Below are 54,138 nucleotides of genomic sequence, written 5' to 3'. Positions count from 1 at the left end.
CGGCCACCCCCATCGCCGGCCACCCCAGCAGGTCCACGCCCAGGTCGCGGCGCACGACGGCGGCGAAGCGGGCCAGCGCGGCGTCGAGCACCGCCACGTCCTCGGGGGTCGCCCCCTTCTGCGGACCGAAGACGGCGGCGGCCCCCTCCGGGCCGGTCAGCGGGTTGTCGACGTCGACGCCGACGACCAGCTCGACCTCGTGCAGCCGGAGGTCGCGCGCCCCCATGTCGATGCGGTCGAGCCGGGCGAGCCCCGCGCCCCCGCGGGGGACGTCCCGGCCCTCGGCGTCGAGCAGCCCGACGCCGAGCGCCTGCAGCAGGCCGGCGCCGCCGTCGGTGGTGGCGCTGCCGCCGGCGCCGAGCACGATGCGCCGGGCTCCGGCGTCCAGCGCCGCGCGGACCAGCTCGCCGACGCCGTACGTGGTCGCGGTGAGCGGGGCCGGCCGCGCCAGCTGCCCGAGCCCGGCCGCCGAGGCGAGCTCGAGCACCGCCGTCGTCCCGTCGAGGGCGAACACCGCGTCGACCGGCCGGCCGTCGGGTCCGCTGACCCGGGCGGTCCGGGGCCGGTACCCGGCCCGCAGCGCCGCCGCGACCGTGCCCTCCCCGCCGTCGGCGACCGGGCGCAGCACCACCTCGGCCTCCGGCCGGCCCCGCCGCACGCCGTCGGCGATCGCCTCGGCGGCGCGGTCGGCGTCGAGGCTGCCCTTGAACGAGTCGGGTGCGATGAGGACGTGCACGACGGGCAGCATCCCGCAGTTCGCCGTACGTTCGGGGTCGTGACCGCCGACACCCCCGACTTCTACGCCGTCGAGGACCTCCTCGAGCCCGCCGAGATCGAGCTCCGCGACCGGGTGCGCGCCTTCTGCGACGCAGAGGTCACGCCGCACATCAACGACTACTGGGATCGCGCCGACTTCCCGCTGGCGATGGCGAAGAAGCTCGCCGGGCTGGGCATCGTGGGCGGCACGATCGAGGGCTACGGCTGCCCCGGGATGAGCAACGTCGCCGCCGGCCTGGTCGCCGCTGAGCTGGCCCGCGCCGACGGCAGCATCGGCACCTTCAACGGGGTGCACAGCTTCCTGGCGATGCAGTCGATCGCGGTCCTCGGCGACGAGGAGCAGCGGGAGCGCTGGCTGCCGGAGATGGCACGGCTGGAGAAGATCGGCGCGTTCGGTCTCACCGAGCCCGCGCACGGCTCCGACGCGGTGGCCCTGGAGACCTCGGCCCGCCGCGACGGGGACGCCTACGTGCTCAACGGGCAGAAGAAGTGGATCGGCAACGGCTCGATCGCCGACTACGTCATCATCTGGGCCCGCGGGGAGGACGGCGCCGTCGGCGGCTACGTGGTCGAGAAGGGCAGCCCCGGCTACGAGGCCACGGTGATGACCGGCAAGACGGCGCTGCGCGCGGTGTGGCAGGCGGAGATCACGCTCACCGACGTCCGGGTGCCGGTCGAGAACAAGCTGGCCAACTGCCACTCGTTCAAGGACGTCTCCCAGATGCTGGACCGCACGCGCTACACCGTGGCGTGGCGGGCGCTGGGGCTGGCGACGGCGTCCTACGAGCTGGCGCTGGCCCACGCGCTGCGCCGCGAGCAGTTCGGCCAGCCGATCGCCGGGTTCCAGCTGGTGCAGGACAAGCTCGCCCGGATGCTCGCCGAGATCACCGCGATGCAGCTGATGTGCTGGCGGCTGTCCAAGCTCGCCGACGCCGGCCGGATGACCGCGGCGATGGCCTCGCTGGCGAAGATGAACCACGCGGCCAAGGCCCGGGCGATCGTCGCCGACGCGCGCGACATCCTCGGCGGGGACGGCATCCTGCTGGACCACCACGTCGCCCGGCACCACGCCGACATGGAGGCGATCTTCACCTTCGAGGGCACCGACTCGGTGCAGGCGCTGATCGTGGGGCGCGCGGTGACCGGGCTGTCGGCGATCAGCGGCCGCAGGCCGGAGAAGGGCTGAGCGGTCAGCGGGCGGTGGTCAGCCGCTTGTCGACGGCGGTGGTGCGCGCGCACTCCGGGCAGCCGGTGCGGCCGATGCCGACCCGCTCCCACTTCTGGGTGCCCCAGATCTGGACGATGGCACCGCACACGGCCAGCTCGACCTCACCGTCCAGCTCGGCCGGCGGGCGGTGCGCCTCCACGGCGTGCCACGGGTAGCTCTGCTCGGTCCGCTGCCCGGCCGACCAGCGGTCGGGTCGGGCGAATCCCACGGCGTACGTGTCCACGGGTCACACGTGCCCCGGATCACTGCCGCTCAATCCCCTCGATCGGGCGAATACGGCTCCGGGTCGGGCGCTCTCCCGCGGCGCAGGGTGACCGCTCCCACCTCGGTCGCCGGGAGCCCGGTGCGCGCCTCCGGGGACGGCGTCGGCGCGCTACCGTCGGAGGCTCGCGCGGGAGGTGCACGCAATGGATCCGATCAGCCTGCTGGTGGGCGCCGGGCTGCTCGGCGCCGGCTTCGTCGCCGGGCGCCTGGGCCGGAGCCGGGGCAGCGCGCCGCCCCCGCCGGTGACGCCGCTGTGCGGCTGCGGGCACACGCTCAGCCAGCACGACACGGAGACCAACACCTGCTACGCCGAGCTGCGCCGCGACACGTACGACAAGCGCGGGCGCTGGTCGGGGCACAGCTGGGTGCCCTGCACCTGCCGCCAGTACGTCGGCCCCCGCCCGATCGACGAGGTGTTCGTCCCGCGCGTGCTGCCGCCGGGCGACTGACCGCACCCCCGCGCGGGCATGCAGGGCCGGTGAGCACCCCGCCCAGGCGCCCCCGCGCCGCCCGCACCGACGACCTGCTGGCCCTGACCGAGCCGGCCCGCGCGCTGGTCAGCGCCGGTGCGCTCGCCGCCGGCAGCCCCCTGCTGCGGCTGGCGCCGCGCGGCGAGCCGCACCCCGTCGTCGTCCTGCCCGGGTGGCTGGCCTCCGACGTCTCCACCCGGACGCTGCGCGGCTGGCTGCGCCGCCTCGGCTACCCGGTGGTCGGGTGGGACCTCGGCCGCAACCACGGCCCGCGGCCCGAGGTGGTGGACGGCGTCCGGGACCTGGTGCGGCGGCTGGCCGGCGAGCACGGGGGGCCGGTGAGCATCGTCGGGCAGAGCCTCGGCGGCATCTTCGCCCGCCGGCTGGCCGAGCGCTCCCCCCGGCTGGTGCGGCAGGTGGTCTCGCTCGGCTCCCCCTTCGCCGCCGCGCCCGCCCGGCCCCGCGGCGCCGCCTCGCGCGCCGGCACGTACCGCGAGTTCCGGCGGCTGCGGGCGGTGCACGACGTACGCCCGGCCCCGCCGCTGCCGGTGCCGAGCACCTCGGTGTACTCCCGGTGGGACGGCGTCGTCGACTGGCGCACCTGCCTGCAGCGGGAGGGGCCGACGAGCGAGAACGTCGCCGTGCACGCCGCCCACCTCGGCATGGGGGTGGACCCGGCCGTGCTGTGGGTCGTCGCGGACCGGCTGGCCCAGCCGCGCGGGGGCTGGCAACCCTTCCGGCGGCCGGAGCGCCTCCCGCTGCGGGCGCTGTTCCCCGAGAGCTGACGACCGGGGCGGGTCCGGGGACACGGGACCCGCGACCGGTCGGGTGGCTCAGCGGTGCAGCAGCTCCCGGAAGCGGGCGCACGACTCGTCGATCGCCTGCTGGGCGGCCGGCGAGATCGTGCCCATGTCGAAGAAGCCGTGGATCATCCCGTCGTAGCGCCGGACGTCGGCGGTCACGCCCGCGGCGCGCAGCGCCTCGCCGTAGGCCTCGCCCTCGTCGCGCAGCGGGTCGTACTCGGCAGTGACCACGACCGCGGGCGGCAGCCCCGAGAGGTCGCCGTGGTGCAGCGGCGACAGGCGCGGGTCCATGGCGTCGTCCCAGCCCTCGGCGTAGTGCCCGTAGAACCAGTCCATGGTGTCCTTCTCGAGGAAGTACCCCTTGGCGTTCTCGATGCGGGACGGGTACTCGCCCTCGGCGTCGACCGCCGGGTAGATGAGGAACTGGGCGGCCAGCGGCGTGCCGTCGGCGTGCAGGGCCTGGGCGACCACCGCGGACAGGTTGCCGCCGGCGCTGTCCCCGGCGACGCCGAGCCGCTGGTCGCCGCCGAACTCGTCGAGGTGGGCGGCGATCCAGCGCGCGGCCGCCACGGCATCGTCCGCCGCGGCCGGGAAGGGGTGCTCCGGGGCCAGCCGGTAGTCGACGGCGACCACGACGGCGCCGCTGCCCCGGCAGACGTTGCGGGCCATGTTGTCGTGGGTGTCGAGGTCGCCGATCACCCAGCCGCCGCCGTGGAGGAAGACGACGGTCGGGAAGGGCCCCTCGCCCTCGGGCCGGTAGACGCGGGCCTTCAGCTCGCCCTCGGCGCCGGGCACGGTGCGGTCCTCGGTGGAGCCCACCGGCACCAGCTGCTCGGGGGTGCGGGCTCCGTGGGTCAGCGCGAGGTACAGCTGCCGGCCGGCCTCCGGGGTGCCTTCGTACATCGGCGGCAGGCCGGCCTGCTCCATCATGGTCAGCATCGCGGCGATGTTCGGGTCGACGGGCACGTGCGCTCCTGATCTGTCGGGGTCGGGCGGTCAGCGGTAGACGAGGGACTTGTCGTCGAGGTCGACGGCCGGGAGCGCCGTCCGCTCCTCGGCGTACTCCAGCAGGTGGGTCCACGGCTCGCGGTCCCCCTGCTTGAACATGCGGTCCACGGAGCGCATGACGTAGCCGGAGTTGAAGTTCTCCGGGTCGGCCCACGGCCGCAACGGCATGTCTGCGTCCTCGGGACGGAGCGTGGGGACGACGACGGATGCGCCGCGGTCCTGCATGTGCGCCAGGAGCCGGCAGACGAGCTCGCTGACCAGGTCGGCGCGCAGGGTCCAGCTGGCGCGGAAGTACCCGAAGACGTAGGCCATGTTGGGCACGCCGCTGATCATGGTGCCGCGCCAGGTGACCCGTTGCGTGAAGTCGACCGGCTCGCCGTCCACGGTGAAGGCGACACCCCCGAACAGGCAGAGGTCGAAGCCGGTCGCGGTGACGACGACGTCGGCCTCGAGCTCCTCCCCCGAGGAGGTGCGGATCCCGGTCTCGGTGAAGGTGTCGATGGTGTCGGTGACGACCGACGCCGCGCCCTCCCGGATGGCGGTGAACAGGTCTCCGTCGGGCAGCAGGGCGAGGCGCTGCTGCCAGGGCCGGTAGGTCGGGCTGAAGTGCTTGTCGATGTCGAAGCCCTCGGGCAGGAGCGGACGCATCGCCTCGATGAGCATCTCGCGCAGCTCACCCGGCTGCTCGAAGGACATGCGGGTGATCTCGTCGCCCTCGGCGATGTAGGCCCGGCGCAGGATCTCGTGGGTCCAGTCGTCGGGCACGTCGAGCGCCCGCAGCGTCTCGGCCAGCTCGTGCGTGCGGGGTCGGGCGAAGAAGAACGTCGGGGACCGCTGCAGCATCGTCACGTGCGCGGCGGTCTCGGCCATGGCCGGCACGATCGTCGCCGCGGTGGCCCCCGAGCCGATGACGACGACGCGCTTGCCGGCGTGGTCGAGGTCCGCGGGCCACTGCTGCGGGTGCACCACCACCCCGCGGAACCGGTCCATGCCGGGCCACTCGGGCCGGTAGGGGCGCCCGTGGTCGTAGTAGCCCTGGCACATCCACAGGAAGTCGGTGGTGAGGGTGAGCTCCTCCCCGGTGTCCTCGCGGGAGACCTGCACGGTCCACCGCCGCTCGGCCGACGACCAGCTCGCCGAGGTGACGCGGTGCCGGTAGCGGATGCGGTCCGCCAGGCCGTCCTCGGCGATGACCTCGTCGAGGTAGGAGAGGATCTCCGCCGAGGTGGCGATCGACGCGCCGCGCCACGGCTTGAACCGGTAGCCGAAGGTGAACAGGTCGCTGTCCGACCGGACGCCGGGGTAGCGGTGGGTCCACCAGGTGCCGCCCCGGTCGTCGAGGGCGTCGAGGATCGCGAAGCTCCTCCCCGGGAAGCGGTCCTTGAGGTGGTGGGCCGCCCCGATGCCCGAGATGCCCGCCCCCACGACGAGCACGTCGACGTGCTCGGTCGTCGCCGTCGTGGCCGGTTCCTGCGCGATCGCCGTCATGCCCGGTCTCCCCCTCGGTGCGCGACCCGTGTCGACCGCGAACGTAGTGAGGCATCGCCCGTGTGAGCCATGACACAATCGGCCTCATCTTGATGATTTCGGCCAACCCCGTCCACGCCGCCTCCCGGGGCACGGGCAGCGCGGCGCTGCTGTGCGCGCTCGGCGAGGAGCACGGCTTGCCGCGGGCCGGCCTGCTCGCCGCGGCCGGCGTCACCGAGGCCGAGCTGGCCGACCCGGAGGCGGAGATCGCCGCCGAGCAGGAGGTGCGGCTCGTGGCGGCGCTCGCCGCCGCGCTGCCCGAGGACAGCGGCCTGGCCGCCGGCAACCGGTACCGGCTGGCCACCTACGGCATCTGGGGGTTCGCACTCCTCTCCAGCCGCACCCTGCGCGCCGGGCACGAGGTCGCGATGCGCTTCCTCGACCTCACCTACGCGCTCACCCGGGTCAGCGCCGTGGAGGACGGAGGCGAGCTCCGCCTGTTCTTCGACGACCTCGACGTGCCCGAGCCCGTGCGCCGGTTCGTCCTGCTGCGCGACGCGACGGCGGCGCTCCAGCTGTGGCGGGAGTCCCTCGGCCGGCCGGTCGTGCCCCGGCGGGTGGAGCTCCGGCTGCCCGCCCCGGCCGACCCGGCGCCCTACGCCGCGGCGTTCGGCGTGCCGCCGAGGTTCGCCGCCCCGCGGTCGACCGTGGTCTTCGACGCCGCGCTGCTCGACCAGCCGCTCCCCCAGGCGGCCCCGCTGACCGCGGCCCTGTGCGAGGCGCAGTGCCGGGAGCTGCTCGAGCGACTGGTGTCCCGCCGGGGGCTCAGCGGTCAGGTGCGCGACCTCCTGCTCCGGCAGCCGCAGCGCATGCCCGGGCAGGAGGAGGTCGCCGCCGAGCTGCACGTGAGCGTGCGCACCCTCCGCCGCCGGCTCGCCGAGGAGGGGACGAGCTTCCGCGCCGTCCTGGACCAGACCCGCCGGCACCTGGCCGAGGAGCTGCTGGTGACCGTGGGCCTCAGCGTGGAGGAGGTGGCCGAGCGGGTCGGCTACTCGGAGGCGTCGGCATTCGTGCACGCCTTCCGGCGCTGGACCGGCGCCAGCCCCCGGCGGTGGGCGCGCACCGCCACGCGGGAGTGATCCGGTCAGGTCCACGTGGTACCGGCGGCGAGCACGACCAGCGCCGCGGCCGTCCCGGTCTCCACCACGGCGCCGAAGACGTCGCCGGTGACCCCGCCCAGCCGGCGGGCCGCGTGCGCGGCGAGCGCCGCGCCGACCGCCGGCGCGACCAGCACGGCGGCGACGGCCCACACCACGTCGGCCGCGGACCCGCCCGCCAGCAGCCGCAGCCCGACCGCGCCGGCGACCAGCAGCACCGTCGCCGTCCACCGCACCACCGGCGAGCCGGCCCCGGCCACCAGCACCCCGAGCGCGGAGCCGTCCGCCGCCGGCCGCGCGGCCGCGTGCAGCACCGCCACCCGGCCGGCCGTCGTCGCCAGGACGACCCCCACCAGGCCGCCGGCCAGGGATGACTCCCCCAGCACCGCCGCCAGCGCCGCCACCTGCACGAGCAGCAGGCAGGCCAGCGCGGCCACCCCGAAGGCGCCGACGTCCGGTCGCCGCATCATCGCCAGCGCCTGGTCGGCCGGCCGGCCGCTGCCCAGCCCGTCGGCGAGGTCGGCGGCGCCGTCCAGGTGCAGCCCGCGGGTCAGCAGCGCCAGCGCGCCGACCACCAGCGCGGCGGCCAGCAGCGGGGCGCCCCCGTCGCTCCCCCGCCACACCGCCAGCGCCGGCACGGTCGCCAGCGCCCCGAGCAGCGCCCCCACGAGCGGGAGCCACCGCAGCACGCCGGGACCGGGGGTGCGCGCGGACGCCGGCACCGGCAGCACGCTGAACACCCCGAGCGCGGCGAGCGGGCCCCCGCCCGTCACCGGAGCCGCTGCGGGAGGCCGGCGGTGAGCAGCCACACCCGCCGGGAGGCGGCGGCGACACGCGCGTTGAGGATGCCCAGCTCGTCGCGGTAGCGGCGGCCCGAGGCCGTCGCCGGCACGACGCCGGACCCCACCTCGTTGCTGACCGCGACCACCCGGCGGCGGGTGCCCGACCAGGCGGCGACGACGTCGTCGACAGCGGCGGCCAGCCGGGCGTCGGCGCCCTCGGTCCCGGTCCAGACGCCGCAGTCGTCCATCACCCGGGCCAGCCAGGTGGAGAGGCAGTCGACCAGCACCGGCGGGCCCGGCTGCCCGAGCACGCCGACGAGGTCGACGGTCTCGACGGTGCGCCAGGACGCCGGGCGGCGGTCCCGGTGCAGCGCCACACGGCCGGCCCACTCGGGGTCCCCGCCGTCGGCCGGCAGGCCGCAGGCCACGTACTCCACCCGGCGGGCCCGGGCCAGCAGCTGCTCGGCGTACCGGGACTTGCCCGAGCGCGCTCCCCCGAGGACCAGCACCCGGCGGGGCGGCCGGCCGATCACCGCACCCGCCCGGCGGCGCGCCGGGCGCGCAGCGCGGTGAGCAGCAGCTGCGCGGCCAGGGCGGCGCCGACGCCCTCCCCCGCGCGCAGCCGCAGGTCGAGGAGCGGCTCGAGCCCGAGCTCGGTGAGGACGGCGGCGTGCCCCCGCTCGCGGCTGCGCTGACCGGCGATCAGCGCCGCCTGCGCGGCCGGCTCCAGGCGCACCGCGACGGCGGCGGCGACCGAGGTGACCAGGCCGTCGAGCACCACCGGCGCACCGGCCGCGGCGGCCCCCAGCGTGATGCCGGTGAGCACCGCGACCTCCGGCCCGCCGAGCGCGGCGAGGAGGGGCATCGGGTCGCGCACGCCCCGGACCCGGTCCAGGGCGCCGCGGACGACCGCCCGCTTGCGGTCCAGCATCGCCGCGTCCGCCCCCGCCCCGAGCCCGACGGCGTCGTCCGGGGCGAGGCCGAGCAGCCCGCAGGCGAGCGCGGCCGCCACCGTGGTGTTGCCGATGCCGACCTCGCCCAGGCACACCAGCCCGGTGGCGGCGAGCTCCCGCCCGAGCTCCCGGCCCTCGGCGACCAGCGCGGCGGCGGCCCCCGCGGTCAGGGCGTCGGCGGTCAGCAGGTCGCCCTGCGCCTCCGGGGAGACCGCGTGGTGGGCGCGCACCCGCAGCCCGGCCTGGCGGGCGGTCGACGCCCCCAGCGACTCCCCGGTGCCGGTGGCGGCCAGCACGTCGGCGGTGACCGACGACGGGTAGGCGGAGACGGCGTGCGCCAGGGCGACGGGGTGGTCGCCGGCCACGACCACCAGCGTGCCGGCGTCGGGCACCGGTCCGGGGAGGGCCAGCACGCGGTCGACGGCGCGGTCGAGGACCCCGAGCGACCCGGGCACGGCGAGCAGGTCGTCACCGGTGTCCCGCGCGGCGACCACCGCCTCGGGGCGCGGCCCGGCGAGGTGGCTGACCGGGGCGGCGGGGCTGTCGTCGGACGGCCACCGCTCGCGCAGCACGACGTCCTCCAGCGGCGCCCGGTGCGACCAGCCGTGGCGCACCAGCCCGGGCTCCGGTGGGCGCTCGTCGGGCCAGCCCAGGCACAGCCAGCCGAGGGTCTGCACACCCTCGGGGAGGTGCAGGAGCGCGGCCAGGTCGGCCGGCTGGAAGAGCGTCACCCAGCCCATGCCCAGCCCCGCGGCGCGGGCGGCCAGCCACATGTTCTGGATCGCGCAGGCGCAGCTCCAGAGGTCGGCGTCGGGGAAGGTCGCCCGGCCCAGCACCCCGGTGGCGTGGGCGCGGCGGTCGCAGGCGACGACGACGCCCAGCGGCGCCTCGCGGATGCCCTCGAGCTGCAGGTCCAGCAGCCGTGCGCGGCGGTCGGGGGTGAGCAGCTCGGCCTGGCGCAACCGCTCGCGGTCGGCGAGCACGGCGGCGCGGTCGCGGGTGGCCTGCTCGGTGACGACGACGAAGCGCCACGGCTGCGAGTGGCCCACCGACGGCGCCCGGTGCCCGGCCTCCAGCACCGACCGCAGCAGCTCGGGGGGCACCGGGTCGGGTCGGTAGCGGCGGATGTCGCGCCGGGCCCCGACGACGGTGTGCAGCGCCTCCACCGTGGCGGCGTCGAAGGCCCAGCCCGCGGGGTCGGCGGCCCGCTCGGCGGCGTGCGTCTGGTCACCGATCACCGGGACCGGCCGGGGCCAGGTCATGCCAACTCCTCCATCGGGTCTCCGGGAAACCCTCGCACGCCCGCAGGCGCGCGTGGACCCCGGTTCCCCCGCCGGGGTGCGTGCCGGTCGGGGCTGCGGGGGCCGCCGGGTGCCCGCCGCGACCCTCCGCCATCCTGGGGCACCTGTCGTCACCGGCAGGAGCACGCCACCCGCGAACGGAGGAGACCCGTGGCCCTCGAGGTCGTCCAGCTCACCCCCACCCCCGACCAGTACCGGTACGTCTTCGGCGGCGCACCCCAGCCGCTGGTGCGGGTCCGGCCGGGCACGGTCGTCGAGCTCACCACCGAGGACTGCTTCGGCGGCCGGGTGACCAGCACCGACGACCTGCCGAGCCAGGTCTGCGACTTCTCGCAGCTCAACCCGGTGACCGGGCCGATCCACGTCGAGGGCGCCGAACCCGGCGACACCCTCGCCGTCCACTTCGCGGAGATCGCGCCGGCCCGCGACTGGGCCGTCTCCACGACGTTCCCGCACTTCGGGGCGCTGACGGCGACGCACAGCACGGCGATGCTGCACGACCCGCTCGAGGAGGTCGTGTGGCTGTACGAGGTGGACCGCGAGCGGGGCACCTGCCTGTTCCGGCCGCGCCGCGGCGGGCCGGAGGTGGAGCTCCCGCTCGACCCGATGCACGGCACCGTGGGGGTGGCACCGGCCGGGGGCGAGGCCTTCGCGACCGTCACGCCGGGCGCGCACGGCGGCAACATGGACACCCCGGAGATGCGGGCGGGGACGACGGCCTACTTCGGTGTCAACGTCCCCGGCGGGCAGCTGTCGATCGGTGACGGGCACTGCCGGCAGGGTGAGGGCGAGGTGTGCGGCACCGCCGTCGAGGCGGCGATGCGCACCGTCGTCGTCGTCGACCTGGTCAAGGGCGGTGGACCCGCATGGCCCCGGCTCGAGACCGACGACCTCCTGATGTCGACCGGCTCGGTCCGGCCGCTCGAGGACGCCTACCGGGTCAGCCAGCACGACCTGGTCACGTGGGCCGCCGAGCTCACCGGCTGGGACCTGCTCGACGCCTACCAGCTGGTCAGCCAGGCCGGCCTGGCGCCGGCCGGGAACGTCGTGGACACCAACTACACGATGGTCGCCAAGCTGCCGAAGGCCTACCTCGGCCGCCAAGGCGTCGTCGCCGCCGACGGCGTGCACGACCGGCTGCGGCAGACCGCCGCGGCCTACCTCGCCCAGCGCTGAGCGCGGCCTCAGGGCGACGCGTAGCCGGCCGGGCGGACCTCGAGCCGACCGTCCCGGGGGTCCTCGGAGAACAGCAGCGCCCCGCTGCGGCGGCTGCCCGGCGGCACGTAGGCGATCGTGGCCGACGACTCCTCCACCTCGCGGCCGCCACGGGTGAGCGAGCCGGACACCTCCAGCTGCTCGGCCGTGCGGTCGCCGGTGTTCTCGACCCGGAAGGAGACCGCCCACCCCTCGCCGCTCGGCTCCACCGCCGTCACGCTCACCGCGAGCTCGGGGGCGGCACCGGCGTCGGTGACCGCCTCGAACGCGACGAACGCCAGCAGGACCAGGACCAGCAGCCCGCCGAGGGCGCCCAGCGCGTACTCCCCCGCCGTCGTCCGCTCCGGGCGCCCGGTCTCCTCCTCCGGCTCGTCCACCGGCCCCTCCCTCACAGGATCAGCCGCGCCGCCGCGGCGCCGACGCTGGCGGGGAAGGCCAGCACGACGGTCTGCGCCACCACGACGACGGCGCCCGTGCCGTCGAAGCGGCCGAAGGTCCACAGCACGTAAGCCGAGACGGCGAAGGCCGCCGCGTACCCCACCACGGTCAGGGTCAGGAACGACCCGACGAACCCGCCGGTCGACCGCTCCTGCCCGCGGAAGCCGACGGTGTACACGAAGCCGTGCATGACGACCAGGCTCAGGACGACGAGCAGCGCGGTGCCGACCGTGCTCATCCGGGCCGCCATGAGCACCACCTCCTCGGTGGGCGCGATGTTGGCGGCGAAGACGATCGCCCCGGCGGTCATGAGGAAGACCTCGTGCCCGTACCGGTCCGGTTCCCTCCGCCGGCTGCGCTGCCCGAGCTGGCTGCGGGCGTAGGAGGCCCCGACCGCGGCGGGGAGCGCCTCGATGGCGGTCACCCCGAGCGCGTCCTGCCAGTTCCGGACCGGGTCGATGACCCCCAGCACGGCGAGCACCAGCGCGGTGGTGGCCGCGGCCACGAGCAGGGCCACCCCGGCGTCGGCGAGGTAGCCCCCCACGCCGACGCCCCCGGGCCCGGTGCCGAAGTACCGCGACAGGGCGATCACGAGCGCGACCGTCGTGACCACCAGCAGCGCCAGCCGGTAGCGCTCGACGGTGTGCGCCAGGCGCCACAGCTCCATGGTCATCATCAGCGGCAGCGCGAACAGCAGCGCCCCGCCGAAGGCCCGGCCGACGCCCCGGGCGAGCTCGTGCTCGTGGCCCGCGGTCACGCTGCACCGGGTGCCGGACGGCGGGCGAGGAGGTCCACGGGCTCCCCCTACCCCGCCGGGCCGGCGATGGAGCCCGTTACGTTTTGCCGACGGAACCGCCGGTAGGGGCCTCGTCGCACCGTTTCCGGCTACCCCTCCGGGATGCCGGCCACCTCGACCGACGACAGCATGGGCAGCGTGCCCGTCGCCGACGCACCCCCCGTGGTGGGCCTCGACGACGAATCCGCCACCGACGGGCAGGTCAGCGGGGCGAAGGCGGCCGCCCTCGCGCGGGCGCACCGGGCGGGCCTGCCGATCGTGCCCGGCTTCGTGGTGACCACGGCGGCCGTGGAGCGGCTCGCCGCCGGTGGCCCCCTGCCCGACGACGTCCACGTCGCCTGGCGGCAGCTCTCCGCGGAGGGGCGGCGCGCCCTGGTGGTGCGGAGCAGCTCGACGGTCGAGGACCTCGGCGACTCGTCGATGGCCGGCCGGTTCGAGTCGGTGGTCGGGGTGCGGGGCGCCGAGGAGTTCGAGCGCGCCGTCGCGACCGTCGTGGCCAGCCGCGGGACCGCCGCCGCGGGGTCGGACACCCTCACCGGCCGGGAGCCGCTGGCCGTGCTGGTCCAGCCGCTGCTCGACGCGCGCAGCGGCGGCGTGCTCTTCGGCATCGACCCCGTGTCCGGGCGGGAGGACCGCCTCGTCGTCGCCGCGGTGACCGGGGGACCCGACCGCCTGGTGAGCGGCGAGGTGGACGGCGACCGCTACGAGCTCGACCGCGACGGCCGCCGCACCGACGTCACCCGCGGCGACGGCGGGGTGCGGCTGCGGAAGGCGCAGCTGCGGGCGCTGGCCGACCTGGCGCGGCGCACGGCCCGGGTGTTCGACGGCCCCCAGGACGTGGAGTGGGCCTTCGACGAGGAGAACCGGCTGCGGCTGCTGCAGAGCCGGCCGGTCACGGCAGAGGCGCGCGGCCGCCCGCACGGGCCGGTGCTCGGGCCGGGCCCCGTCGCCGAGACCTTCCCCGAGCCCCTGCAGCCGCTGGAGGCCGACCTGTGGATTCCGCCGCTGCGCGACGCGCTGCGGCACGCCCTGCTGCTGGCCGGAACCACCGACCGGGACGCCGTGGAGGCCTCCCCGCTGGTCCGCGTCCTGGGCGGCTGGGTCGCGCTCGACCTCGACCTGCTCGAGCGCCGGCCGGAGGCCCCCCGGCTGCGCGACCGGCTCGACCCGCGCCCCCGGCTGCGGCGGCTGCGCGCCTCCTGGCGGGTCGGCCGGCTCCGCTCGGCCCTGCCGGCCCTCGCCCGGGACGTGGTCGGGGCGGCCGACCACGCCCTCGGCGGGGTGCCGCCGCTGGGCGAGCTGACCGACCGGCAGCTGGTCGCCCTGCTGCACCGCACCGGCCCGGCGCTGCGCTCGGTGCACGCGCACGAGGTGCTCGTGGGCATGCTCGTCGACCCCGACGCCCCCCGGCTCACCGGGGTGAGCGCCGCGCTGCGCGTGCTCGGCCGGTCCCGGCAGGCCGGGCTCCCCGACGCCGAGATCGTCGCCGCCAACCCGGTGGTGCTCGCCCTCGCCCCGCCGAGGATCTGCCGCCGCCCGCAGCTCCCGCCCGACGTCGACCCGCCGGACAGCCCCCCGCCGGTCGAGGAGACCGACGCCGGGCTGCTGCGGGAGGCGTTGCGGCTGCGGGTGCGGTGGCTGCAGGAGGTCACCGCCCGCGCCGCCTGGGCCCTCGGTGAACGGCTCACCGCCGCCGGCCGGCTCGGCGACCCGGAGGAGGTGCGCGGGGTGCGGCTGGCCGATCTGGCCGCCGCCGTCCACGACCCGGCGGTGGTGCTCCGGCCGGCGCCCGAGGAGCCCGGGGAGCCGCTGCCCGCGCGGTTCCGGATGAGCGACACCGGCCGGCCCGTACCGGTCGCCGGTGCGGCCGGCGGCACCGGGGCAGGAGGTGGATCGGGCAGCGGGCCGGTGCACCACGGGGACGACCCGCCGGAGGGCGCCGTGCTGGTGGTGCGCACCCTCGACCCCTCGCTGGCGCCGGTGCTGCCCCGGCTGGCCGGCCTGGTCGCCGAGACGGGGAGCGTGCTGGCGCACCTGGCGATCCTCGCCCGCGAGTCGGGGGTGCCCACGGTGGTCGGCCACGCCGGCGCGCTGGAGCGGTTCACCCCCGGCACCACCGTCCGGGTGGACGGGGACAGCGGCGCCGTCGAGGAGGAGGACTCGTGAAGAAGCTGAGCTGGCTGGTGGGGGTCCTCGCGCTCCTGGGCTCCGGCGGCTACCTGTTCGTCTACGTCTACCGGTGGGAGTGGCACCGCGCCCTGCTGGTCGGCATCCTCTTCCTCGCCACCCTGGTGGGGCTGTGCACCGGCCTGGTCGTGCGTCGGCTGAACGCGGTGGCCGAGACCGTGCGGGCGTCCGCGGCCGCGCAGCGGCCACCCGGGGCGCTCGAGCGGCTGCGCGCGGCGCCCGTGGAGAGCAGGCCGTTCACCTGGCTCCGACCCGCGGACCTCGACCGGACGCACATCTTCATCCCGGTGCTGCTCGGCGGTGGCTTCGTCGTCTCCGGGATCGCCTGGCTGGTCGAGCGGGTCGCCGGCGGCTCGGCCCGCGCGGGGGTGGAGCGGGAGGTCGCCGACCAGCTGGAGGAGATCGCCTTCCCGGCGACGTCGCTGGTGCCCACGGAGGCCGAGCTCCTCGCCGGCGACGACGGGTTCGGCGACGACCCCGCCCTGCGGGTGCTGCTCGGGCCGGCCGCCACCGCGACGTCGCCGTGAAGCGGGTGCTCGCCTGGGTCGCCGGCGCCGCCGTCGTCGCCGCCGCGGTCCTGCTGCTGCGCGCCGAGCTGATGACGGTGCATGTCCCACTGCCGGAGGGCTCCTACACCGACGTGGTCCTGGCGGTGGAGATCCGGGAGGACCCGGCGCTGCGCGAGGAGATGACCCGCGGGCTGGTGAGCACCTGCCGGTTGCTGGTGAACGCCGACGTGGTCGAGGACTCCTTCGGGACGGTCGGCGACGGCGTGTACGCCTTCCGGCTGCGGCCCGGGCTCGACGAGTTCGACCGGCGCGAGATGCAGGGCTGCCTGCGCGACACCCGCGTGCAGCACCTGCTCGCCGACGTCCGCCGGATCGCGACGGTGACGCCGGAGGAGGCGGCCGGTCGCTGAGCCGCCGGCAGCCGTCATCGGATCGTCGGGTGCCCGGCCGGTGTGCCCGCCGCCGCGCGGGTACCGGGGACGGGCATGAACCGGGTGGACGAGCGTGCCGGCATCCAGGACGAGCGCAGCACCACCGGGCTGGGGCGCTTCGGGGTGCGGACCGTCCTCGGTCTGGTCGCGCTGCTCGCCGGGCTGGTGCCCTTCCTGCTGCTGCTCCTGCTGGTGCAGCGCGAGTGGTCGCCGCTGGCCGCGCTGGACGGCGACGTCGCCGCCGGTCTGAACGAGGCGGTGGCCGACTCCCCCACGACGGTGCGCGTCCTGCAGGCGGTGACCGACCTCGGCGGGCACCCCGCCGCCATCCTGCTCTTCACGCTGACCACGGTGTTCCTGCTCGTCCGGGGGCAGCGGCGGCTGGCCGTCTTCGCGACGGTCACCGGTCTCTCGCTGCCCGTGCTGGTGCCCGTGACGAAGGCGCTGGTCGACCGCGCCCGACCGATGGTGGCCGACCCGGTCGCGGACCTGCCTTCCAACGCGAGCTTCCCCAGCGGGCACGCCACCGTCTCCCTGGTCACCTTCGGGACCCTGGCCCTGCTGGCCCTGCCCGCGGTGCGCCGTGGGCTCCGGCCGTGGGTGGTGGCGGCCGCCCTCGTGGTGGCGCTCGCCGTCGGGTTCACCCGGCTGGCGCTGGGGGTGCACTTCGTCACCGACGTCCTCGCCGGTTACGCCCTCGGGGCCGGCATCCTCGCGGTGACGACGGCGGCCTTCCGCGCCTGGCAGCACGACCACCACCACCACACCGAGGAGCCGCTGGACCCGCTGGACGTGGAGCCGGGCGCGATGGAGCACGCCGCACCGAGCGGCCAGCCGGCCCTGCCCGACGGCCGACGCACCGTGACCCGCCTGCTGGTCGCCGCCGCGGCCCTGTCGGCCGCCCTGATCGTGCTCGGCCTGCTGGTCACCGGCGTGCTGGGCGGTGCAGCGCTCGGCCGGTTCGACCGCTCCGTGGTCGAGGCCTTCGTCGCGGCGCGCACGCCGGTGCTCACCGACGTGACCGACGCCGTGGAGCGCCTGTCGGGCACCGCGATGGTGATCGCGGTGCCGGTGACCCTGGCCGTGCTGGCCCTCGCGGTCACCGGGAGCTGGCGGCCGGTGGTCTTCGTGCTGGTCACCGTCGTCGGCGAGCTCGGCATCTACTTCGTCGTCTCGCGCACCGTGGAACGCGCCCGGCCGGCCGTCGCCGACCTCACCTCCGGCCTGCCGACCGCGGCGAGCTGGCCCTCCGGGCACGTCGCGGCGGCGGTGGCGCTCTACGGCGCGCTGGCCGCGCTCGTCATCACCCTCGCGCGGAGCCGGTGGCGGTGGGCGGTGCTGGCCGTGCCCGTCCTCGTCGTCCCGGCGGTCGCCCTCTCCCGCATCTACACCGCCGCGCACTACCCGACCGACGTCCTCGCCGGGGTCGTCCTCGGCACGGTGTGGGTGCTGGTCTGCGCCCGGTACCTCCTCCCCGGGGTGACGGCGATGCGCCACCACGCCGTCGCGGGCCCCCGCCGTCCCGTGACGGTGGGATGACAGGACCGCGACCGTCACCACATCGACGCAGCGGCGGCCGGCCGGCTGGGTAGGGGCCCGCCATGACCGACGTGACCTCCTTCGACGGCACCCGCCTGGCCCTCTACTCGTGGGGGGACGAGGACGCGCCCCTGGTCGTCCTCGTGCACGGGCTGGGGATGTCGGCGGACTCCTGGGGCGAGGTGCCGCGGCGGCTCGCCGAGGACCACCGGGTGGTCGCCTACGACCTGCGCGGGCACGCCCAGTCCGGCGACGCGCGCTCCGGCGGCTACGGCCTGGCGTCGCACGCCGCCGACCTGGGGGCGGTGCTCGGCGCGGTCGTGCCGCGCGGCGGCTCCGCGGTCGTCGTGGGGCACAGCCTCGGCGGAGCCGTGCTGCTGCGCCACGTGGACGGCGGCGCGGACGCCCGCATCACCGGCGCGGTCTTCGTCGGCTCCGGCGGCGCGGGGGTGACGGCGCCGGGGTTCCCCGGGCGCCACCTGCCGGCGTGGGCGCGCGCCCGGCTGGCCTCCGTGTGGTTCGCGCTCCTGCGCGCCGGCTCGCGGTGGGGCCGGCGGCTCCGGCCGGTCCGCGCGGTCTCCGACCGCGGCATCCGGCACTTCGCCTTCGCCCCGGGCGAGCCCCAGGAGGCCGTGGCGCGCATGCGGGACGACTTCCTGACCACCCGGCCGCTGGCGCTGGCCGGGTCGGCCCTCGGGGCGCTGGCCGACGACGGTGTCGACCGGGCGCACTCCCTCACCGTCCCGACGCTGCTCGTGCACGGCGACCGCGACCCGGAGGTGCCGAACGCGGAGATCCACCGGCTGCTGTCCGCGCTGCCCGACGGGGAGCTGGTGCAGGTCCCCGGCGCGGGCCACATGCTGCCGCTGACCGAGCCCGACGTGGTGGTCGAGCAGGTGGCCCGCTGGGTCGGCCGTGTCGGCGGCGAGCGGGACGCCGCGGCCTGACCGACCGTCAGTCCTGCACGAGGACCTCGACCACCGGGTAGCCGGACGCGCCGTCGGGTGCCACGGGGGTGCGCTCGTCGGTCTGCACCTCGCCCAGCCCGTCGGTCGCCCGTGCGGCGATCACGTGCCGACCCGGCGTCGGGTCCCACGGGAGGTACCACTGGCGCCAGACGTCGACGTCGTGGGCCTCGGCGAGCTCCGCCTCCTGCCACGGGCCGTCGTCGATGCGCACCTCGACCCGTTCGATCCCCCGGGTCGGCGCCCACGCCACCCCGGCGATGGGTCGCCGCGCGGCGGGGACGGTGCTCCCGGACGCGGGGACGTCGATGCGCGTCTGGGTCTTGATCGGCCCCTCCTTGGCCCAGCCGCGCGGGATCCAGTAGCCGTCGACGTCCCAGCCCGTGAGCTCGATCGCCGAGAGCCACTTGGTGGCCGAGACGTAGCCGTAGAGGCCGGGCACCACGAGCCGGGCCGGGAAGCCGTGCTCGGCCGGCAGCGGCTCGCCGTTCATCGCGACGGCGACCATCGCCTCCTCCACGTCGAGCGCGGTGATCGTCGCGAAGCCCGCGGTGAACCCGTCGACGGAGCGGCCGATCAGCTGCGTGGCGCCCTCCTGCAGCCCGGCGCGCTCCAGCAGCGCACGCAGCGGGACGCCCTGCCAGCGGGCGGTGCCGACGAGGTCGCCGCCCACCTCGTTGGAGACGCAGGCGAGGGTGATGTCCGCCTCGATCTGCGGGAGCTCCATGAGCTCGGCGTAGGTGAGCGTGAACGGGTCGTCCACCATCCCGCGGACCGCGAGCTGCCAGCCGTCGGGGTCGACGGTGGGCACCCGCAGCGCGGTGTCGATCCGGTAGAACTCGGCGTTCGGGGTGAACAGCGGCGTGATGCCCGGGATCTCGAGGGTGGCCCCGGCCGGCACGGGCCCCGCCTGCCGTACCGGGACCGGCAGCCGGATGGCCGCCCGCAGCTCGTCGAGCCGTTCCCGGCCGGAGAGCAGGTAGCCGCCGATCCCGGCGAGCACGCCGAGCAGGGTGGCCCCGCCGGTCACCGCGAGGAAACGGCGCCGGTCCACCTCGCTCAGCAGGGGGACCGTCCCCGGGTCGGCGGGGTCGGTCGAGCCCTGGCCGCCGGCGGGCGCCGGCACGGCCCGGCGCGGCAGGCCGACGACGAGCCACCCCAGCACCGCGGTCCCGGCCGCCGCCCCGACCAGGCCCACGAGCGCGGTCAGGAAGACGGGGTTGCGGTCGTCGGCGAGCGCGGCGACGACGCCGAGCGTGGCGAACAGCGCAATGCCGCCGCCGGCGAGGACGACGAAGCGCCGGGCGAGCACGCCCAGCCCCGCGCCGATCAGCACCGAGACGACCAGGATGCCCGCGAGGAGGACCGGCTTGTCGGCGGCACCCAGGGTGGCGATCGCCCACTGCTCCAGCCAGCCGGGGACGCTGTCGATGACCGCGTCCCCCACCGCGATCACCAGGGAGGGCGCCGCCGGGACCAGCCCGGCGACGAGCTCGGCCAGGCCGAGCCCGGCGGCCACCGCGGCCACCCCGGCCAGCGCCGCGCTCCCCCGGCCCAGCGCGTGGGCCCGCCCCGTCCGTGCCTCCGCCGGCTGCGTCGTCCCCGCCACGTCCGACCCGTGTCCCGCCGGCGCGGGCGGGACACCGCCGTCCCGCCTTCGTCCCGGGAACGTCATGCGACGGTCAGGGACGGCGGCCGGCCAGCCCGACGGCGCCCCAGCCGCGCAGCGGCCGGCCGACGACGTCGGAGGCCACCTCGAGGGTGCGGCGGTACAGGCCCCGCTCGCGCCAGCGCACCGGGTCCACCTGCACGCTGCGGGCGAGGTCCTCGTCGAAGTCCGCGTCCAGCGCCCCGGCGACGGCGGGGTCGTCGGCCAGCAGGCACACCTGCTCGTTGAGCCCCAACGACCGGGTGTCGACGTTCGCCGTGCCGATCATCCCGAGGGCGCCGTCGACGGTGACGACCTTGGCGTGCAGCAGCGCCGGCTGGTACCGCCAGATCTCGACCCCGGCGTCCAGCAGCTCCTGGAAGTCCAGCTCGCCCTGCAGGTGGACCGCCGGCCGCTCCACGTGCGGGCCGGCGACCAGCAGCCGGACGCGCACCCCCCGCCGTGCCGTCGTCCCGACCGCCCGGCGCAGCCAGCGCGGCAGCCGCACGTAGGGCGTGGTGATGCGGACCTCCTCCCGCGCGCAGTGCAGGAGGGCGGCCAGCGCCAACGCCGCCTCGCTCCACCCCGGCTGGGACGGCGGCCGCAGCACCTGGACCGCCGAGCTCCCGGCCGGGCCGAGCTCGGGGAACGGGTCCTGGTCGGACAGCACCTCACCGGTGAGGCGGACCTGTGCCTGCATCCAGGGCTGCACGAACGCCGAGCGCAGCCCGGCGACGGCGGGTCCCTCCACGCGGACGGCGGTGTCCCGCCAGCTGCCGGGGTGCCGGCCGTCGCCGGTCCACGCGGTGTCCACCCCGGTGCCGCCGGTGAAGGCCACCGTCTCGTCGCAGACCAGCACCCGCCGGTGGCTGCGCTGGTTCCACACCCCGATGCGCAGCGTGTGCAGCGGCCGGTAGAAGAAGACGCTGCACCCGGCCTGCCGCATGGTCCGCAGGTCCTGCCGGTCGATCTGCTTGGCCCCGTAGCCGTCGAGCAGGACGCGCACCCGGACGCCGGCCCGGGCGCGCTCGGCGAGGGCGCCGGCCATCCGGTGGGCGATCTCCCCGCCCCGCCAGGAGAACCACAGCAGGTCGATGCTCCGCCGGGCGGCCGCGATCGCCGCGAGCAGCGCCGGGAAGGTCTCGTCCCCGTTCCGCAGCAGCGCGAGCCGGTTGCCCTCGGTGAACGGCACCCCGACGAGCGCCTCCAGCGCTCGCCGGGGGGACGGCCGCTCCTGCGGCGTCGGCGTCGTCCCGCTCGGCCGGGTCCCGGTTCCGGTGCCCACGAGGTCTCCTCCCGCGTCGTCCTCCGGGTCCGGTGTCCAGCTCGGCCACGGGGAAACGTGCGCTGACCTCAGCACGGCGGCGGGCACCCGCCGTCCCGCACCCGCAACCGCTCGTCGAGGAGGTGGTCGACGAGCCGTGACCGGCAGTCGAGGGTCACGAGCAGGGTGGCCGCGAGCTCGGCCAGCTCCTCCTGGCGGCGCCGGACCTCGGCGAGCTCCCGTTCCACGTCCCGGCGGATGCGGTCGCAGGTGCGGAGGTCGTCGTCGACGGTGGCGAGACTGCGGGGTCGGGCCCCGGCCGGGTGGGGGAGGACGGGCTGGGACATGGGGACCTCCGGGTGCGCGCGGCGGCCGGCGTGGGCGGCCGCTGTACCGGGTGTGCCCGTCCGCGCGGTGGTCAGCGCGGCGCCCGCCGTCCTGACACGGATCTGCAAGAGGACCGCAACAGAACCCGCCCGCACCGGGCGCTCGCCCGGCCGGACGCGCCGCGGTGGCCCAGGATGCGGGGGTACCCCCGGCCGCGGAGCGGTGCGGGACCACCACGACCGGAGGAGCGGGTGTGCGGGCGGGACGGCGGCGGTGAGCTGGTGGCCGAGGCGGGCGGCGGACGACGGCGCCGGCGCCGCACCCACGCCGGCCGTCGCCGCATCTCGGGACGGGCACCGCGTGCCGGTGGCGCCTGCCGCACCGGCCTGGGCGGTGCGGACCCTCGTGGTCGGCGCCGCGCTGCTGGTGCTGGCCGCGGTCGCCTGGCTGCTGTTCTGGGTCCTGCTGCGGCTGCCGCTGGTGACGGTGACCGTCGCCGTCGCCCTGCTGCTGACCGCCATCGTGCACCCGTTCACCCGGTTGCTGTCCCGGGCGCTCCCCCGGGCGCTGGCCGCGCTGCTGTCGGTGTTCCTGCTGTTCGGCCTCCTGGCCGGCGTCGGCTTCCTCGTGGGGTTCCGCGCCGCCGAGGAGCTGCGCGACCTCGCCCGCCCGCTGGCCGCCGGGATCGACCGGATCCGGGTCTGGCTGATCGAGGGCCCGCTGGGGCTGGACCCCCAGCAGGTGACCGAGGCGCGCAACGCGGTGGTCGACCGGATCTTCCGGCTCGCGCCGGAGCCGACGGCCGCGGCGGGGATGGCGCTCTACGTGCTGGCCGCGGTGGTGCTGGTGGCCTTCCTGACGTTCTTCCTGCTCAAGGACGGCGCGTCGATGTGGGCCTGGGCGCTGCGGCTGGCACCCGCCCGGCGCCGCGAGCAGGTCGACGGCGCCGGCCGGACGGCGTGGACGACCCTCTCCCAGTACGTGCGCGGCGTCGTCATCGTGGCGCTCATCGACGCCGTGGGCATCGGTGCGGCGCTGCTGGTCCTGGGGGTTCCGCTGTGGCCGTCGCTGACCCTGCTGACCTTCCTCGGCGCGTTCGTCCCGCTGTTCGGGGCGACGGTGAGCGGGGCGGTGGCCGTGCTCGTCACGCTGGTGACCAACGGGCTGACCGACGCGGTCATCGTGCTGGTCGCCGTCCTGGTCGTGCAGCAGGTCGAGGGCAACGTCCTGCACCCGGTCATCGTCGGGCGGGCCCTGCGGCTGCACCCGGTGGTCATCCTCGTCGCGGTCACCGCCGGGACGATGCTGTGGGGCCTGGCCGGTGCGCTGCTGGCCGTGCCGCTCGTGGCGGTCTCCTACCGCGTCCTGGTGCACCTGCGCGAGAACCCGGTGCCGGGTCCCGCTCCCGCCGTCCCGCGGACCGAGGTGCCGGAACCGGCGCCGGAGAGCACCCGGTAGAGGACCTCAGCCGGAGGGCTGCCGCACGACCTCGATGTCCCGGGCCGCGATCGCGACGTCCCCGGCGAGGGCGGCGAACAGGGTCTCGGGGTCGTCGGCCAGCACGTCGGCGGAGATGCCGAAGTCCGCCTCGAAGGAGCTCCGCCGGACCCGCTCGACCGGGCCGGTCACCCGGAGGACGTCGCCCACCTCCAGCTCGCCGGGAGGCGTCACCGTGATCACGCCGACGGTGGTCCCCTCCCCGCCGCCGAGCCGGAAGGCGGCGCCCACCTGGGAGACCGAGACCAGGCCGACCACCTCCGCCGTCACGGTGACGTCCTCACCGATGAGGGGCTCGGGGTCGTCGAACAGGCCGGCGGGGTCCTCGAACGGCTGCGCCGGGTCATCGCCCGGGGGCTGCTCCCCGTTGTCGGTCGGGGGCGCCTCGGCCGAGGGCGTGGTGGGGGCGGCCGACGGCACCGGACGTTCCTCCAGCGCCTCGACGCGGTCCCGCAGCCCGTCGATCTCGTCGGCGAGCGCCGCCACCTCCTGCGCCGTGGGGCCGGTCGCGTCGTCGCCGCAGCCGGCCAGGCCCGCCACCGCGAGGGCCGCGGCCACGGCGACCCGGCTCGCCCGGGCGCCGCTGCCCGCACGCGTCCGCCGCTGGGCGCGCATGCCCCCTCCTCCGCTCGACCGGCCCGTCCTGCGCCCCAGCCTGGGCCCGGGGCGCACGCGGAGCAAGCCGGTGGAGGTCACGGTCCGGACACCGGAGGGTGCGCCTGCCCGGACGCGCGCGGAGCCGCCGTTAGCGTGCCGGGCGTGCTCCCGCCCGATCCTGCGGACGCCTCCGCCTGTGCCACCTGCGGCCGGCCGTGGGCGGACGTGGACGGCGGCCGGGGCTGGCTGCACCTGGAGGTCACCCGGTCCGACGAGGCCGAGGGGCTGCGCTTCCTGGACGCCGACTTCTGCACGCAGGAGCACGCCGCCCAGTGGCTCGCCCGGCCGCTCCCGGACCCGGTGGCACCGGAGCTCCACGGGGCGACGTGGCCCGACCGGCTCGCCGCGGCGTGGGTCGTCCTGCTCGTCGTGCTCGCGGCGGCGCTGACCGGGCTGGGCGCGTGGACGGCCGGGGCGTTCCTGCTCGGCCTGGTCTGAGGGCGCCCGCGGCCGGACCCCTCCCGCCGGGGGCGGTCGATCTGCCAGGGTCGGGCGCATGGCGCACCGGGGAGCGAGCGGGTTGGTGGACGAACTGGCCAGGACCCTGCTGGGCGCCCCGCTGCCGCTGTCGGTGCGCTGCTGGGACGGCTCGGAGTCCGTCGTCGACGGCGCCCCGACCCTGGTGGTGCGGAACCGGCGGGCGCTGCGCCGCCTGGTGTTCGCGCCCGGGGAACTGGGGCTCGCCCGGGCCTACGTCAGCGGCGACCTCGACGTCGAGGGCGACCTCTACGCGGCACTGAGCTTCCCCGACGACCTGCCGGCCCGACCGGAGCTGCGGCTGGACCGGCGGGCCCTGGTCCGCCTGGCCGGCCCCCTGCTGCGGCTCCGGGTCCCCGGGCCACCGCCTGCGCCGCCCGCCGAGGAGGCCCGCCTGCGCGGGCTGCGCCACTCGCTGCGCCGCGACCGGAGCGCGATCAGCCACCACTACGACGTCGGGAACGACTTCTACCGGCTGCTGCTGGGCCCCTCGCTGGTCTACAGCTGCGCGTACTTCCCGGGCCCCGGCGCCACGCTCGAGGCGGCGCAGGAGGCCAAGCTCGACCTGGTCTGCCGCAAGCTCGGGGTGGAGCCCGGGATGCGGCTGCTCGACGTCGGCTGCGGCTGGGGGTCGCTCGCCCTCCACGCCGCGTCGCGGTACGGGGTCTCGGTGGTGGGCGTGACCATCTCCGGAGCACAGGCCGACCTGGCCCGCCGGCGGGTGACCGAGGCCGGGCTGGCCGACCGCGTCGAGATCCGGCTGCAGGACTACCGCGAGGTCGACGACGGACCCTTCGACGCGATCGCGTCGGTCGGCATGGCCGAGCACGTGGGCCACGACCAGCTGCCCGCCTACGCCGCCCGGCTGCACGCGCTGCTGGCCCCCGGTGGGCGGCTGCTCAACCATGCGATCGCGCGGGGGCCGGCCGCCGGGCCGGACCGCCCGGACCCGGGGTCGTTCCTCACCCGGTACGTCTTCCCCGACGGCGAGCTGCAGCCGGTGGCGACCCACGTGCGGGTGCTGGAGGAGGCGGGGTTCGAGGTCGTCGACGTCGAGGCGCTGCGCCGGCACTACGCGCTCACCTGCCGTGCGTGGGTGCGCAACCTCGAGGAGAACTGGGAGGAGGCGGTGCGGGAGTCCTCGCCCGGGCGGGCGCGGGTGTGGCGGCTGTACCTGGCGGGGTCGGCGCTGGCCTTCGAGCGGCACCGGGTGGGCGTGAACCAGGTGCTGGCGGTGCGGCCGGGCGGCGAGGACCGGCTGCCGCTGCGCCGTCCGGACCGGAGCCGTCCGCGCTAGTCCGGGAGCGCGACCGGGCCGACCTCGGCGAACACGTCGCCGGGGCCCGGGTTCTCGGGGTGGGTGCCCCCGCCGAAGTGCCGCATGATGCCCCAGACCGCGTTGAGCGACGTCTGCACCGCGCCCTCGACCCAGGCGGGCGTCCACGAGACGTCGTCGCCGGCCAGGAAGATCCCGCGGTGCTCGGCCGGGAAGTCGTCCTGCACGAACTGCGCGTACATCCGGTGGTTGTAGCGGTAGTGCCCGGGCAGCGCGCCCTTGAAGGCGCCGAGGAAGTGCGCGTCGGCCTCCCACGAGACCGTGATGGGGTCGCCGATGATGTGCCGCGCGATGTCCAGGTCGGGGTAGATCTTCTTCAGCGCGCCCAGCGCCAGGCGCACCCGCTGGTCGACCGGGTACGGGAGCATCTTCAGCGCGTCGCTCATCCACGAGTAGGTCAGGCAGATGACACCGGGCTTGTCGTCGCCGTGGTCGAACAGGTACGTGCCGCGGGTGAGCCGGTCGGTGAGGGTCATGCTCATGACGTCGCGGCCGGTGACCGGGTCCTTGTCCTTCCAGAACGGCCGGTCGACCATCACGAAGGTCTTCGACGACTGCATGTACCGGGTGCGGTCCAGCGCCGTCCACATCTTCTGCGCGAAGAGGTCCTCGTCGCAGTCGATCGTCGTCGTCAGCAGCCAGCTCTGGCAGGTGACCAGCACCGCCGGGTAGCGGGCGGTGTGCCCCCAGGCGTCCGTGACGGCGAAGCTGCCGTCGGCGGCGCGGGAGACGGCGGCGACGCCGGCCCGCGGCCCGCCGGAGTGCAGCTTCGCCAGCGTCGTGCCGGCCGGCCAGTGCGCGGGCGCGTCAGGGGCGTGGTTCCACAGGCCCCACGGGACCTGCTCCACCCCGCCGACGACGAAGCGCTGGTCCTCGTCGCAGTTCGTCATCACCACGCGGAAGATCTCGAGCATCGAGTTCGGGAAGTCCGAGTCCCACCCGCCGGTGCCGAAGCCCACCTGGCCGAAGACCTCGCGGTGGTGGAACGACAGCCGGGAGAACGCCTCGGAGCTGGCGATGAAGTCGTAGAAGGTGCGGTCGTCCCAGAGCGGCACCAGCTCGTCCCACAGGGACTTGAGCGTCTTCACGTCGCGCGCCCGGATCGCGTCCTGGATCTCGGCGAACCGCACCGTGCCCAGGGCGTCCGCCCACGCCGCCGCGACCTCGCGGAACAGCTTCGGCAGCGCCTCCGAGGACTCCGCGTAGTGCGTCTCCCCCTCGATGTCGATGACCGTGCTGCCCGACGCCGGGGTCAGCGGGTTCGGGAAGGGCCGCGTCTCCAGGCCGAGCAGGTCGACGTAGCGGTAGAAGGCGGTCGACGAGACCGGGAACCGCATGCCGCCCAGCTCGGCGACGATCTCCGGCGGCGCGCCCTCGAACCGGGCCGACCGCAGCCGGCCGCCCATCTGGGAGGCCTCGTAGAGGACGGGCTTGAGGCCCAGCTTCATCAGCTCGTAGGCGGCGACCAGGCCGGAGATGCCCGCGCCGACGATCGCGACCTCCTCGCCGTGCCGATCCGGTGGGATCGCGCCCAGGCCCGAGGGGTGGGTGATCCAGTCGTCGAACGCGAACGGGAAGTCGGGGCCGAAGATCGTGACCGGCGGCCGGTCGTCGTGGGCGGTCTCCTGGCCGGGACCGGTGGTCATCGCCTCGTCCTCCCTGCTGCCGACGGCTGCCCGCCGCACCCTACGGGGGCCGGCCGACGCCTCCCCCGGCTCACGCGAGCAGCGCCGCCATCCGCTCGCGGAGCGCGGTCGCGGCCGAGTAGGGGCGGACCATCACGGTCAGCTCGGTGAGCACGCCGTCGCGGCCGCGCAGGATGTCCACGCCCTGGAGGGCGCGGTCGCCGACCCGGGTGTCGAAGGCGAGGACGTGCCCGCCGTCGCCCCCGTACGAGGCGGTGTAGCGGAAGTCCTCGAACACCGACATCACCCCGGTGAGGATCGCGCGCAGCGGCCCGGTGCCGCGGTAGGGCTCGTGCACGATCGGCGACAGGAAGACGCAGTCGTCGCTGAACAGCCGCACCGCGGCGTCGACGTCGCGGTACTCCACGGCCGCCCGGAAGGCGGCGAAGGGGTCGGTCGGCACGGTCGTCCCTCTCTGCACGGTTCCAAGCCGTCGCGCGGTGCGCGGCACGGGCACCCTCCCACCCGCGGGCCCTGCGGGGCCACACTGCGGGGGTGGCGACCTGGGACGACGTCCGGCGGCTCGTCTCGGGGCTGCCGGAGACCGACGAGCACCCCTCGTACGGCGGGCACCCCTCGTGGCGGGTGCGCGGGAAGGCGTTCGTGTGGGCGCGGCCGCTCCGGCAGGGGGAACGGGCGGCGCTCGGCGACGCGGCGCCGGACGAGGACGAGCCGCTGCTGGGGGTGCGCGTGGCGGACGAGGGCGAGAAGGCCGCGCTGCTCGCGTCGGCGCCCGCCGCCTTCCTCACCACCCCGCACTTCGCCGGGTACCCCGTCGTCCTGGTGCGGCTCGAACGCATCCCGGCCGGGGAGCTCACCGAGCTGGTGGAGGAGGCCTGGCGTACACGGGCGCCGAGGCGCCTGGTCGCCGACCTCGACGGCCGTCGCGGTCCCACCTGACCCGGCCCGGGCCCCCGATCAGGTCAGGCGCGCCACTCCGCGGTCCGCTCAGGGCTCGCCTGCGCCAGCAGTCGACGGACGCCGTCCGCGTCAGCGGTGGCGCCGTACACCGGTGTGCCGGGCTGCTGCCGCCACGAACCGTCGAGATCGCCGGCATCGACCCCGTCGAAGCCCAGCTCGTCGAGCAGGTCGATCACCACCTGCTTGGCGGCGGCGTCGTCGCCGGCCACGGGGAGCGCCCGGCGGTCCGGTGCCCCTGCGGGCCGGCCGGCGTCGAGCAGGTGCTGGGCGTAGATGCCGTTGAACGCCTTGACGACCGGGCGCCCGAGCTGGTCGGCGACCCACCGGCTCTCCGTCGTCCCGTCCTCGATGGGGACGATCCGACCGTCGCGCTGCGGGTAGTAGTTGCCCGTGTCGACGACGACAGCACCCGGGGCCGCGCCGTCGAGCACCCCGGCGGGGAGGTCGGGCACGCTGCGCTGCGGGACGGCCACCACGACGACCTCGGCGTCCCGGGCGGCCTGCTCGACCGGGACGGCGGTGGCGCCGGTCTCGGCGGCGAGCTCCGCGAGGGTCCCGGGGCCGCGTGAGTTGGCCACGGATACGTCGTGCCCAAGGGCGGCGAGCCTCCGGGTGAGGTTGCCGCCGATGTTGCCCGCGCCGATGATGCCGATCTTCATCTGTGCTCCTCCGGGCCGGTCGGCGGCACCGTCCGGGTTCCGCCATGTCGGGGTCCGTCCCGCCACCGACAACCGCGAGGAGGGCCCGGCTGCTTCCCGGTCACCCGCAGGGGGCGCCCGTCAGGTCACCGGCGGCCCGGCCGCGTGACCCGGCCCTCGACGGAGCGTCGGCCGCGCCGGTCGCTCTGGCAGGGAGGACGCGAACAGCCCTGTGCGGCCTCGTCGATGCGGCGGAGCCCGGTGCTGCTCCCCCGATTGGACTCGAACCAATAACCCTGCGATTAACAGTCGCATGCTCTGCCAATTGAGCTACGGGGGATCAGCGGGCGCGACCCGCTGGCGCCGACGAGACTACCCCACGCCCCGAGCCCGCCCGAGGGTGGCTCGCGGACGGCGGCGCGATGCTCGCCACAGGTACCGTGTCCGCTGTTCACCGCCCGTTCACGCAGGAGGTTCCCGTGGCCAAGCTGTCGTTCCTCGCCGGATTCGGCGCCGGCTACGTGCTGGGGTCGCGGGCCGGCCGCGAGCGCTACGAGCAGATCCGCCGCGCCTGGGAGCACGCCAAGGACGACCCGCGCCTGCAGAGCATCGCGGGCATCGCGCAGGCCAAGGCCGACGACGCGGTCTCGACGCTGAAGTCCCAGCTGGGCAGCGAGCCCCAGCGCTGAGCCGCCGGCCGGTTCAGTCCGGCTGCTCGGCGGCGAGCGCCTCGGTGAGCTTGCGCCGCGCGATGTCGCGGGCCACCGGGTCGTCGCGGTCGGCGTCGTCGTCGAACACGACGGTCCACTCCCGGGCCGCCTGACCCGGGACCCGCCGGGCCACCAGCAGCAGACCGCCCCGATCGGGCAGCGGGCTGCGCCGGCTGGTCACGATGGTCTGGTCGACCCGCCGGCGCACGGTCGCCGGGAGGTCGCCGGCATCGGTGAGCACGTGCCGCACGGCGGGCAGCCGGGCCTGCACGCCGGGCTCCACCTCGGTCAGCGGCGTCACGGTGAAAGATCCGCCGCCGTCGGTGGTCGAGGCCCAGCGGGCGTGCCCCACCTCGTGCCACGGGAGCACACCGCCCTCGGCGCCCGGGCCGACCGTCCGCAGGCCGCGGGAGGTGGCCACCAGCCAGCCGGCGCCGCGCGCGAGGACGCCCCAGGCGAGCACCCGCTCGTCGGGGTCGGCCACCGCCGCCCGGACCTCCTCCGGGGGCCGCGCGAACCGGCGCCGGAGGCTCTCCACCAGGTTCACGAGGCGATCCCGCCCATCGCGCGCTCGCGCAGCGACCGCGCCTGCTGCTCCAGGGCGACGAGCTGCCCGAAGACCTTCGTGTACTCCTCGGCCTGCTCCACCGGGTTCATCCGCTGCAGCCGGCCCTTGAGCGCGGCCACCTGGCGCACGGTGGCCATCTCCTGGAGCCGGGCGAGGATGGCGTTGACGTAGGAGGGGTCGCACTCGCCGGTGACCGAGCGCATCGGCTCCACCGCCAGCGCGGTCAGCAGCGCGCGGGCGCTCTCCCGCTCGCAGTGCGCGGCCACCTGGTCCAGCCACGCCGGCCCGGTCACCGTCACCCCGCCGGCGCCGCCCGCCCCGGTCACCGCCGCGGCGACGGCGGCGTAGTCGGGGTCGGTGTAGGCGGCCGGCGGGACGGCGTCGAACGCCGGACCCGCGTACTCGGGTGCCTGCAGCGCCGCCTTGACGGCCTCCCGCTCGACGGCGACCGCGGCGTCGTCCGGCGTGCGCTTGGGGGCGCGCGGGCGGCCCCGCGAGGACGCCCCTCCCCCGTCGCCGGTCAGCCGCCGCACCCGCTCGAGCACCTCGGCCTCGTCGGTGTTGCCGATCATCCCGGCGAGCTCCCGGGCGTAGGCCGGGCGCAGCGCGTGGTCCTTGATGCCGGCGACCAGGGGGGCGGTCTTCTCCAGCGCGGCGACCCGGCCCTCCACGGTGTCGAGGTCGTAGCCGGCCAGCGTCGTGCGCAGCACGAAGGCGATCAGCGGCGTGCGCCGGGCGACCAGGTCCCGGACGGCGGCGTCGCCCTGCTCCTGGCGCAGCTCGCACGGGTCGCGCCCCTCGGACTCGACCGCGACGAACGTCTGCCCGACGAAGCGCTGGTCCTCGGCGAAGGTCTTCATCGCCGCCGCCTGGCCGGCCGCGTCGCCGTCGAAGGTGTAGACCACCTCGCCGCGGAACTCGTCCTGGTCCATCAGCAGCCGGCGCAGCACCCCGATGTGCTCGGCGCCGAAGGCGGTGCCGCAGGAGGCCACCGCCGTCGTCACCCCGGCCAGGTGGCAGGCCATCACGTCGGTGTAGCCCTCGACGACGACGGCCTGGTGCCGGCGGGCGATGTCGCGCTTGGCGCGGTCGATGCCGTAGAGCACCGAGCTCTTCTTGTAGAGCGGCGTCTCCGGGGTGTTGAGGTACTTGGGGCCCGGGTCGTCGTCCATGAGCTTGCGGGCGCCGAAGCCGATGACGTCGCCGGTGATGTCGCGGATCGGCCACACCAGCCGGCGGTGGAAGCGGTCGATCAGCGTGCCGCGGGAGGACTCCTTCGCCAGGCCCGCCGTCACCAGCTCGGCCTGGGTGAAGCCCTTGGCGCGCAGGTGGCGGGTCAGCGCGTCCCAGCCGCCGGGGGCGTAGCCGCAGCCGAAGTCCAGCGCGGCCTGCCGGTCGAAGGCGCGGTCGGCGAGGAACTGGCGGGCGGGCGCGGCCTCCGGGGTGCCGAGCTGCTCGGCGTAGAACGCGGCCGCGGCGGTGTTGGCGGCGACCAGGCGCGCCCGCTGACCGACCGAGGCGCGGTCGGGGCCGGCGGTCGGCCGCCCGCCGTCGTCCTCGTACTTCAGCTCGATGTTGGCGCGGCCGGCGAGCAGCTCCACGGCCTCGGTGAACGACAGGTGGTCGATCTGCTGGACGAACGAGATGACGTCGCCGCCCACCCCGCAACCGAAGCAGTGGAAGAGGTTTCTCGACGGCGTGACCTGGAAGGACGGCGTCTTCTCGTCGTGGAACGGGCACAGGCCCTTGAGGCTGCCGCCACCGGCGCGCTTGAGCTGCAGGTGCTCGCCGACGACCTCGTCGATCTTGCTGCGCTCGCGCACCAGCGCGATGTCCGCGGCGCGGATGCGTCCCCGGCCGGCCATCAGCTGCTCCCCCCGACCACGGCCACCCCGACCGCGCCGGCCACCACGGCGGTGTTGCGGCGGGACAGCACCAGCTCCACCCACAGCAGGAAGACCTGGTGGGGCAGCGGCACCGACGGATCGGCGTCGAGCGTGGGCCGCGGCGACCAGCCACCGGTCGTCCCCGTCTCCGCGACCGGCCGACCCCCGGCGGTGTAGCGGTGCGTGCCCTTCCACACCGAGGCGTTCTCCCGCTCGACGACGACGCCGTCGAGGTCGAGCGCCCAGCTGCCCTTCCAGAACGACGTCTGCCGGGCACGCAGCCGGGCGGTGCCGGCGGGGTCGACGTCCCAGCGGCCGGTGAGCACGCCCTTCTCCTTGGCGAACACCCAGGATCGGTCGCCGACGAGGGCCGTCGCCGCCTCGCGCCAGTTCTCCGCCCGCAGGCTCGCCACGAGCGCACCGCCCGACAGGACGGGGACCACGCCCTTGCCCACGCCGGAGGTGCCGGCCTTGCCCAGTTCGAGCACCGCGTCCTCCCTCAGCCGATGCCGGGTGCGCCGGCGACGCTCTCACCGGTCACGCGGTAGAGCAGGTAGGCAGCAGTCTCCCGCAGGATGTACCGGACCTGGGTGGCGCGGGTCTGCACGGCCGGCCCCTGGCGGGTCGGGGAGCTCTCCGCCTCCATGCCGGCATCCTCGGCCATGCGCTCGGCGCGCATCGCGTGCCAGGGGTCGGTGACCAGGACGGCCCGCTCCCAGCCCCGCTCGGCGAAGGCCGCACCGACCACCCGCATGCTCTCCAGGGTGTCCACGCCCTCGGGGACCGCGAGCAACGCCTCGGCGGGCACCCCGGCGCCGGCCAGGTAGTCGCGACCCGCCTCGGCCTCGGTGAACTGGTCACCGGCGGCCTTGCCACCCACGGTCACGACGACCGGCGCGACGCCCTGCTCGTAGAGCGCCAGCGCGTGCTCCAGCCGGGCCTCGAAGATCGACGACGGCACGCCGTTGTACTGGGCGGAGCCGAGGACCACGATCGCGTCGGACTGCGGCCGGGCGTCCTGCCGGGCCGTCCACCAGATGGCGAGGGCGGTCGAGGCCACGAAGAGCACGGCGGCCAGCACGCCGGCCCCCGCCACCCGCGCCAGCAGACTCCGCACACCCACGCGTCATGGGTACCACGCGGGACCGACCTCCCGCGGCTCCCGGGGGCGTGCGCCCCGCCGGCTCCGGCACACCCCTAAATGAGAATGATTCTCGCTCTTGGTTAAGGTCTGCACGTCCCGTCCCCCCGTGAAGGAGCACCCCGTGCGCCCCCTGGCCACCCTCCGCACCACCGCCCTCGCGGCGGTCGTCCCGCTCGCCGCCGTCACCGGCTGCGCGTCCACCGATCCCGGCGGCACCGCCGCGCCCGCGGCGGAGACCACGACCGCCGCCGCCGAACCCGTCGAGGTGGGGGCGAACAAGCCCCGCCTGGCCGTCACCTACGACGGCGGGCTGCTGGTGGTGGACGCCACCACCCTGGAGGTGCTCGCCGACGAGCCCCTCGACGGCTTCAACCGGCTCAACCCCGCCGGCGACGGCCGCCACTTCCTCGTCTCCACGCAGGGCGGCTTCCGCCTCCTGGACGGCGGGGCCTGGGCCGAGCCGCACGGCGACCACTCGCACTACTACACCGTCGCCCCCCGGCTGACCGACGTGCTCTTCGAGGCCGAGACGCCGGGGCACGTGGTGGCGCACGCCGGTCGCACCGTGCTCTTCGACGACGGCACCGGCGAGGTCACCGCCTTCGACAGCGCCCACATCGCCGACGAGGACGTCGAGCTCGCCCGGTTCTCCACCCCGGAGGCCCACCACGGCGTCGCCGTCGAGCTCGAGGACGGCACGATGCTGGTCTCCGAGGGCACCGAGGAGTCGCGCAGCGGCGTCCGCATCCTCGACGCCGACGGCGAGGAGATCGCCGCCCGCGACGACTGCCCCGCCGTCCACGGCGAGACCGTGGCAGCCGACGAGGCGATCCTCATCGGCTGCCAGGACGGCGCCGTGCTGCACACCGGCGGCGAGCTGACCAAGATCCAGAGCCCCGACGAGTACGGGCGGATCGGCAACCAGTTCGGCACGGACGGGTCGCCGATCGTGCTGGGCGACTACGAGCGCAGCGCCGAGGACCGGTCCAGCACCGTCGCGCTGATCGACACCACGACCGCGGAGCTGCGCCTGGTCGACCTCCCCGCGCCGTACTGGTACCGCTCCTTCGGACGCGGGCCGGACGGCGAGGGCCTGGTGCTCACCTACGACGGCGCCCTGCAGGTGATCGACCCGACCACCGGCACGATCACCCGCTCCATCCCCGTCACCGGCCCCTGGGAGGAGTCCCAGGACTGGCAGGACCCGCACCCGCAGGTCTTCGTGGTCGACGGCATGGCGTACGTGACCGAGCCGGCCACCCAGCAGGTCCACGCGGTCGACGTCGAGGGCGGCGAGGTCTGGAAGAGCGGCGACCTGGGGGTGACGCCCATCGAGCTCGCCGGGGTCTCGGGTGACGCCGAGGAGCACGCCGCCCACGAGCACGACGGCGAGGAGCACGACGAGCACGACGAGAAGGGCGAGTGACCGGCGCCGGCGCCGCGCGGAGGGCGGCCCTCGCCGGGCTGGTCGTCTGCGCGCTCTCCGGCTGCGGCGGGAGCCCCGCCGGGGCCTCGGACGGGTCGCTCGACGTCTTCGTCTCGTCCTACCCGCTGGAGTACGTCGCCGAGGAGGTCGGGGGCGAGCACGTGGCGGTCGCGAACCTCGTCCCGCCCGGCGGTGACAGCCACGGGCTGGAGCCGGCGCCCCGTGACGTCGCGGCGCTGGGAGAGGCGGACCTGGTGGTCCACCTCTCCGGTGGGCTGCAGCCGGCCGTCGACGAGGTCCTGGAGCAGCAGCCGCCCGAGCACCTCGTGGACGCCGCCGGCGTGGCCGACCGCGGACCGGACCCGCACTTCTGGCTGGACCCGCTCCGGCTGGCCGAGCTCGGGCGGCAGGTGGCCGACGAGCTGGCCGCGCTCGACCCCGACCACGCGGCGAACCACACCGCGTCGGCCGACCGGCTGGCGGACTCGCTGGCCCGGCTGGACCTGGAGTACGCCGAGACCCTGGCCCCCTGCCGGGGCGCCACGCTGCTGGCGACCCACGAGGCGTTCGGCTACCTCACCGACCGGTACGGGCTGCGCCAGGTGGGGGTGGCCGGCCTCGACCCGCAGGTGGAGCCGCCGCCGAACCGGGTACGGGCCGCCGCCGACGCCGTCCGCCGGTCGGGGGCGCGCACCATCTTCTTCGACACGGCGGCGGGGTCGTCGGTGGCGGAGGTGCTCGCCGCCGACCTGGGGCTGGGGACCGACGTCCTCCACCCCATCGAGAGGGTGACGGCCGAGCAGACCTATCCCGGGCTCATGGCCGCCAACCTGGCCGCCCTGCAGCGCGGTCTGGTCTGCACCGGCTGACGGCTGACCCCCGGCCGGTTCCCGACCGGCCGGAGGGCCGCTCCCTCAGGAGCCCACGTGCTCCGCGCCGAGGGCGGCCCGCCCCGCCTCCAGCCGCGCCACCGGCACCCGGAACGGCGAGCAGGAGACGTAGTCCAGCCCGACCTCGTGGAAGAAGTGCACCGAGTCGGGGTCGCCGCCGTGCTCCCCGCAGACGCCGAGCTTGAGGTCCGGCCGCGCCGCCCGACCTTTCTCCGCACCGAGGCGCACCAGCTCGCCGACGCCGTCGCGGTCCAGCGACTCGAACGGCGAGATGCCGAAGATGCCCTTGTCCAGGTACTGGTGGAAGAACGCGGCCTCGACGTCGTCGCGGGAGAAGCCCCACGTCATCTGGGTGAGGTCGTTGGTGCCGAAGCTGAAGAACTTCGCGTGCTCGGCGATCTCGCCGGCGGTCAGCGCGGCGCGGGGTACCTCGATCATGGTGCCGATCAACGGGCGCACGTCGATGCCGCACTCCTCGCACACCTCGGCGAGCACCCGCTCGGCCTCCTCGCGGATGGCCTCGAGCTCCTGCACCGCGCCCACCAGCGGGATCATGATCTCCGGGCGAGGGTCGCCGCCGGCCGCCTTCCGCTCGCAGGCCGCCTCGGCGATGGCGCGCACCTGCATGGCGAACAGCCCCGGCACGACCAGGCCCAGCCGCACCCCGCGCAGGCCCAGCATCGGGTTGGACTCGTGCAGCCGCCGGACGGCGGCCAGCAGGCGCAGGCTGCCCTCGTCGGGCTCACCCCGCTCCTCGGCCACCGCCACCCGCACCGAGAGCTCGGTGAGGTCGGGCAGGAACTCGTGCAGCGGCGGGTCGAGCAGCCGGACGGTCACCGGCAGCCCGTCCATCGCCTCGAAGATCTCGAGGAAGTCCTGCTTCTGCAGCGGCTCCAGGGCGTCCAGCGCGGCCTGCCGCTCGTCGTCGCCGTCGGCCAGGATCAGCTTCTCGACGAGCTGCCGCCGGTCGCCGAGGAACATGTGCTCGGTGCGGCACAGCCCGATGCCGCGGGCGCCGAAGCGGCGAGCGCGGGCGGAGTCCTCCGGGGTGTCGGCGTTGGTGCGCACGTCCAACCGCCGCACGTCGTCGGCGTGGGTGAGGATCCGGTGGACGCTGCGCACGAGGTCGCCGGCGTCCTCGGACGCCGGGTTCAGCTCGCCCTCGAAGTAGCGGACCACCTCCGACGGCTCGACCGGCACCTCCCCGAGCCAGACCTTGCCGGTGGAACCGTCGATGGAGACGACGTCGCCCTCGCCCACCACCGTGCCGTCGGGGGCGGTGAAGCGCCTGGCCTTCGTGTCGACCTGCAGCTCCTCGGCGCCGCAGACGCAGGTCTTGCCCATCCCCCGGGCGACGACGGCGGCGTGCGAGGTCTTGCCGCCGCGGCTGGTCAGGACGCCCTCGGCGGCGATCATGCCGGAGAGGTCGTCGGGATTGGTCTCGCGGCGGACGAGCACGACCTTCTCCCCGCGCTGCGCCCACTCCACCGCCGTCTCCGAGGAGAAGACGGCCCTGCCCACCGCAGCGCCCGGCGAGGCGTTCATGCCCTGGGTGAGCTGCTGGGCGTCGCCGCCGGAGACGAACCGCGGGAACATCAGCTGCGCCAGCTGGTCACCGGTGACCCGGCGGACGGCCTCGTCCATGTCGATGAGGCCCTCGTCGACCAGCTGGGTCGCGATCCGGAACGCCGCGCCGGCGGTGCGCTTGCCCACCCGGGTCTGCAGCATCCAGAGCTTGGTGCGCTCGACGGTGAACTCGATGTCGCAGAGGTCGCGGTAGTGCTGCTCGAGGCGGCTCATGATGCCCATCAGCTCGCCGTAGGCGCCCGCGTCGATCCGCTCGAGGTCGCGCAGCGGCACGGTGTTCCGGATGCCGGCGACGACGTCCTCGCCCTGGGCGTTCTGCAGGTAGTCGCCGTAGACGCCCCCTTCCCCGGTCCCGGGGTCGCGGGTGAACGCCACGCCGGTGCCGGAGTCCATGCCGAGGTTGCCGAACACCATGGCGACGACGTTCACCGCGGTGCCCGCGTCGCCCGGGATGCGCTCGCGGCGGCGGTAGAGGATCGCCCGCTCGGAGTTCCACGAGTCGAAGACGGCGTTGATCGCCAGGTCCATCTGCTCGCGCGGGTCCTGCGGGAAGTCGCGGCCGGTGTGCTCGCGGACGATCGCCTTGAACCGGTCGACGACGTCGCGCAGGTGCCCGGCGTCCAGGTCGAGGTCGGACTCGGTGCCCTGCTCGCCCTTGACCGCGTCGAGGGCGTCGTCGAACTGCTCGCCGTCGATGCCCAGCACGGTCTTGCCGAACATCTGGATGAGCCGGCGGTAGGAGTCCCAGGCGAAGCGCTCGCTGCCCGACTGCTGCGCCAGACCCTGGACCGACTCGTCGTTCAGGCCGACGTTGAGGACGGTCTCCATCATCCCCGGCATGCTCGCCGCCGCCCCCGACCGCACCGACACCAGCAGCGGGTCGACCGGGTCGCCGAGGGTCTTGCCCATCGCCTTCTCCAGCGCCGCCAGGTGCTCGCTGACCTGGTCGGCGAGCTCGGGCGGGGTGCCGCCGTGCTCCAGGTAGTGGCGGCAGGCGTCGGTGGTGATGGTGAAGCCGGGCGGCACGGGCAGCCCGAGGTTGGTCATCTCGGCGAGGTTGGCGCCCTTGCCGCCGAGCAGGTCCTTCTGGTCCTTGCTCCCCTCGCTGAAGTCGTAGACCCACTTCACGTCTGCCACCCCGCGCACCTCCGCATCCGCCCGCACCGATCCATCTGGACAACAATGCCGTGCGGGGCGGACGTCCTAAACGTCTACCCCTGCGGCGTCCGTCGATCGTGGCGTACCGGCCGCGTCGGCGCGAGCCCTTCCCGGCGTGGCGCGGGTGGTCAGCCGATCCCGCAGATGCGCGGGCCGTCCTCGTTGACGACGGCGAGCTGCGCCGTCCCGCCGTCGTCCCAGCGGACGGTCACCTGCTGGACCCGGGCGCCCTCAGCCGGGTCGTCCCGGACCCCGGAGACCTCGGCCGAGCCGGGCCGGACGTACTCGGCCTCCATGCCGGTCGCGTCCAGCCGCCCCTGCTCCTCCTCGCAGAGCAGCGCGTACGCCGTCTCCGTGTCCCCGGCCGCCAGGGCCGCGTAGAAGACCTGGGTGACCTCGGTGGACTGGTCGGCCGGGGACCCCCGGACCACGTACAGGCCGGCGACCATCCCGCCGGCCAGCAGGACGACGCCGAGGATGCCGGCGATGAGCCAGCCCTGCCGCCGGCGCGGCGTGCCCGTGTGCAGCGGCGCCGGGCCGTCGTCGTAGAGGAAGGGGCCCTGCGTCATCCGCCGCTCGTCTCCAGTTCTGCCCCCGCCGGCGGGCGGGGGTCGTCGCGGTCGTCCAGCCAGCCCTCGGGCAGGGCGACCGGCCGCGGCGTGCTGGTGCGCCCGCGCGGCGCCCCCAGGACGGCGGTCGGGTAGGGCTGGTCGGGGATTCCGGCCAGCAGCTCGGCGAGCTCGTCGAGACGGCTGACCATGGCCAGCGCCCGGCGAACGTCGGAGCCGACGGAGAAGCCCTTGAGGTACCAGGCGACGTGCTTGCGGAAGTCGGTGCAGCCGTGCGGCTCGCCGTGCTCCTCGGCAAGCAGGGTGGCGTGCCGGTGCATGACCGCGGCGACCTCCCGCATGGTCGGCAGCGCCCGGCGGGCCTCCCCGGCGAAGGCGGCGGCCAGGTCGCCGAACAGCCACGGCCGGCCCAGGCAGCCCCGGCCGATGACGACCCCGGCGCACCCCGTCTCGGCGACCATGCGGAGTGCGTCGTCGGCCTCCCAGATGTCGCCGTTGCCGAGCACCGGGATGCCGACGGCCTCGACCAGCCGGGCGATCGGCGCCCAGTCGGCGGTGCCGCTGTAGAGCTGGTCGGCGGTGCGGCCGTGCAGCGTGATCGCGGCGGCGCCCTCGTCCTGCGCGATGCGGCCGGCATCCAGGTAGGTGACGTGGTCGGCGTCGATGCCGATGCGGGTCTTGACCGTGACCGGGACGTCCTGCGCGGCGCGCACGGCCGACCGCACGATGTCGCGCAGCAGCACGCGGCGCCAGGGCAGGGCCGAACCGCCGCCCTTGCGGGTCACCTTCGGCACCGGGCAGCCGAAGTTGAGGTCGATGTGCGCCGGGCGGGTGCCGGCGACACCCTCGTCCACCAGCATCTCGACCGCCCGGCCGACGGTGGCCGGGTCGACGCCGTAGAGCTGGACGGAGAAGGCGTCCTTCTCGTCGGCGGTCGCGCGGATCATCCGCAGCGTCTTCTCGTTGCGCTCGACCAGCGCCCGCGTGGTGATCATCTCGCAGACGTAGAGGCCCGCGCCGAACTCGCGGCACAGCGTGCGGAACGCCGGGTTCGTGATGCCGGCCATGGGCGCGAGCACCACGGCCGGGTCGACGACGAGCGTGCCCAGCTTGAGGGCAGGCAGGGGCGTCGTGTTCACGCCGTCCAGGGTAGGCGGCGACCTGCCGTGGTCACCCCGCCCCGGCCGGGCAGCTCTGCCGGTTCGCTCCCGGGTCGACCCGCCCGAGGGAAGGTCGAGCCGCAGGCGCCCGCGGCTTGACCTCGCCGCACCTGGCTGAAGCCGCACCCGACGCACGCTCCCCTCGCCGTCCACACGACAGGGGTGCATCCACAGCTGCCCGGGCGCCGGGTGCGGACCGAGCCGACGGTCCCAGCATCGGGGCATGCTCCGGACCGCTGCGGCCCCCATCTCCGTCACCGAGCCCGGTCGACGCCGGCTCGGGCTCCTCCCCACCGCCGAGCTCACCGCGGCCGGCGTCACGAAGGCCGAGATCGCCGCGGCCGTCCGCAGCGGCACCTGGACCAGGGTGCGGCCCGGCATCCTGATCTCCTCGGCCGACCTGGCGGAGGTCGAACGGACCGGACGACGGCCCGGCCTCGACGCCCTGGCCGTGACGACGCACCTCGCTCGCCCGTCGGCCGTCCTCAGCGGTGCCACGGCGGCATGGGTGTGGGGCCTGCCTCGGCCGCGGGTGACCACCCCGGTCGTGGAGCTGACCGATCCCCACCGGTGGCGGCGCGGTCAGGGCTGGCTGATGACCCGGGCGAGCCTTCCCGAGGACGAGATGACCGTGCGCGGGGCCTACTCGGTGACGACGGTGGCCCGCACGCTCGTCGACGTCGCCCGGGCCTGGCCGGAGGTGCACGCCGTCGCGGCGATGGATGCGGCCCTGCTGCGCGGGCTCACCACCCGTGCGGAGCTTCAGCGCGTCCTCGACCGGCAGTTCTGCGTCCCCGGCATCCCCCGCTCCGTCCGCGCGGTCCAGCTCGCCGACGGGCGCGCCGAGTCGTGGCTGGAGACGCTCGGCCGACTGACCTTCGCCGCGCTGGGTCTGCCGCCGTTCGTCCCGCAGGTGGAGCTGTGGGTCGGCGGACGGCTGGTGAAGGTCGTCGACGGCTGGTACCCCGGGCCAGCACTGGCCGTGGAGTTCGACGGGCGGGTCAAGTACGCGCGGCCGGCGTTCGGGCGAACTCCGGCCGAGGAGCTCTGGCAGGAGAAGCGTGACGAGGACCTGCTCAGGTCTCTCGGTGTCGCGTTCGTCCGAGTGGTCGGCGACGACCTCTCCGGCGGCCGGGGGGCGCTCGAACGACAGGTCCGGCGCTCCCTCGACCGCCCGGCACCGTCGGTGCGCGAGTTCCAGGAGGTCCCCCGGCCCGCCGGTCGGACGCGGACCGATGCGCCGCTCGACGACGGCTGGCTGGCCCGGGCCGACGACCTGGTCGGCGCCGCCCCGCCGTCGGCTTGACCCGGTTGCGGCAGGGTCGAGCCGAGGGCGCACGCGGCTCGACCCCGTCCCGCCCGGGTCCAGCCGGACGGGACGAAGTCGGACGGGGCGGCGAGCGGGGGCGAGAGGCTCAGGACCTCAGCAGCCGGGGAGCCGGGCCGCGAGGTAGGACTCGACCTGGTCCAGGGCCACGCGCTCCTGGCTCATCGAGTCGCGCTCGCGGACGGTCACGGCCTGGTCCTCGAGGGTGTCGAAGTCGACGGTGAGGCAGAACGGCGTCCCGACCTCGTCCTGGCGCCGGTAGCGGCGGCCGATGGCGCCGGCGTCGTCGAAGTCGACGTTCCAGTTCCGGCGCAGCGCGGCGGCGAGGTCGCGGGCCTTGGGCGAGAGGTCGGCGTTGCGGGACAGCGGCAGGACCGCGGCCTTCACCGGCGCCAGCCGCGGGTCCAGCTTGAGCACCGTGCGGGTGTCGACGCCGCCCTTGGCGTTGGGCGCCTCGTCCTCGGTGTAGGCCTCGATCAGGAAGGCCATCAGCGAGCGGGTCAGACCGGCCGCCGGCTCGATGACGTACGGCGTCCAGCGGGTGTTGCTGGCCTGGTCGAAGTAGGACAGGTCGGTGCCCGAGTGCTCGGTGTGGGTGGACAGGTCGAAGTCGGTGCGGTTGGCGATGCCCTCCAGCTCACCCCACTCCGACCCCTGGAAGCCGAAGCGGTACTCGATGTCGACGGTGCGCTTGGAGTAGTGGGAGAGCTTCTCCTTGGCGTGCTCGTAGTGCCGCAGGTTGTCCGGGTCGATGCCCAGGTCGGTGTACCAGCGGGTGCGCTCGTCGATCCAGTACTGGTGCCACTCCTCGTCGGTGCCGGGCTCGACGAAGAACTCCATCTCCATCTGCTCGAACTCGCGGGTGCGGAAGATGAAGTTGCCGGGGGTGATCTCGTTGCGGAACGACTTGCCGATCTGGCCGATGCCGAACGGGGGCTTCTTCCGCGCCGCACCCATCACGTTGGCGAAGTTCACGAAGATGCCCTGCGCGGTCTCCGGGCGCAGGTAGTGCAGGCCGGACTCGTCCTCGACCGGGCCGAGGTAGGTCTTGAGCATCATGTTGAAGTCGCGCGGCTCGGTCCACGCGCCCTTGGTGCCGCAGTTCGGGCAGGTGATGTCGGCCAGCCCGTTCTCGGGCGCCCGGCCCTTCTTCGCCTCGAACTCCTCCTCGAGGTGGTCGGCGCGGAACCGCTTGTGGCAGCTCTGGCACTCGGTGAGCGGGTCGGTGAAGACGCCGACGTGGCCCGAGGCGACCCAGGTCTGGCGCGGGAGGATGACCGAGGAGTCCAGACCCACGATGTCGTCCCGGCTCTGGACGACGGTGCGCCACCACTGGCGCTTGATGTTCTCCTTGAGCTCGACGCCCAGCGGGCCGTAGTCCCAGGCGGAGCGCGTACCGCCGTAGATCTCCCCGGACGGGAACACGAAGCCCCGTCGCTTGCAGAGGTTGACGACCTTGTCGAGGCGGGCGGCGTCGTGCTTGGCGGTGCTCACGGGGAGGGGGCTCCATCCGGCTGGCGGTCGGCGGTTGACCTGCCCACGGTAGTTGGCCGGGAACCCGCCCCCGTCAGTCGGTGGCCCCGGCCGGCCCCGGGCCGAAGAGCAGCGCGAGGGAGGCCCGTATCTCGGCGTGCCGCACGAGGAAGGCCCGCTCGTCCAGCCGCTTGCGGCGCATCCACCCCGTCACCTCGTCGTTGCACTTGCTCGCGTTGCACGAGCCGCACGCCGGGACGACGTTGCCGGACGTGTAGCGCCCACCGCGCGAGATCGGGAGCACGCAGTCGCGCTGCAGCGGCCGGCCGGTGGCCCCGCAGTAGGCGCAGCCACCCCACGCGTGCTCCAGCGCGGCCCACTGCTGGTCGCTCAGGTCGTGCTCGACGGCGTCCAGGCGGCGCCTGCGCCGGCGGGCGTAGCGGGCGGTGCGGGTGCGGCTGACCACGGGCCGACCGTAGGCGCTGGGCGTCACTCGGTGAGGTAGGCGCCCGGCTCGTCGAGGGCGTGCACCCACACCGGTGCCCCGGCGATCTTCACCTCGGCCGCCGAGAGCCCGCGCCGGTAGGCCCCGACTCCGTCCCAGCGGGTCACCAGCGCCCACAGCGTCGGGTCGTCGGCCGACCGGCCCACCTCACCGCCGCGGAAGCCGGGCCGGTCGCCCAGCGCCGCCAGCAGCCCGGCCACCGCCTCGGCGAGCGCCTCCGCCTGCCCGGCGGTCACCCGCAGCCGCGTCACCGCGAACACCCGTGCCTCCCCCGTCCGCCGTCACCGGCGTGCTCCGTTCCCGTCCCGCCGTGGCCGGCGTCCCCAGCGATCAGTAGAAGTCGCAGACAGCGCCGTCCTCGTCGACGTGCACGAGCAGCAGGAACGGCTCGCCGTCGTCGAGCTCCAGGGTGAACGAGGCCACGTCGGTCGCGGACTGCGCCTGGTGCTCGATCCCCTCCACGGTGCCGCCGGTGAAGCCCTGCCCGCCCAGGGTGTCGCTGCGGAAGTAGTCGCCCAGCACCTGCGCCGGGTCCTCGTCCGCCGCCGCGGCGGCGGACGCCGCCTCCTGCACCTCGGGGCAGGAGAGGTCGTAGGCGGTCCGGAAGTCGCCCTGCCCCATGGCCTCCACCCAGGCGAGCGCGACCTCCGCCGAGGCGGGGTACAGCCCTGCGTCCGCCGGCACGGTCCCGCCGAGCCGGGCACCGCCGGGCAGCTCACCGGTCCCGCCCACCGGCGACGTCGACGACCGGGCCGGCTGCTCCTGCCCGGTGGTCAGGACGGCGCCCCGGCCGCCGCGCTGGTCCCCGGCCTCGCCGTCCAGGAGGAACAGCAGCAGGGTGCCCAGGCCGGCGACGAGCAGGACGGCGGCACCGATCAGCCACGGCAGCAGCGTGCGCTTCCGCGGGCGACGAGGCGGCGCCCCCGGCCCCCCGCCGTGCCCGGGCGGGCCGTACGGCGGCGGCCCGACCGGGGCGGCCGGGAACGGCGCGCCGGGCGCGGCCCAGCCGGGGGCGTTCCCTGTCGCACCCTCCCGTCCGTCCGGGTCCGGGGGGCCGGCGCGGTGGCTCCCCGACGGTGGCTGCGTCATGGCGATCGCTCTTCTGCTCGGTACCTCCGCGGACCGTTGCCCCCGGCTGAGCAAAAACCTACGTGCCGGTGGCCTCAGGCGGAACCGAACCGGCGCTGCCGGGACGCGAACTCCTCGCACGCCGCCCACAGGTGCCGGCGGTCGAAGTCGGGCCAGAGCGTGTCGAGGAAGACGAACTCGGCGTAGGCGGACTGCCAGAGCAGGAAGTTGCTGGTCCGGTTCTCCCCCGAGCTCCGCACGAAGAGGTCGACGTCCTCCATGTCCGGCTCGTCCAGGAACCGGGCGACCGTGGCCTCGTCGACCTTGTCCGGGTTCAGCCGCCCCGCGGCGACCTCGCGGGCGATCGCGGCCGCGGCGTCGGCGATCTCCGCCCGCCCCCCGTAGTTCACGCACATGGTGAGGGTGAGGACGTCGTTGTCGCGGGTGAGCTCCTCGGCGATCTCCAGCTCCTTGATGACGCTGCGCCACAGCCGCGGCCGGCGCCCCGCCCAGCGGACCCGGACCCCGAGCTCGTGCATCTCGTCGCGGCGACGGCGGATCACGTCGCGGTTGAAGCCCATGAGGAAGCGCACCTCCTCCGGGCTGCGCCGCCAGTTCTCCGTGGAGAAGGCGTACGCACTGATCGCCTTGACGCCCAGCTCGATCGCGCCCTCGACGCAGTCGAACAGCGATGACTCGCCCGCCTCGTGCCCGGCGGTGCGGGGCAGGCCGCGCTGCTTGGCCCAGCGGCCGTTGCCGTCCATGACCAGGGCGATGTGCCGGGGCACCTTGTCCTTCGGCAGCTGCGGCGGCCGGACGCCGGACGGGTGCGGGTTGGGGGCCTTGACCTCACGCCTCATGCAGCAGGCTCATCTCCCGGCGGGGCGCCGACTCGGTGCGGTCCACCAGCGGCAGCGAGCGCAGCCCGCGCTCCAGGTGCCACTGCAGCAGCGCGGCGACCAGTCCGCTGCCCTCCCGCCGGTTGGTGCCCTGGCTCGCCTCGGCGCGGGGCCAGTCGCCGGTCAGCAGCGCGTCGAGCAGCTCGATGGTCACCGGGCTGGGCATCGCCGAGCCGGTCGGGCGGCAGGCCGGGCAGACGGTTCCGCCGGCGGGCACGGAGAAGTGCCGGTGCGGGCCGGCCTCACCGCACCGGGCGCAGTCGGCCAGCGCCGGCTCCCAGCCGGCCACCGACATCGCCCGCAGCAGGAAGGCGTCGAGCACCAGCGGCGCGGGGTGGGCCCGCTCCCCCAGCGCCCGCAGCGCGCCGACGACGAGGAGGAACAACCGCAGCGAGGGCTCCTTCTCCTCGGCGGTGAGCCGGTCGGCGGTCTCCAGGACGGCGGTGCCGGCGGTGTAGGCCGGGTAGTCGGCGACGATCTCCTGGCCGTAGGCGCGGATCGACTCCACCTGGCTCACGATGTCCAGGTTCCGGCCGGTGTAGAACTGCACGTCGACGTGGGTGAACGGCTCGAGCCGGGCGCCGAACTTGCTCTTGGTCCGGCGCACGCCCTTGGCCACCGCGCGCACCTTGCCGTGCCGGCGGGTGAGCACGGTGATGATCCGGTCGGCCTCGCCGAGCTTCTGCGTGCGCAGGACGATGCCCTCGTCCCGGTAGAGCGCCTTCGGGGTGGTGCTCACCTCAGTAACCCAGCCGGTTGAGCTTCTTCGGGTCGTCCTGCCACTCCCCGAGCACGGTGACGTGCAGCTCCAGGTGCACCCGCGCGTCCAGCAGCGCCTCCATGCCCTGGCGCGCCTCGGTGCCGATCGCCTTGATGACCGACCCGCCCTTGCCCAGCAGCATCGGCTTCTGGCTGGGCCGCTCGCAGTGCAGCAGCGCGTGCACCTCGACCAGCTCCCGCCCGGCCCGCTTGGGGTCGGGACGGCGGTTGACCTCCTCGATGGTGACCGCGAGCGAGTGCGGCACCTCCTGGAACACCTTCTCCAGCGCGGCCTCGCGCACCAGCTCGGCCAGCTGCCGCTCGGTGTCCTCGTCGGTGGTCTGCTCCTCCGGGTAGAGCGGCGGCCCCTCCGGCAGCAGCCCGACCAGGAGGTCCTCCAGCAGCTCCACCTGGTCGCCCTTGACGGCGCTGACCGGCACCACCTCGGCGGCCTCGACCAGCTGGCTGGCTGCCACCAGCTGCTCGGCCACCTGCTTCTTCGCGGCGGCGTCGGTCTTGGTGACGACGACGACCACCGGCGCCCGCACCTCCCGCAGCTGGCGGGCGATGAAGCGGTCACCCGTGCCGACGGGCTGGTCGGCCGGGACGCAGAACACGACGACGTCGACGTCGGCCAGCGTGTCGCGCACGACGTCGTTGAGCCGGCGGCCCAGCAGCGACCTGGGCTTGTGCAGCCCCGGGGTGTCGACCAGCACGACCTGCCCGCCGGGCCGGTGGACGACACCGCGGATGGCGTGCCGGGTGGTCTGCGGCCGGTTGCTGACGATGCCGACCTTCTCGCCGACCATCGCGTTGGTCAGCGTGGTCTTGCCGGCGTTGGGGCGCCCGACCAGGGCGACGAAGCCGCTGCGGTAGGGCTGGTCAGGGTCGGTCACACCGGTCAGTCTCCCACCGGTCGCCGACAAGCCCGCGCCCCGGCGGACGACGGCACGACGGGGGCACGGCGGGGCACGGCCGGCGTCAGGACCAGGGGCGGCCCATCCGGTCGCGCCGCCCGGCGTCGAGCCGGCCGAGCACCCGGGCGCCGGCCAGCACCTCGCGGGTCAGCCTGCGCCCGGCCTCCGGCCACGACCACGGCAGCGACCCCTGCCGCGCGCCGGGGCCGGCCAGCGCCCGCAGCACCAGGAGCGCCAGCAGCAGGAAGAGCAGCGTCGTCACGGCTCGACGGTCCCCCGCGTCGCCCGCGCGCGGAAGCGGCAGGCAGGACGAGATGCGCAGCGTTCCTGCCACCGGCTGCCGCGCTCCCCCGGACCGGACCCCGCTCCGGCTGGGAGGATCGATGCCGTGGCAGGACGACAGCGGAACAGGGCGCGGCCACCCCGCGCGGCGGCGGACCGCGCCCGGCGGGCGCACGTCGAGCAGGTGCGCGGGCACCGGTTCATCGCCGGCTGGGGCCCGAAGCGGACGGCGACCGTCGTCCCCGCCCCGCTGCGGTACTGGCAGTACCGGCCGGGGGGTCCGTACGCGGCCGGCGCGGCGGTGCTCGTCGTCGTCCTGTGGCTGGGCCTGTTCGGCTGGCTCGCCGGCTCGGACGCGGTGCGCGACGAGTTGCCGCTGGCGCTCGTCGCCGGGATCGCGGTGTACGTGCTGAACGCCCGCCGGGTCACCGTCTCCGACCACGGGCTCTCCTTCGACGTGGCCGGCAGCCGGACCGATCCGCGGGCCGTCGTCCCCTCCGCGCTGGTGCAGGAGGTGCACGCCGGCCGCACCCCGGAGGACTGGCCGCGCCCGGAGAAGCGCGGCGGGTGGCTGCCGGGGCGCAGCCGGGTCGCCGTCCGGCACCTCGACGACGACGGCGAGCGGGCCCTCACCCTGTGGGTGCGGGACCCGGCCGCGTTCGCCGACGCCCTCGGGGTGCCGCTGACCCGTTAGGCGGAGGCGCGCAGGGCGCCGTCCGGCCCGGCCAGGTGCACGGGCGCGCCGGCGGTGAGGTCGCGGACGGCGGCCAGCCCGGCGGGCTCCACCGCCTCGGCGGCGGAGACGACGACGGCGGCCTCCAGCCCCTCGACCCCGCTGGAGACGGCCGCGGCGACGGCGGCCTGGAGCGCGGTGAGCGTCAGCGACGGCAGCGCCACGCTGGCCGCGACGTAGGTGCGGCCGTCGGTGTCGCGCACCGCCGCACCCTCGGTGGCGCCGGTGCGGGCGCGCGCGGACCGGGCGAGCGTGACGAGCTTCGCGTCCTCGGGGTGCAGATCAGCCACGGTGGTTCAGCTTTCCACGCCGGCGGGCTGCTCCGCGCGGGTGGCCCCCGACGCCTGCGGCTCGTCGGCGCCCTCGTCGTCGTCCTCCGAGGGCTCGGGCAACCGGCACACCAGCATGGTGTCGATCCGGTTGCGCCGCCCGCCGGTGCTCTCGGCGACCAGCCGCAGCCCGGCGACCTCGGCCGCGGCGCCCTCGATCGGCACCCGCCCCAGCTCGCGGGCGAGCAGGCCGCCGACGGTCTCCACGTCGTCGCCCTCGGGCAGCTCCACGCCGGGGAAGAGCTGGGCGAGGTCCTGCACCGGCAGGCGGGCGGTGACCCGGGCCGAGCCGTCCTCGAGCTGCTCGATCTCCGGCCGCTGGAAGGCGTCGTGCTCGTCGGCGATCTCGCCGACGATCTCCTCGAGGATGTCCTCGATGGTGACCAGGCCGGCGAACCCGCCGTACTCGTCGACCACGATCGCGATGTGGATCCGCTGCGCCTGCATGTCCCGCAGCAGCTCGTCGACCGGCTTGGACTCCGGGACGAACGTCGGCGGACGCATCAGCTCCTCGACCCTGGGCCCGTTGCGGTCCTGGGCGTTCTGCGAGCGGCGGACCAGGTCCTTGAGGTAGACGACGCCGACGACGTCGTCGACGTTCTCGCCGATCACCGGGATGCGGCTGAAGCCGCTCCGCAGCGCCAGGGCCAGCGCCTGGCGGACGGTCTTGGTGCGCTCGATCCAGACGACGTCGGTGCGCGGGACCATCACCTCGCGGGCGATGGTGTCGCCGAGCTCGAACACCGAGTGGATCATGTTGCGCTCGCCGGACTCGACGACGCCGCGCTCCTCGGCCATGTCGACCAGCTCGCGCAGCTCCACCTCGGAGGAGAAGGGGCCGTCGCGGAAACCGCGGCCGGGGGTGATCGCGTTGCCGACCAGGATCAGCAGGGTCGCCACGGGGCCCAGCACCCGGCCCAGCAGCCGGACGACACCCGCGGTGGCCAGCGCGGTGCCGTATGCGTGCTGCCGGCCGAGGGTGCGCGGGCCGACGCCCACCAGCACGTAGCTGACCACGGTCATGACACCCGCGGCCACGAGCACCGCCTGCAGGGTGCTGTCCCACAGGTCGAAGAAGAGGAGCGCCACGATCACCGCGGCGACCATCTCGCAGAGGATCCGCAGCAGCAGGAGCAGCGAGACGTGCCGCGCCCGCTCGGCGACGACCTCCTCCAGGCCCGCCGCCCGCTTCACGCCGTCGCGGCGCAGCTCCTCCACGCGCGCCTTCGAGACCCGCTGGAGGGCGGCTTCCATCGCACCGAACAGTCCGGCGAGGGGGATGAGGCAGATGGCGACCACCAGGCTGGTGATCGAGCCGGCTGTCATCGGGAACCGGTCTCCTTGACCACCGGCGCCCCGGTCACCGGCTCACGGGGAGCGGCGCGCCAGGCGTCGATGAGCTTCGACTGGAGGCCGAACATCTCCTTTTCCTCCTCGGGCTCCATGTGGTCGTAGCCCAGCAGGTGCAGCACCCCGTGGGTGGCCAGCAGCACCAGTTCGTCGTCCATGGAGTGCCCGGCGGCGCGCGCCTGCCGGACGGCGACGGCGGGGCACAGCACGATGTCGCCGAGCAGGGCCGGCCCGGGCTCGGGGTCGTCGGGCCGGCCGCTGTCGAACTCGTCCATGGGGAACGCCAGCACGTCGGTGGGGCCCTTCTCGCCCATCCACCGCTCGTGCAGGCTGCTCATGTAGTCGGGGTCGACGCAGAGCACGGAGAGCTCGGCCATCGGGTTGATCTTCATCTCGCCGAGCACGAAGCGGCAGACGCCGGCCAGTTCCGCCTCGTCGACCGCGATCTCGGACTCGTTGGACACCTCGACGGGCACGGTGGTCAGCTCCCCTGCCGGCGCGGCCGGGCGGTACGGGCCGGCGCACCGGCGGCCGATCGGGTGGTGGGCGCCTGGCGGGTCGCGTCCCAGCGCTCGTAGGCGTCGACGATGTCGCCGACGAGCCGGTGGCGGACGACGTCGGTGCTGGTCAGGTTGGCGAAGTGGACGTCCTCGATGCCGTCGAGGATCTCGCGGACGATCTTCAGCCCGCTCTGCGCGCCGCCGGGCAGGTCGACCTGCGTGACGTCACCGGTGACGACGATCTTGGACCCGAAACCGAGCCGGGTGAGGAACATCTTCATCTGCTCGGCCGTGGTGTTCTGGGCCTCGTCGAGGATGACGAACGCGTCGTTCAGGGTCCTTCCCCGCATGTAGGCCAGCGGCGCGACCTCGATGGTGCCCGACTGCATGAGCCGCGGGATCGACTCCGGGTCGACCATGTCGTGCAGCGCGTCGTAGAGCGGCCGCAGGTAGGGGTCGATCTTCTCGGAGAGGGTCCCGGGCAGGTAGCCCAGCCGCTCGCCGGCCTCGACGGCCGGCCGGGTCAGGATGATCCGGTTGACCTGCTTGGTGGTCAGCGCCTGCACCGCCTTGGCCATGGCCAGGTAGGTCTTGCCGGTGCCGGCCGGGCCGATGCCGAAGACGACGGTGTGCTGGTCGATGGCGTCGACGTAGCGCTTCTGGTTGAGCGTCTTGGGCCGGATCGTGCGGCCCCGGCGGCTGATGATGTCCAGGCTCAGCACGTCGGCCGGGCGCTCCGCGCCGCCGGCCTTGAGCATGCCGATGACCCGGCGCACCGAGTCCGGCCGGAGCACCTGGCCGGTGCCCAGCAGCGCGATCAGCTCGTCGAAGACGCGGACGGCGAAGGCGTTGTCGGCCGGCTGCCCGGTGACGGCGATCTCGTTGCCGCGCACGTGGACGTCGGCGTCGAGCTCGCCCTCCACGAGCCGGAGCAGCTCGTCGCCCGAACCGAGGAGGGCGACCATCGAGACCCCGTCGGGGACGGTGATGGTGGCCCGGACGGGCGCGGTGGAGGGGGTGGGCGGAGCGGCGAGCGTGCCGTCCGCCGCGGCTGCCTGCGCCGAGGCCTCACGCGACGTGGGCGCTCCTGGCACGGGGACGTTCGGGGAGGTGTCGGGCAAGAACCCTCGACCCTGCCTCTCTGCGACGGCGAGGTGCGGGGACCCGCACCGGTGACCCGCACGACTCTACCCGCGCCAGGCCACCCGGAACCCGCGTCGCCCGAAGGGGTCAGCGCCCGGTGTAGGTGGCCTTGCCCGGCCCGTCTGCCAGGAACGACGCGACGGCACCGCGCAGGTCGTCGGTGGCGAACAGCGGCCCGGAGATCTCCGGCACCAGCGCGTCCGCCGCCCGGGCGCCCTCGCGGACGGCGACGGTCGCCAGCCGCTTGGTGGCCGCGTGCGCCACGGTGGGCCCGGCCGCGACCCGCTGCGCGTACGCCCGCGCCGCCTCGGCGAAGCCCTCGTCGGGGAGCACCCGGTTCACCACGTTCCACCGCTCCAGGACGGCGGCCGGGTAGCGCTCGCCGGTGTAGATCAGCTCCTTGGCGCGGGCCGGGCCGGCCCGCTCGGCCAGCCGCTGGGGGCCGCCCATCGACGGGGTGAGGCCCACGACGATCTCCACGAGACCGAACGACGCCTTCTCGGCGGCCAGCAGGATGTCGCAGGACAGCGCCAGCTCGAAGGCGGCGGTGAGGCAGAGCCCGTGCGCGGCGAAGACCGTGGGCACGGGGAGGTCCTCGAAGGCGTTGGCCACCCGCAGCAGCCGGGCCCACAGCTCGCCGCCGCGCCGGGCCGGCTCCGGGCCCTCGGCGATGTCGCGGAAGTAGGTGACGTCCACCCCGCCGGAGACCACCTTGCCGCGGGCCTCGACGAGCACCGCGCGCGCCCGGTCGGCCCGCGCCGGGTCGGTCAGCTCCACCAGCTCGCCGGCCACCCGCTCGATCGCGTCGAACACCGCGGCGTCGAAGAGGTTCAGCGGCGGGTTCTCCAGCACGACGACGGCGACGTCGCCGTCCCGCTCGATCCGGACGGGGGCTGCGGTGGTCTCGGTCATGACGCCCAGCCTGGCAGCCGCGCCGGTCAGGGGCCCGGCGGGGTCGGCGTCCCGGGTGGCGTGAGGGGGACCAGGCCGCTCCGGAAGGCGAAGGCCACTGCCTGCACCCGGTCGCGCAGGTCGAGCTTGGTCAGCATCCGCGACAGGTAGGTCTTGACCGTGGCCTCCCCGAGGTACAGGCGGGCGGCGATCTCGGCGTTGGTCAGCCCCTCGGCCACCAGCCGCAGGACCTCGGTCTCCCGCGTGGTGAGGGTCGCCAGCGCGGCGGCCGACCGCGGGTCGGGCGCCGGCGCAGCGGCCGAGGCCCGGATCACCCGGAGGGTCACCGCCGGGTCGAGCAGGCCGTTGCCGGCGGCGACGGTGCGGACCGCCTGCAGCAGCTGCTCCGGCGGCGCCACCTTGAGCAGGAAGCCGCTGACCCCCGCGCGCATCGCCTCGGCCAGCGGTGCGTCCTCGTCGAACGTGGTCAGGACGACGACGGCGACCTCGGGCGTGGCGGTGGTGATCCGGCGGGCCGCCTCGATCCCGTCGCAGCGGGGCATCCGCACGTCCATCAGGACGACGTCGGGTCGCGTGCGGGTGACGACCTCGACCGCCGCCAGGCCGTCGGCGGCCTCGCCCACCACCTCGAGGTCGGGCTGGAACTCCAGGAGCATGCGCAGGCCCGCCCGCACCATCTCCTGGTCGTCGGCGAGGACCACCCGGATCGTCACCGGGCCTCCCGCACCGGGAAGCGGGCGTGCAGCCGGAAGCCGCCGTCGGCGCGGGGTCCGGCGTCGACCGCGCCGCCGAGGACGGCGACCCGCTCGCGGATGCCGATCAACCCGTGCCCGCCCACGCCCCGCGGCGCCGGTGACGGGCCCGGCCCCGGCCCGTCGTCCTCCACGCACAGCTCGAGGCCGGCCGCGTCGTGCCGGACGACGACCGTCGTGCGGACCGGGCCGGCGTGACGGAGCACGTTGGACAACGCCTCCTGCAGCACCCGGTAGGCGGAGACGTCGACGGCCTGCGGCAGCTCCCGCGGCTCGCCCTGCACCTCGAGGACCACCGGCAGCCCGGCCCCGCGGACCTCCTCGACCAGCTCCGGGACGCGGGCCAGCGACGGCGGGGCGGAGACGCCCTGCTCCTCGCGCAGCAGCCCCACCAGCCCGCGCAGCTCGTCGACCGCCTCCCGGCCGATCCGCTCCACCCCCGCCAGGACGCCGGCGGCCCGGTGGCCCGGGTCGAGCGTCGTCCGCAGCGCCCCGACCTGCAGGACCATGACGCTCACCGAGTGGGCCACCGAGTCGTGCACGTCGCGGGCGATCCGGGCGCGCTCGGCCGCCACGGCGGTGGCCTCTGCCACCTCGCGCTCGGCGTCGAGCCGGGCGGCGAGCCGGCCCAGCTGCTCCGCACGCTCGCGCGACCGCCGGGTCAGCACCCCGACGCCCCACGACCCCCACAGGAGCAGACCGAAGAACAGGTTCTCCCAGGCCTGCGACGGCGCCGCCCACAGGAGGATGCCCACCGTCGCCAGCACCTGGTCGGCGGCCGGCGCGGCCCACGAGCGGCGCGGCGGCTCCTGGCTGCCGGCCCACCCGGTGGAGAGCAGCAGCGCGAACAGCTGGGCGCCGTTCGGCCCGTCCAGCCCGGCGGCCGAGCCGACGGGGAACGTGAGGCCCACGACGAGCGCCGCCCCGACCGGCGACCACGGCGCGAGCGCCCCGGCGAGCCCGACCAGCGCGAGCACCCCCGCGGTCGCGGCGAACCCCGGCCCCCGGGGGTCGAGGAGGAACTCGGCCGCGCCGACGACCAGCACCGCCAGGGCACCGCCCCAGGGGACGGCGACGGTGCGCAGGAACGCGGGCACGGGCGGCCTCCGGCGGCGCGGACGGAACGGGCCCGCCGAGGATAGGGACGCCGCGCCCCCCGTCGGGTCCCCCGCGAGGTGGACACGACCGCGCGTCCCCCGTCCACCGGACGGCCGACGCAGGTCGAGCCCGCGGAGGGCAGCCGGCGACCGGGCCCCGCTCCTAGCTTCTCCGGCGACCCGACACCACCGCCGAGAGAGGCACCCACCGTGAGCACCGTCGTCCCCACCGCCCCCACCGCGCCGTCCCCCAC

At 75.5% G+C, this 54,138-nt stretch carries 57 protein-coding genes and 1 tRNA gene; 19 read left to right on the top strand and 39 right to left on the bottom strand.

Translation table 11 applies throughout. The features are described 5' to 3' along the window. Window positions 1-748: glycerate kinase (locus tag E9549_RS09415; protein ID WP_236826284.1), on the bottom strand; the 748-nt coding region annotated here is incomplete at its 3' end. Between the two features lie 27 nt (window positions 749-775). On the opposite strand from E9549_RS09415, the gene E9549_RS09410 reads away from it, so the two are divergent. Next, a complete protein-coding gene (locus E9549_RS09410) occupies window positions 776-1,963 on the top strand; it encodes an acyl-CoA dehydrogenase family protein (RefSeq protein WP_236826283.1) in 1,188 nt (395 codons plus the stop codon). Between the two features lie 4 nt (window positions 1,964-1,967). Here the strand turns inward: E9549_RS09410 and E9549_RS09405 are convergent, their stop codons facing one another. After that, a complete protein-coding gene (locus E9549_RS09405; RefSeq protein WP_236826282.1) occupies window positions 1,968-2,228 on the bottom strand; it encodes a hypothetical protein in 261 nt (86 codons plus the stop codon). Window positions 2,229-2,412: 184 nt separating this feature from the next. Here E9549_RS09405 and E9549_RS09400 point away from each other — a divergent pair, with 184 nt between their 5' ends. After that, a complete protein-coding gene (locus E9549_RS09400) occupies window positions 2,413-2,718 on the top strand; it encodes a hypothetical protein (protein ID WP_236826281.1) in 306 nt (101 codons plus the stop codon). Window positions 2,719-2,747: 29 nt separating this feature from the next. Next, complete coding sequence (locus E9549_RS09395) at window positions 2,748-3,524, top strand: triacylglycerol lipase (RefSeq protein ID WP_236826280.1); 777 nt, start codon at window positions 2,748-2,750, stop codon at window positions 3,522-3,524. Window positions 3,525-3,572: 48 nt separating this feature from the next. On the opposite strand, the gene E9549_RS09390 is transcribed toward E9549_RS09395, so the two are convergent. Together E9549_RS09390 and E9549_RS09385 are read right to left on the bottom strand one after the other, a co-directional pair. Further along, on the bottom strand, window positions 3,573-4,508 hold the full coding sequence (locus E9549_RS09390) for an alpha/beta hydrolase (protein ID WP_236826279.1): 936 nt from the start codon (window positions 4,506-4,508) through the stop codon (window positions 3,573-3,575). Between the two features lie 30 nt (window positions 4,509-4,538). Continuing rightward, entirely contained in the window at window positions 4,539-6,038 is a 1,500-nt protein-coding gene (locus E9549_RS09385; protein WP_236826278.1) for an NAD(P)/FAD-dependent oxidoreductase, read from the bottom strand. Window positions 6,039-6,130: 92 nt separating this feature from the next. Here E9549_RS09385 and E9549_RS09380 point away from each other — a divergent pair, with 92 nt between their 5' ends. After that, complete coding sequence (locus E9549_RS09380) at window positions 6,131-7,156, top strand: AraC family transcriptional regulator (protein WP_236826277.1); 1,026 nt, start codon at window positions 6,131-6,133, stop codon at window positions 7,154-7,156. Window positions 7,157-7,161: 5 nt separating this feature from the next. On the opposite strand, the gene E9549_RS09375 is transcribed toward E9549_RS09380, so the two are convergent. From E9549_RS09375 to bluB, 3 genes are read right to left on the bottom strand one after another with little or no spacing between them, the layout of a single operon-like run. After that, entirely contained in the window at window positions 7,162-7,947 is a 786-nt protein-coding gene (locus tag E9549_RS09375) for an adenosylcobinamide-GDP ribazoletransferase (protein ID WP_236826276.1), read from the bottom strand. Continuing rightward, the gene (locus E9549_RS09370; protein WP_236826275.1) at window positions 7,944-8,489 is read right to left on the bottom strand and encodes a bifunctional adenosylcobinamide kinase/adenosylcobinamide-phosphate guanylyltransferase; all 546 of its coding nucleotides are present in this window, start codon (window positions 8,487-8,489) and stop codon (window positions 7,944-7,946) included. Before E9549_RS09370 ends, E9549_RS09375 begins: the two co-directional genes overlap by 4 nt. After that, window positions 8,486-10,171, bottom strand: coding sequence for a 5,6-dimethylbenzimidazole synthase (gene bluB / locus E9549_RS09365; RefSeq protein WP_236826274.1), 1,686 nt, complete (start codon window positions 10,169-10,171; stop codon window positions 8,486-8,488). The genes E9549_RS09370 and bluB overlap by 4 nt, the downstream gene beginning before the upstream one ends. 189 nt (window positions 10,172-10,360) lie before the next feature. Here bluB and E9549_RS09360 point away from each other — a divergent pair, with 189 nt between their 5' ends. Further along, a complete protein-coding gene (locus E9549_RS09360; protein WP_236826273.1) occupies window positions 10,361-11,386 on the top strand; it encodes an acetamidase/formamidase family protein in 1,026 nt (341 codons plus the stop codon). Between the two features lie 8 nt (window positions 11,387-11,394). Here E9549_RS09360 and E9549_RS09355 read toward each other — a convergent pair whose 3' ends face one another. Together E9549_RS09355 and E9549_RS09350 are read right to left on the bottom strand one after the other, a co-directional pair. Then, window positions 11,395-11,802: a hypothetical protein gene (locus tag E9549_RS09355; RefSeq protein WP_236826272.1), complete on the bottom strand. Its 408-nt coding sequence runs from the start codon at window positions 11,800-11,802 to the stop codon at window positions 11,395-11,397. Window positions 11,803-11,813: 11 nt separating this feature from the next. Further along, window positions 11,814-12,620: a TIGR02587 family membrane protein gene (locus E9549_RS09350; RefSeq protein ID WP_236826271.1), complete on the bottom strand. Its 807-nt coding sequence runs from the start codon at window positions 12,618-12,620 to the stop codon at window positions 11,814-11,816. A gap of 141 nt (window positions 12,621-12,761) precedes the next feature. Here E9549_RS09350 and E9549_RS09345 point away from each other — a divergent pair, with 141 nt between their 5' ends. From E9549_RS09345 to E9549_RS09325, 5 genes are all read left to right on the top strand, one after another. Next, complete coding sequence (locus E9549_RS09345) at window positions 12,762-14,825, top strand: PEP/pyruvate-binding domain-containing protein (protein ID WP_236826270.1); 2,064 nt, start codon at window positions 12,762-12,764, stop codon at window positions 14,823-14,825. Further along, window positions 14,822-15,373, top strand: coding sequence for a hypothetical protein (locus E9549_RS09340; RefSeq protein ID WP_236826269.1), 552 nt, complete (start codon window positions 14,822-14,824; stop codon window positions 15,371-15,373). Before E9549_RS09345 ends, E9549_RS09340 begins: the two co-directional genes overlap by 4 nt. Continuing rightward, window positions 15,370-15,765 (top strand): hypothetical protein, encoded by a 396-nt coding sequence (locus E9549_RS09335; RefSeq protein WP_236826268.1) that lies wholly within the window; start codon window positions 15,370-15,372, stop codon window positions 15,763-15,765. Before E9549_RS09340 ends, E9549_RS09335 begins: the two co-directional genes overlap by 4 nt. A gap of 75 nt (window positions 15,766-15,840) precedes the next feature. After that, on the top strand, window positions 15,841-17,325 hold the full coding sequence (locus E9549_RS09330) for a phosphatase PAP2 family protein (RefSeq protein WP_236826267.1): 1,485 nt from the start codon (window positions 15,841-15,843) through the stop codon (window positions 17,323-17,325). 62 nt (window positions 17,326-17,387) lie between these two features. Continuing rightward, entirely contained in the window at window positions 17,388-18,272 is an 885-nt protein-coding gene (locus E9549_RS09325) for an alpha/beta fold hydrolase (protein ID WP_236826266.1), read from the top strand. 7 nt (window positions 18,273-18,279) lie between these two features. Here E9549_RS09325 and E9549_RS09320 read toward each other — a convergent pair whose 3' ends face one another. The 3 genes from E9549_RS09320 to E9549_RS09310 all read right to left on the bottom strand — a co-directional run bounded on the left by E9549_RS09320 (window position 18,280) and on the right by E9549_RS09310 (window position 21,549). After that, window positions 18,280-19,899 carry a molybdopterin-dependent oxidoreductase gene (locus E9549_RS09320; RefSeq protein WP_236826265.1) on the bottom strand — a complete coding sequence of 540 codons (1,620 nt, stop codon included), beginning with the start codon at window positions 19,897-19,899 and terminating at the stop codon, window positions 18,280-18,282. Window positions 19,900-19,972: 73 nt separating this feature from the next. Next, the gene (locus E9549_RS09315; protein WP_236826264.1) at window positions 19,973-21,223 is read right to left on the bottom strand and encodes a phospholipase D-like domain-containing protein; all 1,251 of its coding nucleotides are present in this window, start codon (window positions 21,221-21,223) and stop codon (window positions 19,973-19,975) included. Window positions 21,224-21,291: 68 nt separating this feature from the next. Then, on the bottom strand, window positions 21,292-21,549 hold the full coding sequence (locus E9549_RS09310) for a hypothetical protein (protein WP_236826263.1): 258 nt from the start codon (window positions 21,547-21,549) through the stop codon (window positions 21,292-21,294). Window positions 21,550-21,895: 346 nt separating this feature from the next. Between E9549_RS09310 and E9549_RS09305 the strand changes: the two genes are divergently transcribed. After that, complete coding sequence (locus E9549_RS09305) at window positions 21,896-22,987, top strand: AI-2E family transporter (RefSeq protein WP_236826262.1); 1,092 nt, start codon at window positions 21,896-21,898, stop codon at window positions 22,985-22,987. Between the two features lie 6 nt (window positions 22,988-22,993). On the opposite strand, the gene E9549_RS09300 is transcribed toward E9549_RS09305, so the two are convergent. Beyond that, window positions 22,994-23,641, bottom strand: a complete 648-nt coding sequence (locus E9549_RS09300) for a hypothetical protein (RefSeq protein ID WP_236834586.1) — start codon at window positions 23,639-23,641, stop codon at window positions 22,994-22,996. Window positions 23,642-23,785: 144 nt separating this feature from the next. Here E9549_RS09300 and E9549_RS09290 point away from each other — a divergent pair, with 144 nt between their 5' ends. Together E9549_RS09290 and E9549_RS09285 are read left to right on the top strand one after the other, a co-directional pair. Further along, window positions 23,786-24,121 (top strand): hypothetical protein, encoded by a 336-nt coding sequence (locus E9549_RS09290; RefSeq protein WP_236826260.1) that lies wholly within the window; start codon window positions 23,786-23,788, stop codon window positions 24,119-24,121. A gap of 58 nt (window positions 24,122-24,179) precedes the next feature. Next, window positions 24,180-25,457, top strand: coding sequence for a cyclopropane-fatty-acyl-phospholipid synthase family protein (locus E9549_RS09285; RefSeq protein ID WP_236826259.1), 1,278 nt, complete (start codon window positions 24,180-24,182; stop codon window positions 25,455-25,457). Here E9549_RS09285 and E9549_RS09280 read toward each other — a convergent pair. Continuing rightward, complete coding sequence (locus tag E9549_RS09280; protein WP_236826258.1) at window positions 25,454-27,142, bottom strand: NAD(P)/FAD-dependent oxidoreductase; 1,689 nt, start codon at window positions 27,140-27,142, stop codon at window positions 25,454-25,456. The genes E9549_RS09285 and E9549_RS09280 overlap by 4 nt on opposite strands. A 70-nt stretch (window positions 27,143-27,212) precedes the next feature. Then, window positions 27,213-27,584, bottom strand: coding sequence for a nuclear transport factor 2 family protein (locus tag E9549_RS09275; protein WP_236826257.1), 372 nt, complete (start codon window positions 27,582-27,584; stop codon window positions 27,213-27,215). A gap of 92 nt (window positions 27,585-27,676) precedes the next feature. Here E9549_RS09275 and E9549_RS09270 point away from each other — a divergent pair, with 92 nt between their 5' ends. Beyond that, window positions 27,677-28,081 carry an MmcQ/YjbR family DNA-binding protein gene (locus E9549_RS09270; protein ID WP_236826256.1) on the top strand — a complete coding sequence of 135 codons (405 nt, stop codon included), beginning with the start codon at window positions 27,677-27,679 and terminating at the stop codon, window positions 28,079-28,081. Window positions 28,082-28,104: 23 nt separating this feature from the next. Here the strand turns inward: E9549_RS09270 and E9549_RS09265 are convergent, their stop codons facing one another. Together E9549_RS09265 and E9549_RS09260 are read right to left on the bottom strand one after the other, a co-directional pair. Then, window positions 28,105-28,761 carry an NADPH-dependent F420 reductase gene (locus tag E9549_RS09265; protein WP_236826255.1) on the bottom strand — a complete coding sequence of 219 codons (657 nt, stop codon included), beginning with the start codon at window positions 28,759-28,761 and terminating at the stop codon, window positions 28,105-28,107. 246 nt (window positions 28,762-29,007) lie between these two features. After that, window positions 29,008-29,080: transfer RNA gene (locus E9549_RS09260), tRNA-Asn, on the bottom strand. 139 nt (window positions 29,081-29,219) lie between these two features. Between E9549_RS09260 and E9549_RS09255 the strand changes: the two genes are divergently transcribed. Beyond that, a complete protein-coding gene (locus E9549_RS09255) occupies window positions 29,220-29,429 on the top strand; it encodes a hypothetical protein (RefSeq protein ID WP_236826254.1) in 210 nt (69 codons plus the stop codon). 13 nt (window positions 29,430-29,442) lie between these two features. On the opposite strand, the gene E9549_RS09250 is transcribed toward E9549_RS09255, so the two are convergent. Genes E9549_RS09250 through E9549_RS09235 form a run of 4 tightly spaced genes read right to left on the bottom strand, consistent with a single transcriptional unit; the run spans window position 29,443 to window position 33,027 of the window. Continuing rightward, on the bottom strand, window positions 29,443-29,997 hold the full coding sequence (locus E9549_RS09250) for a hypothetical protein (RefSeq protein ID WP_236826253.1): 555 nt from the start codon (window positions 29,995-29,997) through the stop codon (window positions 29,443-29,445). Beyond that, a complete protein-coding gene (gene dnaG, locus E9549_RS09245; RefSeq protein WP_236826252.1) occupies window positions 29,994-31,883 on the bottom strand; it encodes a DNA primase in 1,890 nt (629 codons plus the stop codon). The genes E9549_RS09250 and dnaG overlap by 4 nt, the downstream gene beginning before the upstream one ends. After that, complete coding sequence (locus E9549_RS09240; RefSeq protein ID WP_236826251.1) at window positions 31,883-32,392, bottom strand: hypothetical protein; 510 nt, start codon at window positions 32,390-32,392, stop codon at window positions 31,883-31,885. Before E9549_RS09240 ends, dnaG begins: the two co-directional genes overlap by 1 nt. 11 nt (window positions 32,393-32,403) lie before the next feature. Further along, window positions 32,404-33,027 carry a YdcF family protein gene (locus E9549_RS09235; protein WP_236826250.1) on the bottom strand — a complete coding sequence of 208 codons (624 nt, stop codon included), beginning with the start codon at window positions 33,025-33,027 and terminating at the stop codon, window positions 32,404-32,406. A 127-nt stretch (window positions 33,028-33,154) separates the two neighbouring features. Between E9549_RS09235 and aztD the strand changes: the two genes are divergently transcribed. Both aztD and E9549_RS09225 read left to right on the top strand, forming a co-directional pair. Continuing rightward, window positions 33,155-34,474, top strand: coding sequence for a zinc metallochaperone AztD (gene aztD, locus E9549_RS09230; RefSeq protein WP_236826249.1), 1,320 nt, complete (start codon window positions 33,155-33,157; stop codon window positions 34,472-34,474). Then, window positions 34,471-35,343 carry a metal ABC transporter substrate-binding protein gene (locus E9549_RS09225; RefSeq protein ID WP_236826248.1) on the top strand — a complete coding sequence of 291 codons (873 nt, stop codon included), beginning with the start codon at window positions 34,471-34,473 and terminating at the stop codon, window positions 35,341-35,343. Before aztD ends, E9549_RS09225 begins: the two co-directional genes overlap by 4 nt. 45 nt (window positions 35,344-35,388) lie before the next feature. Here E9549_RS09225 and ppdK read toward each other — a convergent pair whose 3' ends face one another. The 3 genes from ppdK to dusB all read right to left on the bottom strand — a co-directional run bounded on the left by ppdK (window position 35,389) and on the right by dusB (window position 39,817). Beyond that, window positions 35,389-38,088 (bottom strand): pyruvate, phosphate dikinase, encoded by a 2,700-nt coding sequence (gene ppdK, locus E9549_RS09220; RefSeq protein WP_236826247.1) that lies wholly within the window; start codon window positions 38,086-38,088, stop codon window positions 35,389-35,391. A 149-nt stretch (window positions 38,089-38,237) separates the two neighbouring features. Next, the gene (locus E9549_RS09215; protein ID WP_236826246.1) at window positions 38,238-38,678 is read right to left on the bottom strand and encodes a hypothetical protein; all 441 of its coding nucleotides are present in this window, start codon (window positions 38,676-38,678) and stop codon (window positions 38,238-38,240) included. Further along, window positions 38,675-39,817 (bottom strand): tRNA dihydrouridine synthase DusB, encoded by a 1,143-nt coding sequence (dusB, locus tag E9549_RS09210; RefSeq protein WP_236826245.1) that lies wholly within the window; start codon window positions 39,815-39,817, stop codon window positions 38,675-38,677. Before dusB ends, E9549_RS09215 begins: the two co-directional genes overlap by 4 nt. 244 nt (window positions 39,818-40,061) lie before the next feature. On the opposite strand from dusB, the gene E9549_RS09205 reads away from it, so the two are divergent. Continuing rightward, window positions 40,062-41,144 (top strand): type IV toxin-antitoxin system AbiEi family antitoxin domain-containing protein, encoded by a 1,083-nt coding sequence (locus tag E9549_RS09205; protein ID WP_236826244.1) that lies wholly within the window; start codon window positions 40,062-40,064, stop codon window positions 41,142-41,144. 117 nt (window positions 41,145-41,261) lie between these two features. Here the strand turns inward: E9549_RS09205 and E9549_RS09200 are convergent, their stop codons facing one another. The 8 genes from E9549_RS09200 to E9549_RS09165 all read right to left on the bottom strand — a co-directional run bounded on the left by E9549_RS09200 (window position 41,262) and on the right by E9549_RS09165 (window position 47,048). Next, complete coding sequence (locus E9549_RS09200) at window positions 41,262-42,659, bottom strand: glycine--tRNA ligase (protein WP_236826243.1); 1,398 nt, start codon at window positions 42,657-42,659, stop codon at window positions 41,262-41,264. Window positions 42,660-42,732: 73 nt separating this feature from the next. Further along, window positions 42,733-43,104, bottom strand: coding sequence for an HNH endonuclease (locus tag E9549_RS09195; RefSeq protein WP_236826242.1), 372 nt, complete (start codon window positions 43,102-43,104; stop codon window positions 42,733-42,735). 23 nt (window positions 43,105-43,127) lie between these two features. Next, window positions 43,128-43,403 carry an antibiotic biosynthesis monooxygenase family protein gene (locus E9549_RS09190; protein WP_236826241.1) on the bottom strand — a complete coding sequence of 92 codons (276 nt, stop codon included), beginning with the start codon at window positions 43,401-43,403 and terminating at the stop codon, window positions 43,128-43,130. Between the two features lie 70 nt (window positions 43,404-43,473). Next, on the bottom strand, window positions 43,474-44,232 hold the full coding sequence (locus tag E9549_RS09185; RefSeq protein WP_236826240.1) for a hypothetical protein: 759 nt from the start codon (window positions 44,230-44,232) through the stop codon (window positions 43,474-43,476). Window positions 44,233-44,306: 74 nt separating this feature from the next. Next, entirely contained in the window at window positions 44,307-45,071 is a 765-nt protein-coding gene (locus tag E9549_RS09180; protein WP_236826239.1) for an isoprenyl transferase, read from the bottom strand. After that, on the bottom strand, window positions 45,061-45,849 hold the full coding sequence (gene recO, locus E9549_RS09175; RefSeq protein ID WP_236826238.1) for a DNA repair protein RecO: 789 nt from the start codon (window positions 45,847-45,849) through the stop codon (window positions 45,061-45,063). Before recO ends, E9549_RS09180 begins: the two co-directional genes overlap by 11 nt. Before the next feature lies 1 nt (window position 45,850). After that, on the bottom strand, window positions 45,851-46,765 hold the full coding sequence (gene era, locus E9549_RS09170) for a GTPase Era (protein ID WP_236826237.1): 915 nt from the start codon (window positions 46,763-46,765) through the stop codon (window positions 45,851-45,853). Window positions 46,766-46,850: 85 nt separating this feature from the next. After that, window positions 46,851-47,048 (bottom strand): hypothetical protein, encoded by a 198-nt coding sequence (locus E9549_RS09165; RefSeq protein WP_236826236.1) that lies wholly within the window; start codon window positions 47,046-47,048, stop codon window positions 46,851-46,853. 126 nt (window positions 47,049-47,174) lie between these two features. On the opposite strand from E9549_RS09165, the gene E9549_RS09160 reads away from it, so the two are divergent. After that, complete coding sequence (locus E9549_RS09160; protein WP_236826235.1) at window positions 47,175-47,762, top strand: hypothetical protein; 588 nt, start codon at window positions 47,175-47,177, stop codon at window positions 47,760-47,762. Here E9549_RS09160 and E9549_RS09155 read toward each other — a convergent pair. The 7 genes from E9549_RS09155 to E9549_RS24105 all read right to left on the bottom strand — a co-directional run bounded on the left by E9549_RS09155 (window position 47,759) and on the right by E9549_RS24105 (window position 53,884). Continuing rightward, entirely contained in the window at window positions 47,759-48,091 is a 333-nt protein-coding gene (locus tag E9549_RS09155) for a cytidine deaminase (protein WP_236826234.1), read from the bottom strand. The genes E9549_RS09160 and E9549_RS09155 overlap by 4 nt on opposite strands. Window positions 48,092-48,097: 6 nt before the next feature. Further along, a complete protein-coding gene (locus E9549_RS09150) occupies window positions 48,098-49,456 on the bottom strand; it encodes a hemolysin family protein (RefSeq protein ID WP_236826233.1) in 1,359 nt (452 codons plus the stop codon). Next, window positions 49,453-49,956 (bottom strand): rRNA maturation RNase YbeY, encoded by a 504-nt coding sequence (gene ybeY / locus E9549_RS09145; RefSeq protein WP_236826232.1) that lies wholly within the window; start codon window positions 49,954-49,956, stop codon window positions 49,453-49,455. The genes E9549_RS09150 and ybeY overlap by 4 nt, the downstream gene beginning before the upstream one ends. Window positions 49,957-49,961: 5 nt before the next feature. Further along, window positions 49,962-51,074: a PhoH family protein gene (locus tag E9549_RS09140; RefSeq protein ID WP_236826231.1), complete on the bottom strand. Its 1,113-nt coding sequence runs from the start codon at window positions 51,072-51,074 to the stop codon at window positions 49,962-49,964. Window positions 51,075-51,210: 136 nt separating this feature from the next. Further along, window positions 51,211-52,035 carry an enoyl-CoA hydratase/isomerase family protein gene (locus tag E9549_RS09135; protein ID WP_236826230.1) on the bottom strand — a complete coding sequence of 275 codons (825 nt, stop codon included), beginning with the start codon at window positions 52,033-52,035 and terminating at the stop codon, window positions 51,211-51,213. A 26-nt stretch (window positions 52,036-52,061) separates the two neighbouring features. After that, window positions 52,062-52,748: a response regulator transcription factor gene (locus E9549_RS09130; protein ID WP_236826229.1), complete on the bottom strand. Its 687-nt coding sequence runs from the start codon at window positions 52,746-52,748 to the stop codon at window positions 52,062-52,064. Beyond that, window positions 52,745-53,884: a sensor histidine kinase gene (locus tag E9549_RS24105; protein ID WP_236826228.1), complete on the bottom strand. Its 1,140-nt coding sequence runs from the start codon at window positions 53,882-53,884 to the stop codon at window positions 52,745-52,747. The genes E9549_RS09130 and E9549_RS24105 overlap by 4 nt, the downstream gene beginning before the upstream one ends. Window positions 53,885-54,138 lie beyond the last annotated feature (254 nt).

This window comes from Blastococcus sp. MG754426 (assembly GCF_021699055.1).
In the GTDB taxonomy this organism is placed as follows: domain Bacteria; phylum Actinomycetota; class Actinomycetes; order Mycobacteriales; family Geodermatophilaceae; genus Blastococcus.
Note: the sequence above shows the minus strand (reverse complement) of the source record. Positions and strands in the feature narration are given on the sequence as shown.

Bases quoted from the DNA above. Each gene is read 5' to 3' on its own strand.
- E9549_RS09400 (WP_236826281.1), top strand. From the start codon at position 2,413: ATGGATCCGATCAGCCTGCTGGTGGGCGCCGGGCTGCTCGGCGCCGGC.
- E9549_RS09385 (WP_236826278.1), bottom strand. From the start codon at position 6,038: ATGACGGCGATCGCGCAGGAACCGGCCACGACGGCGACGACCGAGCAC.
- E9549_RS09380 (WP_236826277.1), top strand. From the start codon at position 6,131: ATGATTTCGGCCAACCCCGTCCACGCCGCCTCCCGGGGCACGGGCAGC.
- bluB (WP_236826274.1), bottom strand. From the start codon at position 10,171: ATGACCTGGCCCCGGCCGGTCCCGGTGATCGGTGACCAGACGCACGCC.
- E9549_RS09345 (WP_236826270.1), top strand. From the start codon at position 12,762: ATGCCGGCCACCTCGACCGACGACAGCATGGGCAGCGTGCCCGTCGCC.
- E9549_RS09330 (WP_236826267.1), top strand. From the start codon at position 15,841: ATGAACCGGGTGGACGAGCGTGCCGGCATCCAGGACGAGCGCAGCACC.
- E9549_RS09325 (WP_236826266.1), top strand. From the start codon at position 17,388: ATGACCGACGTGACCTCCTTCGACGGCACCCGCCTGGCCCTCTACTCG.
- E9549_RS09310 (WP_236826263.1), bottom strand. From the start codon at position 21,549: ATGTCCCAGCCCGTCCTCCCCCACCCGGCCGGGGCCCGACCCCGCAGT.
- E9549_RS09300 (WP_236834586.1), bottom strand. From the start codon at position 23,641: ATGCGCGCCCAGCGGCGGACGCGTGCGGGCAGCGGCGCCCGGGCGAGC.
- E9549_RS09285 (WP_236826259.1), top strand. From the start codon at position 24,180: ATGGCGCACCGGGGAGCGAGCGGGTTGGTGGACGAACTGGCCAGGACC.
- E9549_RS09280 (WP_236826258.1), bottom strand. From the start codon at position 27,142: ATGACCACCGGTCCCGGCCAGGAGACCGCCCACGACGACCGGCCGCCG.
- E9549_RS09265 (WP_236826255.1), bottom strand. From the start codon at position 28,761: ATGAAGATCGGCATCATCGGCGCGGGCAACATCGGCGGCAACCTCACC.
- dnaG (WP_236826252.1), bottom strand. From the start codon at position 31,883: ATGGCCGGCCGGGGACGCATCCGCGCCGCGGACATCGCGCTGGTGCGC.
- E9549_RS09215 (WP_236826246.1), bottom strand. From the start codon at position 38,678: ATGACGCAGGGCCCCTTCCTCTACGACGACGGCCCGGCGCCGCTGCAC.
- E9549_RS09205 (WP_236826244.1), top strand. From the start codon at position 40,062: ATGCTCCGGACCGCTGCGGCCCCCATCTCCGTCACCGAGCCCGGTCGA.
- E9549_RS09185 (WP_236826240.1), bottom strand. From the start codon at position 44,232: ATGACGCAGCCACCGTCGGGGAGCCACCGCGCCGGCCCCCCGGACCCG.
- E9549_RS09180 (WP_236826239.1), bottom strand. From the start codon at position 45,071: ATGAGGCGTGAGGTCAAGGCCCCCAACCCGCACCCGTCCGGCGTCCGG.
- E9549_RS09150 (WP_236826233.1), bottom strand. From the start codon at position 49,456: ATGACAGCCGGCTCGATCACCAGCCTGGTGGTCGCCATCTGCCTCATC.
- E9549_RS09135 (WP_236826230.1), bottom strand. From the start codon at position 52,035: ATGACCGAGACCACCGCAGCCCCCGTCCGGATCGAGCGGGACGGCGAC.